39 protein-coding genes and 3 pseudogenes are annotated in these 44726 nt (G+C 72.3%); 23 read left to right on the top strand and 19 right to left on the bottom strand.

Features of this window, described 5'->3' with window-relative positions; genetic code table 11:
• The first annotated feature begins 170 nt into the window (after positions 1–170).
• On the top strand, positions 171–2267 hold the full coding sequence (locus tag ACIPLC_RS34940) for a primosomal protein N' (RefSeq protein ID WP_400477075.1): 2097 nt from the start codon (positions 171–173) through the stop codon (positions 2265–2267).
• Positions 2268–2566: 299 nt separating this feature from the next.
• Here ACIPLC_RS34940 and ACIPLC_RS34935 read toward each other — a convergent pair.
• Positions 2567–3031 (bottom strand): annotated as a pseudogene (locus ACIPLC_RS34935) (hypothetical protein); the annotation flags it as partial.
• 278 nt (positions 3032–3309) lie between these two features.
• Here ACIPLC_RS34935 and def point away from each other — a divergent pair.
• The 4 genes and pseudogenes from def to ACIPLC_RS34915 all read left to right on the top strand — a co-directional run bounded on the left by def (position 3310) and on the right by ACIPLC_RS34915 (position 7235).
• On the top strand, positions 3310–3855 hold the full coding sequence (gene def, locus ACIPLC_RS34930) for a peptide deformylase (protein ID WP_400477074.1): 546 nt from the start codon (positions 3310–3312) through the stop codon (positions 3853–3855).
• A gap of 40 nt (positions 3856–3895) precedes the next feature.
• Positions 3896–4840: a methionyl-tRNA formyltransferase gene (fmt, locus tag ACIPLC_RS34925; RefSeq protein ID WP_400477073.1), complete on the top strand. Its 945-nt coding sequence runs from the start codon at positions 3896–3898 to the stop codon at positions 4838–4840.
• 67 nt (positions 4841–4907) lie between these two features.
• On the top strand, positions 4908–6341 hold the full coding sequence (locus ACIPLC_RS34920) for an RsmB/NOP family class I SAM-dependent RNA methyltransferase (protein WP_400477072.1): 1434 nt from the start codon (positions 4908–4910) through the stop codon (positions 6339–6341).
• Between the two features lie 170 nt (positions 6342–6511).
• Positions 6512–7235 (top strand): annotated as a pseudogene (locus tag ACIPLC_RS34915) (MerR family transcriptional regulator).
• Here ACIPLC_RS34915 and ACIPLC_RS34910 read toward each other — a convergent pair.
• The 6 genes from ACIPLC_RS34910 to ACIPLC_RS34885 form a co-directional block, all read right to left on the bottom strand.
• A complete protein-coding gene (locus tag ACIPLC_RS34910) occupies positions 7224–7694 on the bottom strand; it encodes a hypothetical protein (RefSeq protein WP_400477071.1) in 471 nt (156 codons plus the stop codon). The pseudogene ACIPLC_RS34915 and the gene ACIPLC_RS34910 overlap by 12 nt on opposite strands.
• A 157-nt stretch (positions 7695–7851) precedes the next feature.
• Positions 7852–8184 carry a sulfurtransferase TusA family protein gene (locus ACIPLC_RS34905; RefSeq protein ID WP_400477070.1) on the bottom strand — a complete coding sequence of 111 codons (333 nt, stop codon included), beginning with the start codon at positions 8182–8184 and terminating at the stop codon, positions 7852–7854.
• 48 nt (positions 8185–8232) lie between these two features.
• Positions 8233–8736 (bottom strand): MarR family winged helix-turn-helix transcriptional regulator, encoded by a 504-nt coding sequence (locus ACIPLC_RS34900; protein ID WP_400477069.1) that lies wholly within the window; start codon positions 8734–8736, stop codon positions 8233–8235.
• A gap of 72 nt (positions 8737–8808) precedes the next feature.
• The gene (locus ACIPLC_RS34895; RefSeq protein ID WP_400477068.1) at positions 8809–9162 is read right to left on the bottom strand and encodes a DUF6204 family protein; all 354 of its coding nucleotides are present in this window, start codon (positions 9160–9162) and stop codon (positions 8809–8811) included.
• 88 nt (positions 9163–9250) lie between these two features.
• Entirely contained in the window at positions 9251–9952 is a 702-nt protein-coding gene (locus ACIPLC_RS34890; protein ID WP_400477067.1) for an alpha/beta hydrolase, read from the bottom strand.
• Positions 9953–9984: 32 nt separating this feature from the next.
• Positions 9985–10161 carry a hypothetical protein gene (locus tag ACIPLC_RS34885; protein WP_400477066.1) on the bottom strand — a complete coding sequence of 59 codons (177 nt, stop codon included), beginning with the start codon at positions 10159–10161 and terminating at the stop codon, positions 9985–9987.
• Positions 10162–10283: 122 nt separating this feature from the next.
• Between ACIPLC_RS34885 and ACIPLC_RS34880 the strand changes: the two genes are divergently transcribed.
• The 3 genes from ACIPLC_RS34880 to ACIPLC_RS34870 all read left to right on the top strand — a co-directional run bounded on the left by ACIPLC_RS34880 (position 10284) and on the right by ACIPLC_RS34870 (position 13371).
• Positions 10284–10721: a carotenoid oxygenase family protein gene (locus ACIPLC_RS34880; protein WP_400477065.1), complete on the top strand. Its 438-nt coding sequence runs from the start codon at positions 10284–10286 to the stop codon at positions 10719–10721.
• Positions 10722–10923: 202 nt separating this feature from the next.
• A complete protein-coding gene (locus tag ACIPLC_RS34875) occupies positions 10924–12438 on the top strand; it encodes a PQQ-binding-like beta-propeller repeat protein (RefSeq protein WP_400477064.1) in 1515 nt (504 codons plus the stop codon).
• A 123-nt stretch (positions 12439–12561) separates the two neighbouring features.
• Complete coding sequence (locus tag ACIPLC_RS34870; RefSeq protein ID WP_400477063.1) at positions 12562–13371, top strand: alpha/beta fold hydrolase; 810 nt, start codon at positions 12562–12564, stop codon at positions 13369–13371.
• A 100-nt stretch (positions 13372–13471) separates the two neighbouring features.
• On the opposite strand, the gene ACIPLC_RS34865 is transcribed toward ACIPLC_RS34870, so the two are convergent.
• From ACIPLC_RS34865 to ACIPLC_RS34850, 4 genes are all read right to left on the bottom strand, one after another.
• A complete protein-coding gene (locus ACIPLC_RS34865; protein WP_400477062.1) occupies positions 13472–14083 on the bottom strand; it encodes a hypothetical protein in 612 nt (203 codons plus the stop codon).
• Positions 14080–15222, bottom strand: a complete 1143-nt coding sequence (locus ACIPLC_RS34860) for a serine hydrolase domain-containing protein (protein WP_400477077.1) — start codon at positions 15220–15222, stop codon at positions 14080–14082. Before ACIPLC_RS34860 ends, ACIPLC_RS34865 begins: the two co-directional genes overlap by 4 nt.
• A 195-nt stretch (positions 15223–15417) precedes the next feature.
• Entirely contained in the window at positions 15418–16938 is a 1521-nt protein-coding gene (locus ACIPLC_RS34855) for a glycosyl hydrolase family 18 protein (protein WP_400477061.1), read from the bottom strand.
• 154 nt (positions 16939–17092) lie between these two features.
• Entirely contained in the window at positions 17093–17941 is an 849-nt protein-coding gene (locus ACIPLC_RS34850) for a patatin-like phospholipase family protein (protein WP_400477060.1), read from the bottom strand.
• Between the two features lie 85 nt (positions 17942–18026).
• On the opposite strand from ACIPLC_RS34850, the gene ACIPLC_RS34845 reads away from it, so the two are divergent.
• From ACIPLC_RS34845 to ACIPLC_RS34825, 5 genes are all read left to right on the top strand, one after another.
• A complete protein-coding gene (locus tag ACIPLC_RS34845) occupies positions 18027–18587 on the top strand; it encodes a TetR family transcriptional regulator (RefSeq protein ID WP_400477059.1) in 561 nt (186 codons plus the stop codon).
• A 126-nt stretch (positions 18588–18713) separates the two neighbouring features.
• Entirely contained in the window at positions 18714–19889 is a 1176-nt protein-coding gene (locus ACIPLC_RS34840; RefSeq protein WP_400477058.1) for a serine/threonine-protein kinase, read from the top strand.
• 252 nt (positions 19890–20141) lie between these two features.
• Positions 20142–20633, top strand: coding sequence for a hypothetical protein (locus tag ACIPLC_RS34835; protein ID WP_400477057.1), 492 nt, complete (start codon positions 20142–20144; stop codon positions 20631–20633).
• 448 nt (positions 20634–21081) lie between these two features.
• Positions 21082–21513 carry an SRPBCC family protein gene (locus ACIPLC_RS34830; protein ID WP_400477056.1) on the top strand — a complete coding sequence of 144 codons (432 nt, stop codon included), beginning with the start codon at positions 21082–21084 and terminating at the stop codon, positions 21511–21513.
• A gap of 204 nt (positions 21514–21717) precedes the next feature.
• On the top strand, positions 21718–23157 hold the full coding sequence (locus ACIPLC_RS34825) for a pyridoxal-phosphate dependent enzyme (protein WP_400477055.1): 1440 nt from the start codon (positions 21718–21720) through the stop codon (positions 23155–23157).
• 7 nt (positions 23158–23164) lie between these two features.
• Here the strand turns inward: ACIPLC_RS34825 and ACIPLC_RS34820 are convergent, their stop codons facing one another.
• A complete protein-coding gene (locus tag ACIPLC_RS34820) occupies positions 23165–23902 on the bottom strand; it encodes a TetR/AcrR family transcriptional regulator (RefSeq protein ID WP_400477054.1) in 738 nt (245 codons plus the stop codon).
• A 100-nt stretch (positions 23903–24002) separates the two neighbouring features.
• On the opposite strand from ACIPLC_RS34820, the gene ACIPLC_RS34815 reads away from it, so the two are divergent.
• From ACIPLC_RS34815 to ACIPLC_RS34805, 3 genes are read left to right on the top strand one after another with little or no spacing between them, the layout of a single operon-like run.
• On the top strand, positions 24003–24974 hold the full coding sequence (locus tag ACIPLC_RS34815) for an ATP-binding cassette domain-containing protein (protein WP_400477053.1): 972 nt from the start codon (positions 24003–24005) through the stop codon (positions 24972–24974).
• Positions 24974–25831 carry an ABC transporter permease gene (locus ACIPLC_RS34810; RefSeq protein WP_400477052.1) on the top strand — a complete coding sequence of 286 codons (858 nt, stop codon included), beginning with the start codon at positions 24974–24976 and terminating at the stop codon, positions 25829–25831. The genes ACIPLC_RS34815 and ACIPLC_RS34810 overlap by 1 nt, the downstream gene beginning before the upstream one ends.
• Positions 25832–25889: 58 nt before the next feature.
• Positions 25890–26876: an aldo/keto reductase gene (locus ACIPLC_RS34805; RefSeq protein WP_400477051.1), complete on the top strand. Its 987-nt coding sequence runs from the start codon at positions 25890–25892 to the stop codon at positions 26874–26876.
• Positions 26877–26945: 69 nt separating this feature from the next.
• Here ACIPLC_RS34805 and ACIPLC_RS34800 read toward each other — a convergent pair whose 3' ends face one another.
• The 5 genes from ACIPLC_RS34800 to ACIPLC_RS34780 all read right to left on the bottom strand — a co-directional run bounded on the left by ACIPLC_RS34800 (position 26946) and on the right by ACIPLC_RS34780 (position 34094).
• Entirely contained in the window at positions 26946–31169 is a 4224-nt protein-coding gene (locus tag ACIPLC_RS34800; protein WP_400477050.1) for a hypothetical protein, read from the bottom strand.
• Between the two features lie 75 nt (positions 31170–31244).
• Positions 31245–32015, bottom strand: a complete 771-nt coding sequence (locus tag ACIPLC_RS34795; RefSeq protein ID WP_400477049.1) for a hypothetical protein — start codon at positions 32013–32015, stop codon at positions 31245–31247.
• A 263-nt stretch (positions 32016–32278) separates the two neighbouring features.
• Entirely contained in the window at positions 32279–32575 is a 297-nt protein-coding gene (locus ACIPLC_RS34790) for a DNA-binding protein (protein ID WP_400477048.1), read from the bottom strand.
• Positions 32572–33324: a hypothetical protein gene (locus ACIPLC_RS34785; protein WP_400477047.1), complete on the bottom strand. Its 753-nt coding sequence runs from the start codon at positions 33322–33324 to the stop codon at positions 32572–32574. The genes ACIPLC_RS34790 and ACIPLC_RS34785 overlap by 4 nt, the downstream gene beginning before the upstream one ends.
• Positions 33315–34094 carry a hypothetical protein gene (locus ACIPLC_RS34780; RefSeq protein ID WP_363583205.1) on the bottom strand — a complete coding sequence of 260 codons (780 nt, stop codon included), beginning with the start codon at positions 34092–34094 and terminating at the stop codon, positions 33315–33317. Before ACIPLC_RS34780 ends, ACIPLC_RS34785 begins: the two co-directional genes overlap by 10 nt.
• A 237-nt stretch (positions 34095–34331) precedes the next feature.
• Here ACIPLC_RS34780 and ACIPLC_RS34775 point away from each other — a divergent pair, with 237 nt between their 5' ends.
• A complete protein-coding gene (locus ACIPLC_RS34775; protein WP_400477046.1) occupies positions 34332–35048 on the top strand; it encodes a Crp/Fnr family transcriptional regulator in 717 nt (238 codons plus the stop codon).
• Between the two features lie 17 nt (positions 35049–35065).
• Here ACIPLC_RS34775 and ACIPLC_RS34770 read toward each other — a convergent pair whose 3' ends face one another.
• On the bottom strand, positions 35066–35200 hold the full coding sequence (locus ACIPLC_RS34770; RefSeq protein ID WP_400477045.1) for a hypothetical protein: 135 nt from the start codon (positions 35198–35200) through the stop codon (positions 35066–35068).
• Between the two features lie 12 nt (positions 35201–35212).
• Here ACIPLC_RS34770 and ACIPLC_RS34765 point away from each other — a divergent pair, with 12 nt between their 5' ends.
• The 5 genes from ACIPLC_RS34765 (at position 35213) to ACIPLC_RS34745 (ending at position 42480) form a co-directional block, all read left to right on the top strand.
• The gene (locus ACIPLC_RS34765) at positions 35213–36406 is read left to right on the top strand and encodes a tyrosine-type recombinase/integrase (RefSeq protein ID WP_400477044.1); all 1194 of its coding nucleotides are present in this window, start codon (positions 35213–35215) and stop codon (positions 36404–36406) included.
• Positions 36407–36431: 25 nt separating this feature from the next.
• On the top strand, positions 36432–38534 hold the full coding sequence (locus ACIPLC_RS34760) for a tyrosine-type recombinase/integrase (RefSeq protein ID WP_400477043.1): 2103 nt from the start codon (positions 36432–36434) through the stop codon (positions 38532–38534).
• Positions 38535–38599: 65 nt separating this feature from the next.
• A complete protein-coding gene (locus ACIPLC_RS34755) occupies positions 38600–39703 on the top strand; it encodes a tyrosine-type recombinase/integrase (protein ID WP_400477042.1) in 1104 nt (367 codons plus the stop codon).
• Positions 39704–39721: 18 nt separating this feature from the next.
• Complete coding sequence (locus ACIPLC_RS34750) at positions 39722–40066, top strand: helix-turn-helix domain-containing protein (RefSeq protein ID WP_400477076.1); 345 nt, start codon at positions 39722–39724, stop codon at positions 40064–40066.
• 5 nt (positions 40067–40071) lie between these two features.
• Entirely contained in the window at positions 40072–42480 is a 2409-nt protein-coding gene (locus tag ACIPLC_RS34745; RefSeq protein ID WP_400477041.1) for a site-specific integrase, read from the top strand.
• Between the two features lie 283 nt (positions 42481–42763).
• Here the strand turns inward: ACIPLC_RS34745 and ACIPLC_RS34740 are convergent, their stop codons facing one another.
• Positions 42764–43873 (bottom strand): FAD-dependent monooxygenase, encoded by a 1110-nt coding sequence (locus ACIPLC_RS34740; protein ID WP_400477040.1) that lies wholly within the window; start codon positions 43871–43873, stop codon positions 42764–42766.
• Positions 43874–44052: 179 nt separating this feature from the next.
• Between ACIPLC_RS34740 and ACIPLC_RS34735 the strand changes: the two are divergent.
• Positions 44053–44646: pseudogene (locus ACIPLC_RS34735) on the top strand (GntR family transcriptional regulator); the annotation flags it as partial.
• Between the last annotated feature and the right edge of the window lie 80 nt (positions 44647–44726).

Raw genomic sequence — 44726 nt, 5'->3', positions numbered from 1 at the left:
GGGGGGGCGCGCCCCCCGCTCCGGGCGCGGCCCCCCGGGGGGGGGGGCCGGTGGGGGGGGGGGGGCGGCCCGGCCCGCCCGCCCCGCGGCGGGGCCCCCCCCCCCCGGGGGGGGGGGGGCCCCCCCGCTTCTGTGCGTCCTGTCGGTGTGACCTGGTAGTACTTGAGGCGATGAGCAGTACAGGGGAGACGGAGAACACGGAGAACGGGGCCGAGCCGGAGCAGCTGGCGTTCATCCGGGAGACGGTCAAACGGGCCAAACCCCGGACGTGGCGTGGCGCCAAGCGGGCCGAGCACCTGCCGGTGGCCCGGGTCGTGGTGGACAAGGGCGTGCTCACCATCGACAAGTTCTTCGACTACGAGGTGCCGGCCGCGATGGCCGAGGAGGCCCGCCCGGGCGCCCGGGTGCGGGTGCGCTTCGGCGCGCGCGTGGTGAAGGGCCAGCGCGAGGGCGGGGAACTGCACGACGGGTTCATCGTCGCCCGGCTGGAGAAGAGCGACTTCCCCGGCCCGCTCGCCCCGCTCGCCCAGGTGCTCTCGCCCGAGCCCGTGCTCACCCCCCAGCTACTCCGGCTCTGCCGGACCGTCGCCGACCGCTACGCCGGCACCCTCGCCGACGTCCTCCAGCTGGCCGTCCCGCCCCGGCACGCCAAGGCCGAGGCCGAGCCCTCGCCGCCGCCGCTCCCGCGCCCCCCGGCCCCCGCCCCCGGCGGCTGGCAGCGCTACCCGGCCGGGCCCGACTTCCTCGCCGCGCTGGCCGGCGGCGGCTCGCCGCGTGCCGTCTGGGCGGCGCTGCCCGGCCCCGGCTGGCCGTACGAGATCGCGCGCGCCGTCGCCGCCACGCTGGCGGGCGGGCGCGGCGCCCTCGTGGTGCTGCCCGAGGGGCGGTCGGTGGCCCGGGTCGACCAGGCGCTGACCGAACTGCTCGGCGCGGGCCGGCACATGGCCCTGGAGGCCGACCTCGGCCCGCGCGAGCGCTACCGGCGCTGGCTGGCGGTGAGCCGCGGTTCGGTGCACGCCGCGATCGGCACCCGCGCCACCATGTTCGCGCCGGTGCGCGATCTCGGGCTGGTCGTCGTCTGGTCCGACGGCGACAACAGCCACAGCGACCCGCGCGCCCCTCACCCGCACGTGCGCGAGGTCGCGCTGCTGCGCGCCGCCGAGGAGGGTGCGGCGGTGCTGCTCGGCGGCCACGCCGTCACGGTGGAGGGCGCGCAGCTGGTCAGCACCGGGTGGGCGCGCCCGCTGACCGCCGACCGGGAGACCGTGCGCCGGATCGCGCCGCGGGTGCGGACCGTCACCGACCAGGACCAGCACCGCGACGGCGCCGCCCAGGCCGCCCGGCTGCCCTCGGTGGCCTGGGAGGCCGCCCGGGAGTCGCTGGCCGCCGGGCACCCGGTGCTCATCCAGGTGCCCCGGCGCGGCTACGTGCCCCGGCTGTCCTGCGGGCGCTGCCGCACCCCCGCCCGGTGTCGGCGGTGCGAGGGCCCGCTGGAGGCGCCCGCGGCCGACGCCGCGCTGAGCTGCGGTTGGTGCGGGGAGGCGGAGACGGACTGGCACTGCCCCGAGTGCGGCTCGTTCCGGCTGCGCGCCCAGGTGGTCGGCGCCCGGCGTACGGCGGAGGAACTGGGCAAGGCGTTCCCGCGGATCCCGGTGCGCACCTCCGGGCGGGACGCGGTCCTGGCCACCGTCCCGGACGAGCCGTCGCTGGTGATCTCCACGCCCGGTGCGGAGCCGGTGGTGGAGGGCGACTCCGGGTACGGGGCCGCGCTGCTGCTGGACGGCTGGGCACTGCTCGGCCGGCCCGACCTGCGGGCCGGGGAGGAGACGCTGCGGCTCTGGCTGGCGGCCGCCGCGCTGGTCCGGTCCGCCGAGGAGGGCGGCTCGGTGGTCGTGGTCGCCGAGCCGTCGGCGCGGCCGGTGCAGGCCCTGGTCCGCTGGGACCCGCTGGGCCACGCCGGGCTGGAACGCGACGAGCGGGCGCAGCTGCACTTCCCGCCGGTGTCGCGGATGGCGTCGGTCAGCGGCAGCCCGGCGGCCGTGGCCGACCTGCTGGGGCTCATCCGGCTGCCCTCGGAGGCGGACGTGCTCGGGCCGGTGCCGGCCGCGGCCCTGCGGGGGGAGGAGCAGGAGCGCGCGCTGCTGCGGGTGCCGCCCGGGCAGGGGGCGGCGCTGGCGGCGGCGCTCAAGGCGGCGCAGATCGCGCGGATCGCGCTGCGGACGCCGGAGGCGGTGCGGGTGCGGATGGATCCGACCGACATCGGGTGAGACCGGCGGGGGCGGGGTGAGTGGGCCACCCCGCCCCGGATGGCCCTGGTCGGACGGGGGCGTCAGCCGCGCAGCGGGATGCCGGCGCGGTCGACCGGGGTGCGCTCGGGGGTGGTGCGGTCGGCCGGGGTGCGGTCGAGCGGGCCGCGTTCGAGGGCGGCGCGCTCCAGGGTGCCGCGTTCCAGCGCGTTGCGTTCGAGGGTGCTGCGTTCGAGGGTGCTGCGTTCGAGGGTGCTGCGTTCGAGGGCGGAGCGGTCGAGGCTGCTGCGGTCCAGGCTGTTGCGGTCCAGGCCGCCCTGGCGGGCCGCCGGGACGGTCGCCGCCAGGCCGCCGGACGGCGCGGCGGGCAGCTCCTCCGAGCGGTCCGGGCGGCTCTGGCCCGGGACGGCACCGCTGGCGGCGAGGAGTTCGCTGGTCGGGCGGCGCATCCCGTACCGGCGGTGCACGGCCTGCTTGGTGACCCCGAGGGCCGAGCCCACCGAGTCCCAGGAGAAGCCCAGCGCCCGGTCGAACTCGACCGCCGCCGCGACCAGGGTCTCCACGCTCTCCCTCAGCTCCTGCGCCAGGCGCACGGTCGGCGCGGGCGCCCGCCCGTACACCACGAAGCCGGCCGACGTGCTGGGCCGGCGCGGCCGGTAGACGTTGCCCAACTGGGCGGTGAGCGTCCGCAGCGCGTCGACCTGCCGCCTCACCCGCTCGATGTCCCGCACCAGCAGGTGCAGGCTCGCCCGCGCCCGGGCGTCGTGGTTGATCTGCTCGGCCATGGCCTACGTGCCACCTTCCGTACGGTTCAGCTCGGCCGGGGCGCGGTGTCCCGTGCGCCCGGCCCCGGTCAATCTCACTTGACCAACGCCGAAGCGGGGGCCGGGGTAACGCCGCCGGGCAGACTCGGGATATGCCAGAAGCCGGTGCCGGGGGTGGGGGAGGGGCGTTCGGGGCGGTGCGAGGGCATGGGCGGCGGGCCCGGTGCGTTGCATAGACTTGCCGGGAACCCGTAGTTGCCCGCAGCCCCGCACCCTCGACGGACAGGAGCCCGTACCCCGTGGCGATCCAGCCGATCCGGCTCTTCGGAGACCCCGCCCTGCGGGCCACCGCCCAGCCGGTGACCACGTTCGACAAGGAACTGCGCACCCTGGTCAGCGACCTCACCGACACCATGCTCAACGCCCCCGGCGCCGGCCTCGCCGCGCCCCAACTCGGCGTCTCCCTGCGGGTGTTCACCTACCACGTGGACGGCGTCACCGGGCACCTGATCAACCCCGACCTGTCGCTCACCGAGGAGGAGCAGGACGGCCCCGAGGGCTGCCTCTCGCTGCCCGGCCTGCGCTACGACACCAAGCGCGCCTACGGCGTGGTCGCCAAGGGCTTCACCATGTACGGCGATCCGGTCACCCTGGAGGGCACCCAGTTGCTCGCCCGCTGCATCCAGCACGAGACCGACCACCTCGACGGCATCATCTTCATCGACCGGCTCGACCGCGAGCAGCGCAAGGCGGCGCTGAAGGCGATCCGCGACACCGACTGGGGCGGCGCGCCCGCGCCGGTCGTCAAGGTCTCCCCGCACAGCACGTTCGGCGCCGCACGCTGACCGCTTCGATTTTCAACGTTCTTTTGCAGAAAGGCACTTGATGCGTCTCGTCTTCGCCGGCACCCCCGAGGTCGCCGTTCCCGCCCTGGACGCCCTGCTCGCCTCCGACCGGCACGAGGTCGTCGCGGTGGTCACCCGCCCCGACGCCCCGGCCGGGCGCGGGCGCAAGCTGGTCGCCAGCCCCGTCGCCCAGCGCGCCGAGGAGGCCGGGATCGAGGTCCTCAAGCCGGCGAAGCCCAGCGACCCGGAGTTCGTCGCCCGGCTCACCGAACTCGCCCCCGACTGCTGCCCGGTGGTCGCCTACGGCGCGCTGCTGCGCCCCGGCGCCCTGGAGATCCCCAAGCACGGCTGGGTCAACCTGCACTTCTCGCTGCTGCCCGCCTGGCGCGGCGCGGCCCCCGTCCAGCACGCGGTGCTGGCCGGCGACGAGGTCACCGGCGCGGCCACCTTCCTGATCGAGCAGGGCCTGGACTCCGGCCCGGTCTACGGCGTGATCACCGAGGAGATCCGCCCGACCGACACCAGCGGCGAACTGCTCACCCGCCTCTCGGTGTCCGGCGCGCGACTGCTCGCCGCCACCATGGACGGCATCGAGGACGGCACCCTGCACGCCCTCCCGCAGCCGGCCGAGGGCATCACGCTCGCCCCGAAGATCACCGTCGAGGACGCGCGGATCGAGTGGAGCCACCCCGCCCTGCGGATCGACCGCGTGGTGCGCGGCTGCGCCCCGGCGCCCGGCGCCTGGACGGAGTTCCGCGGCGAGCGGCTCAAGATCACCGGGCCGGTGAAGCTGCTGACCGAGTCGTCCGCCCTGGCACCCGGGGAGCTGGCCGTGGTCGGCAAGAACAGCGTGCGGGTCGGGACGGGCAGCCACGAGGTCGAACTCGGGGAGGTCCGCCCGCAGGGGAAGAAGGAGATGCGGGCGGCGGACTGGGCGCGCGGGGCGCGGCTGGAGTCCGGGGAGCGCTTCGGCTCCGAGGGCTGAGGCTCAGGTTTAGCGTTACTGTTCGTCTGATAACCACCGATAATCACCGCAGCACCTTGAGGCACCTGTGACCACCCCCAGCGCCCAGCGCGCCCCCCGCCCGCACCGCCGTCCGAAGAAGGACCCGGCCCGGATCGTCGCGTTCCGCGCGCTGCGCGCCGTCGACGAGCGCGACGCGTACGCCAACCTGATCCTGCCGTCGCTGCTCCGCGAAGCCGAGCAGAAGGGCATGGACCGGCGCGACGCCGCCCTCGCCACCGAACTCGTCTACGGCACCCTGCGCCTGCAGGGCACCTACGACGCGATCATCGCGGCCTGCATCGACCGGCCGCTCAGCAAGGTCGACCCGCCGGTCCTGGACGTGCTCTCGCTCGGCGCCCACCAGCTGCTCACCACCCGCATCCCCAGCCACGCGGCGGTCTCGGCCACCGTCGAGCTGGCCCGGGTGGTGCTCGGCGACGGCAAGGCCAAGTTCGTCAACGCCGTGCTGCGCCGGATCAGCGCCCACGACCTGGACGGCTGGATCGAGCAGGTCGCCCCGCCGTACGAGAAGGACGCCGAGGACCACCTCGCCGTCGTCCACTCGCACCCGCGCTGGGTCGTCTCCGCGCTCTGGGACTCGCTCGGCCGCTGGCAGCCCGACGCCTCCGGGCGCAGCGCCGTGGAGGACCTGCTGCGCGCCGACAACGCCCGGCCCGAGGTGACCCTCGTCGCCCGCCCCGGCCGGGTCAGCGTCGGCGAACTCGCCGACGCGGTGCCCGAGGCCGAGCCCGGCCGGTGGTCCCCGTTCGCGCTGCGGCTCGCCGAAGGCGGCGACCCGGGCTCGCTGGAGGCCGTCCGGGACAACCGGGCGGGCGTCCAGGACGAAGGCAGCCAGCTGGTCGCACTCGCCCTGGCGAACGCCCCGCTGGACGGCCCGGACCGGCTCTGGCTGGACGGCTGCGCCGGCCCCGGCGGCAAGGCCGCACTGCTCGCGGCGCTGGCCGCCGAACGCGGCGCGGGGCTGGTCGCGAGCGAGAAGCAGCCGCACCGCGCGCGACTGGTCGCCCGGGCACTGGAGGGCAACCCCGGCCCGTACACGGTGATTGCTGCGGACGGCACCCGCCCGGCCTGGCGCTCCGGCGGCTTCGACCGGGTGCTGGTCGACGTGCCGTGCTCCGGCCTGGGCGCGCTGCGCCGCCGTCCGGAGGCGCGCTGGCGCCGCCGCCCCGCCGACGTCGCCGCCTTCGGCCCGCTCCAGCGGGACCTGCTGCGCTCGGCGGTCGACGCCACCCGGGTCGGCGGGGTGGTCGGGTACGCGACCTGCTCGCCGCACCTCGCGGAGACCCGGGCCGTCGTGGACGACGTGCTGCGGGCCGAGGGCGGCCGGGTCGAGTGGATCGACGCGCGCCCGCTGCTGCCCGGCGTCCCCGCGCTCGGGGACGGGCCGGACGTGCAGCTCTGGCCGCACCTGCACGGGACGGACGCGATGTACCTGGCGCTGCTGCGGCGGACGGCGTGAGCTGCTGCTGAGGCCGGGTTGCATCTCCCGTAGGGGGAGGCGCCAGGGTGGTGGCCATGAACGGCGATACGCACTCCTGTGGTTCGGTCGGCTCGGAGTCGGGCAGCTCGGAGTCGAGCAGCTCCGAACCGCTCGGATCTGATCCGCTCGGCTCCGAGCCGCGCTACACGATCGGTGAGCTGGCGCGGCGGACCGGGCTGACGGTCAAGACCGTCCGGTTCTACTCGGACCAGGGGATCGTGTCGCCGACCGACCGCAACCCGGCCGGCCACCGGCGGTACGGTGCCGACGCGGTCGCGCGCCTGGAACTGGTCCGCACCCTGCGCGAGCTCGGGCTCGGCCCGCCTGTCGGAGGACGAACGGCAGCGCCTGATCGGGGAGTTCCTGGCCGAGGCGTTCGGCGGTCTGCGGTCCGACGGACGGTTCGACGCTGTTGTGCGCTCGCTGACGCCGGAGCTGGCGGACGACCCCGAGCCTGAACAGGTCGAGGCCTGGGTGGAGTTGGCGGAGCTGGCGGCGGACGCCGGGTTCCGCGCGCTGCTGCGGGGGCTGGCGGAGGACGAGGCCGCGGAGGCCGGGGCGGACTGGCCGCGGCCCGGACTCGCTGCGGTGGTGGTGGAGTTGGCCGGTCCTGCGGTCGCGGCGGGGGTCGATCCGGGGTCGGAGGAGGCGGCGGCGGTCGCGCGGGAGCTGGTGGCGCGGTACGCGGGGGCGGCGCCCGGTGAGGTGGTGCGCGGACGGTTGGCGGAGCGGCTGGCGGCGATGGCCGATCCACGGCGGGAGCGGTACCTGACGCTGCTGGCGGTGGTCAACGGGTGGGCGGCGCCGGAGAGTCCGGCGGCGGTGCTGGACTGGGCGGCGTGCTCGGCGCGCTCGGCGCGCTCAGCCGGGTGAGGGGGGCTGCGGCTGGGCGGGCGTGGGGCCGGGGAGGTCGGTGAGGAGGGCGTGGGCCTGGGCGCGGAGGCGGTCGACCGGCGGGTCCTCGCAGATCACCTCCAGGCCGAGTGCGGTGGTCTGGCCCCAGTGGTAGTACGACTGGTAGGCGAGGTAGGGGCGGTGGTCGTCGGCGGGGTCGAGCCCGACGGCGAAGGTCGCGAAGTGGGTGCGTTCCTTCTCGGTGCGCTCGAACTCCGTTCGGGAGAGCTCCCATGCGAACTCGTACGGCTCGGGATCGGCGGGCAGGTCCAGCAGCGCCTGGGCGAGCCGGCGGACGTCCTCCGGCCCCGCGAAGGGCAGCGACTCGGACCAGCGGGGCGCGGCGGCGAGCAGCTCCCAGCCGCCGCCGTTGCGGCTGACGGACAGTTCCCACTCGCCGTCCCGGTCGTGCCAGTGGCAGCTGAGGATCGGATCCATGGTGGTCAACCTCCTTGTGAGGCTTGGCCGTTCGACTCCTCTTATCGTGGCACACGCCGCGCTGCCGAAGGGAGCCGGGCGGGGGTTGCCGCCACACCCGTACGGTGACGTCGTGCTCGGCGGGTGTGGGCGCGCGGGAATTTCGGCCCGGGGGTGGTCAGTCGGTGGCCGGGCTCGGGGCGGGGTGCCAGGGGCGGTCGGCGCGGGTCGGGCGGGCTGCGGCGGTGAGGCGCAGGGCGTACACCTCGCGGTCGGTGGCCGGGTGCGGGACCGGGCCGAGGTAGTCGTGGCCGGTCAGGTGGCACCAGGCGGGCAGGTCGAGCGGGGCGGCGGGGTCGGTGGTGTGGATGTGCACCACCGCGCCGGCCGGCAGGTCGGCGATCCGGGCGCGCAGGCGCAGCAGCAGCTGGACGCAGAGCAGGCCGGTGCCGTCGACGGTCAGGTCGGGGGCGGGCTCCTGGCCGGGCTCCTGGCCGGGGGTGTGGGTCATGGGGGTTGCTGCCCTTCGCGGTGGTGCGGCGGTGCCGTGGTGCAGGGCTCAGGCTAGGCGGTGGGCCGGGGCGGGTCGCTGGTCGGGGGCGGTGCCGCCGAGGCGGGTGAGGAGGGCGGCGAGGTGGTCGAGGTCGGCGGGGCCCCACTGGTCGGCGGCGAAGAGGTCGGCGGCGGTCTGGCGGGCCGTGTGCAGCATCTCGGCGAGCCGCTCGCGGCCGGTCGGTGTCAGGGCCGCGTAGGCGACCCTGGCGTCGCGGGCCGCTGCCTCCCGGCTCACCAGGCCGATCCGCTCCAGCGGTGCCAGCCCGCGGGTGACGCCCGAGGCGGTGAGGCCGAGGGCCTCGGCGAGGTCGACCCGGCGCAGCCGGCCGCCGGGGGCGTGGCCGAGGTGGAGCAGCAGGGTGAAGTCGGACAGGCTCACGCCGTGCAGGCGGCTGAGGCTCGCGTCGAAGCGCTTGACCACGGCCGCCTGGGCGCGGACCAGCCGCAGGGCGGTGTCGAGCGGGTCGGGTCGGGAATTCGGCTGCGGGTCGGCGTGCGGGTCTGTCATTGCTACCTCCTTGACTGCTCAAGCATATCAGTGCGGCGAGCCGTCAAGGAGGTAGCGGAGGGGGGGAGGGGGCTAGCCGGCGTTGGCGGCGCGGCGCTGCCGCTTGCCGAGCGGCGCCTGCGAGAGGTCCTCGGCCTGGGACCGCAGGTTCTTGTAGCCGTAGCCGCGCTCGGCCAGCCAGGCCTGCGCCGCCTGCTCGGCCCGTTCGGCGGCCGCCAGGATGTCCTCCTCGGCCTCGCCCGAGTCGAGGAAGCGGAAGGTGAACGCGGCCCGCGCGCCGAGGTCGTAGCTGAGGTGGCCCTCACGGGTGAAGGCCGCGTGCAGCACGTCGTGTTCGGGTGCGCGGGCGAGGAGTTCGGCGTGCTGCTCGGCGTCGAGGCCGTCGAAGACGCCGCGCACCATGATGCGGAAGGTTCGAGTGGTCATCCCCCGACCATAGGCAGGACGGGCGGCCGACTGCCAACCCGATTTCGTGCCGCCGGTCGGAGTCCGGTGGTGGAGGTCCCCGGCAGGCCTAGGAGCGGGCGGTGGGCAGGCGGGTGCAGACGGTGCCGGAGGCGAGTGGGGCCGGTTCGGCCTTGAGGGTGTCGAGGGTGAAGTCCGTGGTGAGGGTGCTGATGTCGGCGGTCTGCCGGATGAGGTAGTGGTTGGCGCCGGGGGCTTCGTAGCGGGCGAGGTCGGGGACGACCGGGCGGGCCCGGAGCGCGTATTCGAGGGACTGGGTGGCGTTGGCGGCGCTGTGGTCACCGGTGCCGTGGACGATCAGGACGCGCCGCCCGGCGAGGTGGTCGACGGGGTCGCCGCTGGGCAGCCAGGGGGCGATGCCGGCGACGCCGACGACGTTCGGGTGCCCGGCGCACCAGAAGGCGGCGCGTCCGCCGAGGGAGTTGCCGATGAGGACGACGGGTACGTCGCCGTAGCGGCGGGCGAGTTCGTCGAGGGCCCAGCGGGTGTCGACGGCGGTGTCGGCGTCGGCGCCGTTCCAGCCGCTGTAGCGGTAGCGCAGCAGGTGGACGGCGAGGCCGTGCGGGCGGCCGCGGTCGGCGAGTTCGGCGGTGAGGTCGCGCAGGCCCAGTTCGGCGACCTTCAGCGGCCCGCGCCGGCTGCGCAGGAACCCGCCGGGCAGCAGCAGGGCGACGCCGTCGACCCGTCCCGTCCCGTCGTCGCCGAGTCGTGGGGTCAGTTGTGCGGTGCGCGGCCGCTGCGCCTGGAACACGCGAATCCCTCCCTGGTGGCTACCTGCGGATTCTACGGTTCCGCGGGCGGGTCGCGGTGCGCGAGCAGGGACCACAGGATCCAGCCGGTGACGCGGGTGCGGGCCACCATGACCTTGGCCCAGCGGGCGCCGAGCGGCGAGGTGCGGTGGTTCGACCTCGCGCCGCACCTGGTGGGGCACACGCTCAACGCCCACGAGCGGACGGACACGCAGATCGTCGTCGACGTCGTGCGCCACCCGCCGGGCATCGACCTCCGGGACATCGGCGCCAGCCGGCCGACGCTGGACCGCTGGACCGCTGGACCGCTGGACCGTCGACCTGGCGGCCGGGGTGGTCACGGAGGAGCGCCTCGACGACCGGATTCAGGAGTTCCCGCGCCTCAACCCCGCCTTCTCCGGCCGCCCGTACCGCTACGGCTACGCGGCCGCCGTCGAGCTCTACGCCCCGCCCGCCGGCCCCGACGACGACCGCCCCGACGAGGGCTTCAGCAATGCGCTGCTCAAGCACGACCTGGGCCGGGGGACCACCGAGGCCCACGAGTTCGGGCGCGACGGCGCGGTGGGCGAGGGCGTGTTCGTCCCCGCGGAGTCGCCGATGGCGGAGGACGACGGCTACCTGATGGCGTACGTGTTCAACCCGGCGCGGGCCGCCACCGACCTGGTGGTCCTCGCCGCCCAGGACTTCACCGGCGAGCCCGTCGCCCGGATCCACCTGCCCGTGCGGGTCCCGCTGGGGCTGCACGGGAACTGGGTGCCGGGCGGCGAGTGATCACCGGGGCCGGTCCGCCGGGGGGGCGTGTCGTCGGCGGGGCCGGTCGGTCGGCGGAGTGGGTCCGTCGGCGGGGTGGGTCCGTCGGCGGGGTGGGGCCAGGAGTTTTCCGTTGTCTTTGTTCAGGATCCAGCGAGGCTCTGCGATCATCCGATGATCGTCGCTCGTGCGGTGGGCGGCGCTTGACGGGGGAGTGACCGACATGGCCGAGGGGCCCGCGGACAGTGTCACCGGGGTCGGGCGGGGCCGCAGGTCCGTCCGCCTCGCCAGGGGCGGGTTCGCCCTGGACAAGGAGGCCTGGATGGTGGTCTCCGGCGGGGTGCTGGGGGCCATGTTCGCGAGCATGGGCCTGGCCGTGCTGATCGGGCCGTCCCAGGGGTACGGCGGTGAGAGCCTCGGCTTCATGGGCATCGTCAGCATCCTCGGCCTGATGCCCTGCGGGGCGGGCCTGCTTTGGGCGCTGCTCCACCCCCGGCGCGGCTTCCCCTCCGTCGCCGTCGGGATCCTGCTCGGGCTCGCCGTGTTCGTCTCCTTCGCCGGGACCGGCCTCAACGACGCCTGGGCGGCGCCGCTGGACCGGCCGTCGTCGATCCGCGCCGTCGGCAGCTGGACCAAGGGGGACGTGGTGGTGCGGGTCCGGCCCGACCAGGTGGTGGCGTACCGCGGCGCCACCGGGCAGGTCGCGTGGCGGTGGACGCCGCCGGGGGAGGACTCCGTCTGCGCCATGAGCCGCGGGACCGGCCACGGCCTCGGACTGCTCGGCCACTCCCCGCACGACCGGCCGTGCGCGGCGGTGACGGCGCTCGACCTCGCCACCGGCACGGCCGCCTGGACCGCCGCGGTGGACGGGCCCGGCCGTGTCGGGGACACGGCGGCGCCCGATCTGCTCGCCGTCGCCGGGGACGAGGCCGTCCTGCAGGAGCGGACCGGCTGGCGCGCGGTGCACCTGGCCGACGGCGGCCCTGCCTGGCACGGCGACGCGGACCCCGGCTGCTCGCCGTTGCAGGTGGCGGGCGGGGCGGCGGAGGTGGTGACGGTCGCGCAGTGCGGCGACGCCGCGCCCGTGCTGCGCTCGCTGGCCCCGGCGGACGGGCGGGAGCGGACCCGGGTCGCCCTCCCGGTCACGGGCGGACTGAAGGACGTCGCGGTGGTCTCCACCGAGCCCCTCGCGGTCTGGGTCGACGCGCAGGGCGAGCGCGGGACGCACGCCGTCCTCAGCTTCGACGGGGCGGGGCGGCAGCGGGCGTCGATCCCGGTCGCGGGGGACGAGTACGACCTGGACGTCATGCTGGGCGGTGCCCACGCCTACGACGCGTTCGCCGCCCGCCCGCTGTTCGGCGGGGTGGTCGTCGGCGACCAGCTGATCGTCCCGGGCGAGAAGCCCGACGACGTCCGGATCAGCGGGGGGAAGAACCCCAGCCGCATCGCCACCGGACGCCTGGTCGCCTACTCGCTCGCCGACGGCTCGAAGCGGTGGACGTCCGGGCTGGACGACCAGGTGACCGGGCTGCTGGTGGACGGCGCGTCGGTGTGGGCGCTGACCCGGGACAAGCTGACCCGGGTCGATGCCGCGACCGGGCGCCAGAGCAGTGAACTGGACGTCAACGACTCGAAGTCCGTCCACCCGGTGGACCTGTCGGTCTCCGGGCCCGGCCGGTTCACGGTGGTGGCCGAGGACGGCACCCGGGACGAGCCGCCGGCGCGGGGCATGAGCTGAGCCGGCCGCGGCCCTCGACTCCCGTCATTCGTCACGCTCGGTCACGGCGGCGGTCCGGGGGTGCCGCCCCGAGCGGCTGTGTCAGGCTGGTGGGGGAGCACCGCCGAGATCGGGAGGCTCGTGATGGCCGAGATCAGGGTGAACGGGGTGTCGCTGCACTACGAGGCCCGCGGCGAGGGGCCCGGCGTCGTCCTGGTGCACGGTTCGTGGAGCGACGCCGACAGCTGGGCGCGGGTGATGCCGGGCCTGGCCGAGTCCACCACCGTCGTCGCCTACGACCGGCGCGGCCACAGCCGCAGTGAGGACACGCTCACCCAGGGTTCGGTGTACGAGGACGCGGCCGACCTGGCCGGACTGATCGACGGGCTCGGACTCGCGCCGGCCTACGTCTGCGGGAACTCGTACGGTTCGCTGATCACGCTGCGGCTCGCCGCTGCCCGGCCCGACCTGCTGCGGGGGATCGCCGTGCACGAGCCGCCCGGCGCCGGCATCCTGCTCGCCGACCCCGAGCTGCGGCCGGTCGCCACCGCGCTGGCCGACCGGATCACCGCCGTCCGGGAGCTGCTGGAGCAGGCCGAGTCGGCCGCGGCGGCGGAGCTGTTCGTGGAGACGGTCACCTTCGGGCCGGGGGCCTGGGCGCAGCTGCCCGCGCCGGTGCGGCACACGTACGTGCGCAACGCGCCGACCTACCTGGACGAGCTGCGGGACCCGGACGCCCTGGACCTCGACCTGACGGCGCTGGCCCGCTTCACGGAATCGGTTCTGCTCACGCAGAGCGACGACAGCCCGCCGATGTACGGCGAGGTGCTGGACATCATCGACCTCACCCTGCCGAAGGTGGAACGGCACCTGTACACGGGCGCCGGACATGCACCGCACCTGTCGCAGCCGGAGGAGTGGGTGCGGGTGGTGCTGCCGCGCGCGTTGGCGTGAACCGCCACCGGAGCCGGCTGTTGCGTAGATGGCCGGCCCGTTGCGTGTACGGTCGGGCCGGTCCGTTGCGTGCGCGGGTGGAACGGGCCGACCGTACGCGTCAGTTGGGGGGAGCGCCCCAGCCGTCGTCCGGGAGGGTGCGGTCCGGTTCGGGGCAGTCGGTGTGGTCGTAGCCCCACAGCAGGGCCTTGTTCAGCAGCCAGTCGTCAGGCGGCGGCGCGTCGCGGGCCTGGTGGTCCTCGCGGTCCTCGCGGGCCTCGCGGGCCTGGTGGTCCTCGCGGTCGGTGAGGACGAACGCCACCCGGATCTCCTCGGCCACCGCCACCTCCAGGGTGCGCTGGTCGGGGACGTTCTCGTACGTCACGGTCTCCCAGCGGCAGCCGGCGGTGGTCAGCGCGGTGACCAGGGCCGACTCGGTGACGAGCGTGTCGAGCGTCACCAACCCGCCGCCGGCCAGCGGGAGTTCGAGTTCGCCGTGCCACGCGGGCAGGGACAGCGACTGGAGCCGGCGGCAGTGGCAGAACACCGTCTGCACGTCGCCCCAGCCGAAGCCGTGCGGCCAGCGGGACTCACGGTGGATCCGCCCGCCGTCCCAGGGATCGCCGTAGTGGGCGGCGAGTTCGGGCAGCGAGGCGTTGTAGCGCAGGCCGTCGGGGCCGTCCAGGCTGCCGGTGGCCGCCAGCGCGGTGAGCCGCGCGAGGAAGCCCGTCACCCCAGGCACCCGCGCACCGCCTCGATCAGCCGGGTGGCGCGGGCGTCGCCGTGGCCGATCATCCGGTTGGCGACGTAGCCGAAGCCGACGCCGAACTCGTCGTCCCCGAAGGCGAACTGGCCGCCCGCGCCGTCGTTGCCGAAGCTGCGCGTGCCCAGCAGCGGACGGAAGGCGGGGGAGTCCAGCAGCAGGCCGGAACCCCAGCGGGCGCCCATGTCGAAGCCCAGGAAGCCCGCGCCGGAGGAGACTTCGCGCACCGCGTCGGTGACGGTCTCGTGCGAGAGCAGGCGCGGGGCGTCGTCCAGCCCGGTGGCGGCCGCCGCGTACAGCCCCGCCAGCCCGGTGGCGGAGGCGACCGCGCCCGCGCCGGGCAGCTCGATCGCGTGCAGGGCCGGGTCGTTCCAGCCGTGCGGTGCGTCCAGGCCGGGGAAGACCAGGGCGCCGTTCATCGTCACGATCCGGGTCAGCAGGTGCTCCGGGCCGGGCATCGGGCGGCGGCCCTCCGCCGCCACCAGCCGGGCCAGGCGCGGGAGTTCGCCCTCCGGCAGGCCGATCCAGACCGGCAGGCCGAGCGGCTCGGCGACCTCCTTGCGGAGGAACGCGCCCGGCGTGAGCCCGGTGATCCGGCGGATCACCTCGCCGACCGCGAAGCCGAGGACGTGGCCGTGGTACTCGTAGGTCGTGCCGGGCTCCCAGAGCGGCTCCTGCTCCTCGATCGCGCGGACGACGGGCGTCCAGTCGGCGATCTCCTCGAAGGAGAGCACCGCGTCCAGGGCCGGGATGCCCGCGCGGTGGCCGAGGATCATGCGGGTGGTGATGTCCTGCTTGCCGTGGCGGGCGAACTCGGGCCAGTAGCGGGCGATCGGCGCGTCGAGGTCGAGACGGCCCTGCTGGGCGAGCAGGTGGGCGCTGATGCTCACCGGGCCCTTGGCACAGGAGAAGACCGGGACGACGGTGTCCTGCGTCCAGGCCCGTCCGGTGCGCTCGTCGGCCGTCCCGCCCCACAGCTCGACCACCTTGCGGCCGCCGGCGAACACCGTGACGGCGGCGCCGAGCTCGGGGAACTCGGCGAAGTTGCGGGCGAAGACGTCCGCGACGGCGCCGAACCGTTCGTCGGCCCAACCCTGGTACTGCTGCATGGTGTCCCGCCCCGTTCCTTCGTCCTTGTGGAGCCAGCCCTCGTGGAGTCGCTGCCCCAAGATCGTCGACCGGACCACGGTACGGGCTCGGAGTGCCCGGCACGACCCGGTTTTCCGCCCGGGGCCGGAGGCCGGGAGGCGGCACCACGGGGCTCCCGTGGTGCCGCTGCCCGGACGGCGGGCGGTCACCCGCGGTCAGCCGCGGCCGGTGATGTAGAGGGGCTTCATGTCGACGACCGTCGTGGTGACGGTGTGTCCCAGGCCTTCGCGGGCGGCGTTGGTGAGGAGGCCGGGGTCGGCCTCGGCGTGCTCGGCGAACAGGCCGCCGAGGCCCCGGGCCCGGGCGTACTCGGCCTTGGCCCGGACGGAGCGCGGGGTGTCGAGGGAGAGGAAGACGCCGGAGGCCGGGTTGTGGAGGTAGTCGGCGTCGGCGGAGATGTCCGTGTGCAGCTCGAAGCCGTTGCGGCCCTCGCCCCGCTCCAGGTCGAGGTAGTTGCGCAGCACGTCGGCGTAGGTGCTCGTCCCGGGCGCGAAGGAGCCGACGGTCTGGCCCGAAGTGGTGTCGTACGTGCCGCGCAGGGGCGAACTGCGGGTGAGCCGGGCCCGCTTGGCGTTGCGGGTGGTCGTGGCGTAGCCGAGGTGGATGCGGTGGGGGTCCACGTCGGTGCGCTCGATCAGGTGGGTGACGGCGTTGTCGACGCAGTCCGTCTGGCTGCTGCTCGGGTCGCGGCGCAGCGAGGTGTGGTGCCCGAGCCCGGTGGACCAGGGGCTGCCGAAGAAGTCGAAGGACATCAGGTCCAGCCGTTCGGCGCCGGCGTCCAGGAGGAGCGGGATGTTCATCGCGTCCAGTTGGGCGGTGGAGGCCGGGACCGCGACGGCGATGGTGGCGGGGGAGCCGGCGGCGGCCAGCGCGGCCTTGGTCTCGCGGATGAGCGCGGCGTAGTTGCCCGGGTCCTCCGGCCCGTGCCCCGCCTCCGGGGCGCCGGCCGAGCCGGGCCAGCGCCAGTCCAGGTGGAGTGCGGAGAACATCGGGAAGGCACGGAACACGCGCACCACGGACTCGGCGAACCGCTGCCGGGAGGCCGGGTCCTGCGCGATGGTGTGGAAGGCCTGGCTCAGCTCCCAGCCGCCGACGTGCAGGCCGACCGAGAGGTCCGGGTCGCGCTCCTTGAGGCGGCGCGCGGCGCCCAGCAGGCCCTGGGCCCGCTGCTGGGTGAACAGGTCCTGGTAGTCGTTGGAGACCCAGCCGTCGAACCCGTAGCCGAGGTAGGCGGCCGCCGCGCTCCAGGCGTCGATGAAGGTCACGGCGCCGCGCTCCGAGGAGGCGATGCCGAAGTCCCGCGCGGCCTGGGCGGTGGCGGCCCCCAGGCCGCCCTGGTCGCCGACGATGCCGACCAGGCCGAGGATGATCTCGTCGAAGGCGCCGTTCGCGGCCTCCAGCCGGGTGAGGTCGGCTCCCGGCCCGCCGGTGGGGCCTCCGCTGTCGTCCGTCAGGCGGCTGTCGTAGGCCCACGTGGTGTCCAGGAAGCCGGACACGGTCTGGTCGCCGCTGCGCCGGTAGGCGTTGAAGGCGGGACCGGCCACTCGGCAGGGGGTGAAGGAGAGCTTCGAGTCCTCCCGCGCCGGGTCGAAGCCGTTCATCCGGTACGTGCGTTCGGCCGCGTCGACGGCCCGACCGTCGAGGCCGGGGTCGGACGGGTACACCAGCTCGCTCATGACAGTTCTCCCTGCATCGCGCTAGCGGAAAGTGCCCGGTGTGGCGCCGGGTGTGACCGTGCTTGTGCAGAGTAGTGACCGGACCGGGCGGCGCGGGCGGGTTCGGGTGAACGAGTTGACAGATCGTCAGGGGCGGCGCGGACCTGATCGGCGGTCAGTTGGCGTCGGCTTCTGTCCTCCACGTGGAGTGGAGTTGCGCGCCGACGTCGCCGGCCTGGCGAAGACCCGCTTGGTAGGACGGTTCCCAGGCTGCCAGGTCGCCCGGGTCCGAGCCGAAAGCGTGCACCGATTCCGGATCGGGGCCGATGGTCACCACGGTGTCCGCCCCCACGGCCGCCAGCTGCTGGTTGAGCGGTTCCCGGGGGAACAGGTGCGCCATCGGCTCGACCACGACCAGCGTGCGGGCCCCGGCGGCGAGATCGGCGTTGGGGCCCGCACGCAGCGCACCGTCCATGTACCGCCGGCCGTCGATGGCGACGGGCGGCGCGGCCCCGGGGAAGGCGCTGCTCGCCGCCACCGCGTGCACCAGCGGTACGCCGCTGTCGCGGTCCCACACCACGGGCTCACCGGTGGTCGCGTCCACGGCGGTGATCAGCAGTCGTCGCTCCGGCCACGCGTCCGCACCGATCAGGGTGGCGCGCCCCGCGAGCAGCGCCTCCTCGGCTCGGGGGCTGGTGCCGTCGAGCGCGAGGCGGCCGACGCGGCGCCTGGCCTCGCCGGGTTCCAGGCTGCGGTCGCCGAGTACGGCGAACACCGCGCCCATCCGCTGAGGGTCGGGCTTGACCCGGTGAGCGGCCTGGCGGGCGGAGGAAGCGAGCCGCCCCGGGTCCTGGCCGGTGGCGAGTAGTGCTCCGACGATCGCGCCGGCCGACGTGCCGACGATCAGGTCGGCTTCGCCCAGATCCACGCCGTCGCGGCGCAATCCGTAGGCCAGCCCTGCTGTCCAGGCCGTGCCGACGTGACTCCCGGGACCCAGGACGAGCGCTCGGTCGAAGGTGCGCAAGGTGGTCTCCCCTCGTTAGTGAAACAGTCGTACCATATACTCGCTGACGCTGTTTCGGTGCCGAGTTGCTGAGAGGGGATCCACCGTGGGGCGACCCGCAGATCCCGCCCGTCGCGAGCGCACACTGGCGCGGGCGACCGACTACGTGCTGGCGCACGGCCTGGCCGGACTGAGCCTGCGACCACTGGCCGCGGCCCTCGACACCAGCCCACGGATGCTGCTCTACGACTTCGGCAGCAAACAGGAGTTGGTCGCTGCGGTCCTCGCCGAGGCCCGTCGCCGAGGTGCGGTGCGTTTGGCCGGGCACCGTCCGGCGGCGACGGATTCCGTGCAGGAGCGGCTGCGTGGCATCTGGGGGTGGATCAGTGCGGACGAACGCATGCCGTTCGTCCGGCTGTTCTTCGAGGTGCACGCCGACGGCCTGGTCCACCCCGAGAACTACCCCGACCAGGGCCAGGCGATCACGGACTGGTTCGACACTCTCGGTGCCACGTTCCGCGACGTCTCCACCGGTCCTGACGACACCGTCACGCCCACCTTGGTCATGGCCGTCGTCCGGGGTCTGCTGTTCGACCTCACCACCACCGGCGACCGCCACCGCACCGATCGTGCGCTGGACCGCTTCGCTGAACTCCTCAAGCAGTGAACGCCCTTCGGAGAACGCCGCCGATGCGATCTCCACCGGCGGAGAGGGAGGGCGTGGAGGCCCGGAGCCTCGGCCATACTGGTGCGCGCGAAGACTCGGGGAGGCGTGCGACCTATGGGGTTCGGAATGGACGAGGCCAGGCGTATCGGCGGCTACACCGTCGAACGCGAACTGGGTGCCGGTGGGATGGGCACCGTCTACCTGGCACGTTCGCGCGGAGGCCGTGCGGTGGCCGTCAAGGTGGCTCGTCCGGAGCTTGCCGCCGATCCGCATTTCCGTGAGCGGTTCCGGGCCGAGGTCGCCGCGGCCCGTCGGGTCGGCGGGTTTCATACGGCCCCGGTCGTGGATGCCGATCCGGAGGCGGAGGCGCCCTGGCTCGCCACGGCGTACGTGCCGGGGCCCACGCTGTCCGGGCTGCTCGCGGCGCAGGGACCGATGGGCGAGGAGCGGTTGCGGATGCTCGGCGCGGCCCTGGCCGAGGCCCTGCAGGCCATCCACGCCTGCGGATTGGTCCACCGCGACCTCAAGCCCGGCAACATCATCATGGCCGAGGACGGTCCGAGGGTCCTGGACTTCGGCATCGCACGTGCTGTTGAGTCAACCCGCCTGACCATGACCGGAGCTGCCTTCGGCACCCCCGGATTCCTTGCGCCGGAGCAGGCCCAAGGCCTCGAAGTGAGCGGCGCGGCAGACGTGTTCGCACTCGGCGCGGTGCTGGTCGCCGCCGCGGGCGGCAGTGCGTTCGGCGCGGGAACACCCATGGGGCTGATGTACCGTTCGGTGCACGAAGCGCCCGATCTGTCCGCGGTGCCGGAAGGAATGCGCCCGGCTGTCGCCGCGTGCCTGGTCAAGGACCCGGCCCTGCGCCCCACATCGGGCCAGCTCCTGGACCTGTTCGTGCCCGCCTCGGCGCAGTACACCCCCACCGTGGCTCTGGGCGAAGGGCAGAAGCCGGTCGCGACGGCCCCGGTGGGGTACACGCCGACCCTCCGCGCAGAGCCGCGGACCGGGGGCGAGGGGGAGGGCGGCGACGAGTTGGTGTTCATCGCGGCAGACCGCAGGAGCAGTGTCACCGTCGACGCGGACGGCGTCATGATCGACTCCGAAGGAGAGACTGTTGCGCTCACCTGGGCGGAGATCAGGACCGTCGACCACACCGTGGAGTCCCGGCGACTCAGGGTGACCGCGCACCGTCACGACGGTAGCGTCGTCCGCTGTTGGCTGGGCACCCGCCGGGCGTCCCGACTCAACGACTGGGTGGAGCAGTTGACCCTGACCCTGGACCGCTATCTCCCGGCGTGAGCCGTCGGCGGGCGGTGCCGATCGAAGGCCCAGGCGACAAGAAACGCAACACCGTCGAACGGGCGATCGACAAGGGAGGCCGCGAGAGGCACCGCAGGGGTGGCGGGCATCTCGGGCCCGCCACCCCTGAGGCCGTTGACGCCGTTCCACCTGGGCGTTGATCAATTGTCTACCGCCTTCGCGCATGATCGTTCCTGAACAGGGCGCCCACGCGTTCACGGGCGCGAACACACGAGAAAGGCACACGGGGAAATGAAGACAACGAAAACGAAGACGCTGCGGCACATGGCCCTCGGGATGGCGGCCGGCATGCTGGCACTGGTCGGGACGGTGGCGTCGGCAGGGACCGCGCAAGCCTACGACCTGCCCACCGCGGAAATGGACGAGCCCGGCATCCTCTACCGTGGCGGCCACATCGACGCGGGAGACACCCGGCTGATCCTGCAGGACGACGGCAACCTCGTCCTCTACCGGGCCTACCAGGAGGCAAGTCTCGTCCACGCCGTGTGGCAGGCCAACACCTGGGGCTGCGGCTACAAGGCGATCATGCAAGGCGACGGGAACTTCGTCGTCTACGACGCCAACAGCAACCTCTGCTGGTCCGCCAACACCTTCAAGTCCAGTTCCTTGCAGAAGGCCAGCCTTCAGGTCTCCGCCCTCGGCGGCCTCAAGGTCGTCTTCGTCAACCCCAGCGGCGGCCGGAACATCAGCTGGGCGACGATCCGCAGCTCGGACCTGTACTAGCCAGGAGCCACCCAGCCGATCATGTGGCTGTCGGCTGAGCTGCTCGTTGTTCCCGTTGTGGGGCAGGGAGGGCGCGGCGGTCTACCGGACGCCGAGTGGGAGCGGCTGCGGACGTCTTCGCCCCGCTCATCCGACCGCGCCCCGGTCACTCTCCGTGCCGGCCGCCCCGGAGGGGGTGGGCGTATCCGGTGCCGTTGCACAACGTGGAGCGCGACCAGCTCAGAGGGCGCGTACAGGCCGCTGCGCGCCCTGGTTCGCGCCGTGCCGGACCACTCCCGCCGACGGCCTTCGCCGGCGCAACGCAGCGGATCGGTCACGCAGAGCCCCGGGCACCGCGCGGCGGTTCCCGTGCGAACGTGCGGGTCGGCGCGGGGCGGCGCAGGCTGGAAGGGGTTTGAGGGCCCGGCCGGGCCGGGTCGGGCCGCCGGTTCGGGAAGTGAGGCTTCCGATGAGCAGGCTGCAAGAACAGATCGAGATCGACGTCCCGGCGGAGCAGGTCTGGGCGCAGTTGCACCGGATTGATGAGTATCCGCAGTTCGTCGACGGTGTGCGCAGCGCTTTCGCCGAGGGCGAGAGCCGGGCGCACTTCGACGTCGGCGCCGGCGGCGAACCACGCGGCTTCGATACCGAGCTCACCGAGCGGGGCGGTGAGCAGGTGCTGGCGTGGCAGACGCTCGGCGGCAGCCCGGAACTGAAGGGCGCCTTCGCCGTGCTGGAGTTGGACGACGGGCACTGCGAGCTACAGGCGCGGCTGGAGTACGACGGGGCCGCGCTGCGGGAGGCGTTCGGCGGGCCGAAGGGGTTCGCCCAGGTGCGGGCCGTCGAACAGGCGGTGCGAACGGACCTGGAGCAGTTCAAGGAGCTGATGGAGAACAGGTAGGGCCGCACGAGCGGGAGGACGGGGTGAAAGTCGGCGCGGCCGGCTTTCACCCCGAGGCTTTCACTCTGCGGCTTCCACTCCGAGACTTTCACTCTGAGGCTTTCACTCTGCGGCGCGGCGGCTATCGGGCCTCGTGGCTGGGCAGGCTCGGTCGGACACCGACCGAAGGACGCCCCTTCGGACACCGACCGAAGGAGGCCACACATGGCCGCAGTGCACGAATCCGTCCTCGACGCGATCGGCGGGACGCCGCTGTTCCGCCTCGCCCGGCTCGGCGCCGGGCTCGCCGCGCCGATCTACGCCAAGGCCGAGTTCCTCAACATCGGCGGCAGCGTCAAGGACCGCGCCGCGCTGTCCATGGTGCTGGCCGCCGAGCGGGACGGCCTGCTGCGGCCCGGTGGGACGATCGTCGAGGCGACCTCCGGCAACACCGGCATCGGGCTGGCGATCGTCGGGCGGCAGCGCGGCTACCGGGTGATCGCCGGGGTGTCCGACAAGTCGGCGCCCGAGAAGTCGGACATCCTGCGGGCGTACGGTGCGGAGGTGGTGCTCGCCCCGACGGCCGTGCCGGCCGAGGACCCGGCGCACCTGTTCAACGTCGTGCAGCGGCTGGTGGAGGAGATCCCCGGCGCCTGGCTCGCCAACCAGTACGACAACCCGGCCAACCCGGACGCCCACGTGCGCACCACCGGCCCCGAGATCTGGGAGCAGACCGGCGGCCGGGTGACCCACTTCGTCGCGGGCGTCGGCACCGGCGGGACCATCACCGGAAACGGCGGGTACCTCAAGCAGGTGTCCGGCGGCGCGGTGACCGTGGTCGGCGCGGACCCGGAGTCCTCGATGTACGGGGGCGGGGACGGCAGCCCGTGGTTCGTCGAGAGCATCGGGCACTTCCTCCACCCCGACACCGTCGAGGACCGCTGGCCGCAGGCCTACCGGTCGGACGCGGTGGACGCCTTCGAGCGCATCCCGGACCGCGAGTCGCTGTTGACGGCCCGTCGGCTCGCCCGAGAGGAGGGAATCCTGGCCGGGCCCTCCTCGGGCACGGCGGTGGCGGCGGCGCTGCGGGTGGCGCGGCGGCTCGGGCCGGACGACCTGGTCGTGGTGCTGCTGCCGGACTCGGGGCGCTCCTACCTGTCCAAGGTGCACAGCGACGACTGGATGCGGCAGTGGGGCTTCCTGGAGGAGGAGGGGGAGGCGGCGGCGGACGGCCTTCGGCCGCTGCTCGACGGGGCCGGCCCGCTGGTCGCGGTCGACGCCGGTGCGACGGTCGGCGAGGCGCTGGAGGTGCTGCGCGCCGCGCCCGGCGGGGTGGCGCCGGTGGTGCTGGCGCGGGCGGCGAGGCCGTACGGGGTGAGCGCGACGGAGGTGGTCGGCTCGGTGTCGCGGGAGGTGCTGGCGGCTGCGCTCGCGGCGGGCGGCGTCAAGCCGGGCGATCCGCTGGGGGGTCCGCTGGCTGGCACGCCGGCTGGTCCGCTGGCTGGCCCGCTGGGCGCGCTGCTCGGGCCGGCGCTGCCGGCGGTGGGCGTCGGGCAGTCGCCGGCCGAGGCGCGGGTGGTGCTGGGTGGTGCGCACGAGGCCGCGCTGGTGCTGGTCGACGGGCGGGCGGTGGCGGTGCTGCCGAGGGAGCGGCTCGGTGTCTGACGCTCCGTCAGATCGCGGGGGTGGGCGTCAGGATGGCGGTGATCACCCGGTCCAGTGAGCGGTCGAAGGCGGTGTCCGGATCGGCGGGCGGTCCGGACGTCGCGAACGCCTGGGCCAGGTGCGGGTATTCGCCGCTCCTGGCGGCCCGGGTGAGGTAACCGGCCAGCTCCGCCTGCCACTTGGCGCCCGCGGCCGCCGACTGCTCGTACTGGGCGTACTGGCAGATGAAGCCGTTGAACAGGGCCATCGCCTCCATCCGGGCGCCGCCGCCCAGGTCGGTGGTGGCGGTGACGGCGAGGAAGTGGTCGGTGTAGCGCAGCGAGTGCGGGCCGATGCTCGGGCGGGCGAGCACCAGGGTGGGCAACCAGGGGTGGCGGCGGCAGAGTTCGAGCTGCTGGTGGCCGAGCCGGGCGAGGTCGGTGCGGCAGTCGCCGGTGGGGGTGAGGGTGGCGTAGTCGTACTCGGCGGCGACGGCGTCGAGCATGAGGTCGAGCAGGTGCTCCTTCTTCGGCACGTAGTTGTAGAGCGACATGGTGCCCGCGCCCAGCGCAGCCGCGACCCGGCGCATGGAGACGGCGTCCAGGCCCTCCGTGTCGGCGAGCTGGACGGCCGCGGCCGCGATGGAGGTCCGGCTGTGGGCGGGCTTCGGCCCGCGGCCGGTGCGTTCGGGGCGCAGCCAGATCAGTTCGGGCGCCTCGGGGGCGGCCGGGCGCTCGCTGCTGCTGGGGGGCTGGTTGGACGGCACTGGGTGATCACCTCGGCCTCCATCTTAGATACGTACGACGTACGTAGTAGCATCTGGCTCACGCTTCTACGTACGCTGTACCTAGAGAAGGGGCAGAGCCATGTCCGACACCGCCCGACCCGCCATCGAGATGGCGGGCGTGGAGAAACGATTCGGGGCCACCGAGGCCCTCCGCGGCCTCGACCTCGCCGTCCCCGCCGGCACCGTCTGCGGGCTGCTCGGCCCCAACGGCGCCGGCAAGACCACCGCCGTCCGCGTCCTCGCCACCCTCGTCGCCCCCGACCGGGGCACCGCCCGCGTGGCCGGCCACGACGTCGTCCGCGCCGCCGAGGACGTCCGCCGGGCCATCGGCCTCGCCGGGCAGTACGCCGCCGTCGACGAGGGCATCACCGGGCGCGACAACCTCCACCTGTTCGGCCGGCTGCACCGCCTCGGCGCCCGCCGCGCCCGAGCCCGCGCCGACGAACTGCTCGAACGCTTCGACCTCGCCGAGGCCGGCGACCGGCTCGTCCGCACCTACTCGGGCGGCATGCGCCGGCGCCTCGACCTCATCGCCAGCCTGGTCACCAGCCCCCCGGTGCTCTTCCTCGACGAGCCCACGACCGGGCTCGACCCGCGCAGCCGCCAGGAGATCTGGGACACCGTCAAGGAGTTGGCCACCGGCGGCACCACCGTGCTGCTCACCACCCAGTACCTGGAGGAGGCCGACCGGCTCGCCGACGACATCGTCGTCGTCGACCACGGCGCCGCCATCGCCACCGGCCCACCGGCCCGGCTCAAGGCCGCGATCGGCAGCCAGTTGTCCGTCACCCTCGCCGACCCGGCCCAACTCGCCTCCGCCGCCGTGGTGCTGTCCACCCTCGCGGGCGGGGACGCTCAGGTGGACGTGGCCGAACGGACCGTGACGGTGCTGACCCAGCCCGGCGTGTCGGTCCTGCTGCCCTCGCTGGTGCGGGAGTTGGACGCCGTCGGGATCACCGCCGAGGACGCCGCCGTACGGGCCCCCTCGCTGGACGACGTGTTCCTCGCACTCACCCGCGAATCCGCCACCGCCCTGAGGAGCGCCGCCTGATGGCCGCCGTGTCAGCCCCCGGGTCCACCTCCGGGTCCACTTCCGGGTCCACCTCCGCGCCGAAGCCGTCCCGCCCCGCCCGGCTGGCCGTCGACACCTGGACGTCGATGCTCCGCATCCTCCTCAACTACCGCCACTCGCCCGGCCTGTTGGCCGCCTCGCTGGGCGTCCCGGTGATCATGGTGGTGGTCTTCGGGTACGTCTTCGGCAGCGCCATGCGGATCCCGGGCGGCGGCGACTACCGCGAGTTCCTGATGCCCGGCCTGTTCGCCATGGTCGCCACCAACGGCGTCATGGTGACCATGGTCGGCGCCGCCCGCGACGTCGGCCGCGGCATCACCGACCGGCTGCGCTCCATGCCCGTCTCCCGCACCGGACTGCTGCTCGGGCAGACCCTCGCCGACCTGCTGGTCAGCGTCGTCGTCCTGACCCTCCTCGCCCTCGTCGGCCTCGCCGCCGGCTGGCGCGTCCGGGAGGGCGCCGGGGACGCGGCGGGCGCGTTCGCGCTGCTGCTGCTCTTCCGCTTCGTGATGACCTGGGTCGGCACCTGCCTCGGCCTGGCCATCGGCAAGGAGGAGGCCGCAGGCCAACTCTCCGTCGCGGTCTTCCCGATCGCGATGGTCACCAACGCCTACGTCCCCACCGGCGGCATGCCCGGGTGGCTGCGGGTCGTCGCCGACTGGAACCCGGTCAGCGCCGTCGTCCAGGCCTGCCGCGAACTCTTCGGCAACCCCTCCGCGGCCGGCGGCGCCTGGCCCATGCAGCACGCCGTCCTCGCCGCGCTGCTCTGGAGCGCCCTGCTGCTCGCGCTCTGCGTGCCGCTCGCCGTACGGAAGTTCGCCACGCACGGCCGTTGACCGGCCGTCCGGCTGAATCCGCTGGACACCGGCTCCGGTACGGCCGAAGGTGGGCGCCATGGAGTACACCCACCTCGGCCGCACCGGCCTGACCGTCTCCCGACTCTGCCTGGGCACCATGAACTTCGGCCCCCACACCGAGGAGTCCGAGGCCCACCGCATCATGGACACCGCCCACGAACGGGGCATCAACTTCTTCGACACCGCCAACGCCTACGGCCGCGACAGCGAGGGCAACCTCAGGGGCCGGACCGAGGAGATCATCGGCCGCTGGTTCGTCCAGGGCGGCGGCCGCCGCGAACGCACCGTCCTCGCCACCAAGGTGTACGGGCCGATGGGCGACTGGCCCAACGAGGGCAAGCTCTCCGCCCTCGCCATCCGCCGCGCCGTCGAGGCCAGCCTGCGGCGCCTGAACACCGACCACATCGACCTCTACCAGATGCACCACATCGACCGGGACACGCCCTGGGAGGAGATCTGGCAGGCGATGGAGGTCCTGGTCGCCCAGGGCAAGATCATCTACGTCGGCTCCAGCAACTTCGCCGGCTGGCACCTCGCCCAGGCCCAGGAAGCCGCCCGCTCCCGCCACTTCCTCGGCCTGGTGAGCGAGCAGTCCCTCTACAACCTCCTCGACCGCACCATCGAACTGGAGGTCATCCCCGCCCTCCAGCACTACGGCCTCGGCCTGCTGCCCTGGTCCCCGCTGCGCGGCGGCCTCCTCGGCGGCGTCCTCCGCAAGGAACGCGAAGGCACCCGCGTCCGCGGCGCCCTGCCCCAGGCCGACGGACTCCTCGCCACCCACCGCGACCGCATCCAGGCCTACGAGGACCTCGCCGCCGACCTCGGCACCGACCCCGCCGACCTCGCCCTCGCCTGGCTCCTCACCCGCCCCGCCGTCACCGCCCCCATCATCGGCCCCCGCACCCCCGCCCACCTCGACGCCGCCGTCGCCGCCCTCGACCTGAAACTCGACCAGAAGACCCTCGACCGCCTCGACGAACTCTTCCCCGGCCACCAGCCCGCCCCGGAGGACTACGCCTGGTAGGCGTGCACGCGTTCCGTCCTGCCCTGGCGGTTCGACCGGGGCAGGACAGCGGGGCGGACACCGACGAGGTCAATCGGCGCCGTTCGAGGAGGCGTCGGGCCAGTCGGTCAGGCCCAGCTGCGGCCATCTCGTCGCCGGTACCCTCCGGTTAGTCGATGGCCCGGGGCACGGCAGTGTGTGGACCGAACCCGAGTCGAGGACGCAGTACGACGACCAGCTCGCTGCCCGCGCCTCACCTGGGTCGACCAGCGTCACGGCCCAGAGCAGCACGTTGTCGTCCCCGGGCAGGCGGTCGACGGCGGATCCTGCGAGGAGGATGGCATTGGGCCCTCCGCCGGCGAACCCGGGATCGGTCAGTAGGAGGTCACCTGCGGACGGGTCGGTGAAGTCCAGATGGTGGCCGGTCCAGTGACCCCTGAGCGCCTCCGTGAGGCGGCGGCTCGGGACGGGCTGGGAGACCGGGTCGGCGAAGCGCCCGTACGCCGGCGGCCCGGCGTGGCTCCCCGGGTGATTGACGACGGTCGGCAGTGGGACGGACCGGTCGACGCGCGGCACGCCGAACTCGGGTCGGGTGTAGTACTCCGCCAGGAAGCTCTGGCCCGGCCAGTTCTCCAGGGGCCGCAGCCGCCTCGGCACGCCGTCGCCCTGCGTCAACGCCCCGCTGAGTGCGTTCCGTGGCACCAGGTGTGACTCGACCCGCAGCACGGGAGGGATCCGGGGGGTCCGGTGCGCGGGCGAGGCACGCCGCCAGGAGTCGGTGGGGCGGATGATGTGTGGCGGTAGATGCAGGCGTGGCAGGTCCTCCTTCGGCTGGTCCTCGTCGTTGCGCAGGTGGTGGAGACCGTTGAGCAGCAGCCATGGTGCGCCGTTGGGATCGGATCGGATGAGCACCTCTGCCAGAGATGCCGGAGGTCCGACCGTCGAGGCCACCGCCTCGGCAGCCGAGAACGGCGGTGTCCACCAGTTCCCTGATCGTGCAGAGGTGTTGAGCTGGGTCCTCCACCCTGCGCCAAGGGTCGGATCGACGGCGCGCCGACAGTATCGGGCCTCCTCCTGTTCTTCCGGATCCGGCGGGGACGCCGTCTGCAGGACGCGGGTGGCCTGTTCGGCGAACCACTCCTGTTGAGCACGCTGGAGGGCCTTGGCCACGGCGGGGCTGGAGGTGTCGAACTCCCCGGCGTCGGTTCTGTGGAGAAGTCGACTGGGCAGTCCGAGGGTGAGGAACCACGCCCGAGAGGCCAGCCAGGACTGACGGGGCCTCGGGCTTTCTTCCTCGAACGGACACCAGGAGAGCGTTGAGGCCGCCCGCGCGATGATTCGACTGCCGAAGGGGAGGACCGCTACACGCGGGCGGCGCAGAGGGACGGCGGGGAAGGTGCTGTCTGCGATGGCGTCCGGGCGGAGCACCCCCCGGACGGAGAGGACCGCGTCGTGGATGCGCAGGTGCGGCCGAGCGATCGCACGCGTGATCGCAGCTGTGATCGGGTCCGTGATCCGGTGGTCCGAGCCCGCCGGCGAGCTGCGGGCGAGGGCCCCGTATGCGGCGAGCCAAGTCGCCTCCGCCACGAGTTCGTCCCGGTGGTGGCCCGATCGGGTGAGCTGTCGGCCGATCAGTTCCGGCCGGTTCACCCAGAGGTCCGCCGCCGTGCGAATGCAGGCGTCGCGGAAGCTGTGGTGGCCGACGCCGGAGAGCCAGAGCAGCAGCGAGGTGACCTCTTCGACCACTGCGTCGCCCCGAGGGCCAATGGATTCGGCCCAGTGGACGAGCCTGCGGAGAAGGGCGATTCCGTTCGGATCGGCGAGGAGGTCGACGATGGGCCCGGCGAATCGGCGCTCAAACCGGCTACGGCGCCAGGCGGTCAGCTGATCCTGCAGGAACTCCACGCCCAGCGGGTGCTTGTGGCAGGTCGCGTTCACCAGGATGGAGTACAGCGCATTCGGGGCGGAGCCGGGGTCGCGAAGCTGTCGGACCAGGAAGGCCCGGGATGAGCGGCCGGCCCGCTTCGGGTCCCGGCCCTCCAAGGACTCCAGGACCGCGCCGGCGACGAGGGACCGATGTCGACGGGGCACCAGGTCCGACAGCTCGGCGCCCTCGACGACATGCGGTGTCGCACCCGCCAGCGCCTCCAGCATCCTCTGATGGTCGGCATGTTGGGCGGAATCCGGATCGCCGTCGCGCGCCCGGTGCACCGCGTGAACGATCCGGGCGACGGCCCTGGAGGGACGTCGGCCACGAAGCAGGTTCACGGCTCGGACGTGTTCGGCGAACCGCTGGATCGCGAAGCGGACGCGCCGGGTGTTCGGATCCAGGGCCAGTACGCCCGCGTTCTCCAGCCAGCGCAGGAGCACGGCAGGATCGCTCAATCCGGGAGTGTCTGACAGGGCTTGGCAGGCTGCGCGGTATTCGAGGGTGCCCTCCTCGCCGACCCGTTCGGACAGGACCTCGCAGGCGAGGGTGACCAGGGGCGGCGGGGCTGGCGACGGACCGGCGCGGAGCGCGTGCGCCGCGTCCAGGTGTGCGGCGTAGTCGCCGTCGAGGATGAGTAGCCAGGACTGGAAGAGGTCGCCGACGGTCGGTGTGACGATCGGCCCGGGGGCCGGTTGCGGGGAGCGGTGCAGGCACCAGGCCAGCACGGCGAGCATCAGCGGTCGGCGCAGTTCGGAGACGTCTGGCGGGAGCAGCAGTTCCGGGAGCCCGTACATGTCCTGGTACACCCGCCAGGCCTGGCCCGGGCGGGAGATCCCGGGATTCCAGAGGAAGCCATGAACTCGGGTGCCGGCCGCCTCCGAGGTGCCCACGGGGCCGGTCGGTCGGGTGTCCATCCGGACGGTGCCGACCAGAGTCACCAGTGGGTAGCACCGCACCAGTTCGGCCAAGGAGGCGAACGCCGCCCGGACGTCCCCGTGCAGGCAGCGGACCTCGTTCAACGCGTCGATTGCGAGCACGGCGCGACGGCCGGTCAGCAGGGCCTGTTGTTGGAGGGCCGCGAGCAGGTCGCGCAGGCCGTGGGCCCGGGTACCGGGTGAGACCCGAAGGGGGAGTTGGGCCTCGAAAGCCTCGTCCGGACCGAACTCGTGTCCACAGACGAAGGCGGTAGGCGCGCCGTCCGTGATGCGTTCCTGGACCCAGCCGCCCAGCCCGTAGGACTTGCCGGTTCCCCAACCGCCGCCGACGAGGAGGGCGCCGGTCTGTCGGGCCGCGAGGGCGGGGTCGTCACATGCGGTCCGGAGCCGGTGCCCGCAGGTCTGGAGGTCGTCGAGCGTGGCGAGCAGACGGCCCACGGAATCGCGTTGCACGTACGGGAGCGAGTCGAACGGCTTGGCGGCGCACACGGCGGCCAGCAGCTCGTCGTACACGGCGGTGATGCTCTCGGTCACCCGGCCGCAGAGTTGGAGCACCTGGTCGATCTGTCTGCGAACGGACTGCGGGTCGGTTCGGCTCTCCGCGTTGAGCAGGTTCGCGGTCGCGTCCAGCTGTTCGGCGCAGAGGGCGCGGTCGCTGTCGGAACGGGTCCATCTCTGGCCGGCCTGCGCCGCCGGACCGGCGGACGGTGCGGGCAGGTCGTCGAGCGCCGGGCGCCAGCCATCCCATACCCGAAGGACGGATGCGGTCTCGGCAAGCCGGTTCGCGAGTGCCGAAGGGTCGTCGAGCTCGGCGAGGGCGTCGGACAGGAAGGTGGCGAGCGGCGGAGGCTGGATGTCGACCCGCCCCCGATGGCGGCGAACGGTGCGGGCGGCGGCCGCGGCGTGCCGGTGAAGGTCGGACAGCCGCAGGTAGGCGGGGTCGAAGTACGCCGGAATGGCCTCCTCGGCGAGCGATACGAGGGCGCGCTCGATATCGCTTCTGGTGTAGGCGAGGAACCGCATGGGCGAACCGGGGCGCGCACGGTCGACCTGCGCCGCCCACCGCTCGGCCGCCGCCCGCCACTGCTTCGTGCCAGGCGCGGCGCCTCCCCCGGCGGTGAGGTCCTGCGGGAGGAAGACCAGGAGGTCGGTGAGGTCAGGGTGGTGGGTGAGGGCTGATTTGATGGACTCGTCCACGGCGCCGAGCGCGGAGCTCAGTTTTCCGTGGTACTTCGCCTGGATCCCGACCATCCGACCGTCCGCGAGCCGCGCGCAGGCCTCCAGTCCGCCGTCCGGGGGCCGGAGAGCCAGCAGCGTCCCGGCGATGGCGGGGGCGAAGTCGCGTTCGAGGATCGCGGGGAAGAGATGGACGCAGAGCTTCTCGAACACCTGGGCCGGTGCGGCCCCGAGGTCGCTACGGAGCCGGGTGAGATCTACTCCGAGAGGCAATTCGCAGTCCTTTCCGCGGAGCTTGGCCTGTGGAGGGGGACGGTGCGGGGAACCGACGGCCCCCCGCGCCTCAGGTCACGCCAGAGATCGGGCGATGCGGTCCCAGGTCTCGACCTGGGCCATGGCATCGGTGACGAGGTCGAGCGCGGCGGCGATGTCTCTGCCGGGCCCGTGGAGAGTGGGAGCGGTGGTGGTGAGCCAGTCCAGGGTGATGCGGAGGAGGCGGAGGGTTTCGAGAGCCTCGCGGGCGAACCGGGACATGTCGGTGAGCTGGCGTGCGACGTCACGGTTCTGGATGTTGTCGCGGGTCTGTGGGTGGTGGTCGAGTCTGCTGAGCGCGGTGTGTACGGCGGCATCGATGTCGGGAATCAGCGCGGCGAACTCCGCAGCGCAGGACCTGAGTTCCACGGCGGGGCGGGCGATCGCGGTGCTGAGGCGTTCGGCTGCCGTGCCGTCCGGTGCGGTGGCCAGGTCCGGCACGAGCTCCTCGGCGAGCGCGGCGATGTCGTTCACCAGCCCCGTGACCGCCTTGAGGCCCTCGGTCAGTGGGGGCATGGTCGTCTGGAACGTGGCGAAGAGGTTGGTCGGGGTGGTGACGGCGGTCGGCGTCGGCTCCTGCCGGGAACGGAGGCCGAGCAGGATCCGCACGGGGAGGAACGGCGTGAAGCCGTCCCGGAGGGCTCGGACCAGTGCGCCCTGGAGATCCCGGCGGGCGTGCGCGAGACCGGTCTCGGATCGCTCGAACACGACCCTGCCCGTGCGTGGAAGGCCGGGCGGTTGCCGATTGCGTTCACCGATCTGGAGGGTAGGCCGCCCGGTGGTGTGGCGCAGGCCGAGCTCGTACATGACGGACGGCCTGCCGTCGGTCACGTCGGCGATGACGATATCGGCCCCGAGTACCTGCCGGTAGCGCAGCTCGTCCGGTTGGGCAGGGTCCGAGCGGAGTGGCCGGAGACCGAGGGCGGCACAGGCGGGGCGGACGATCCGCTGGTAGACCTCCAGGCCGGCGTCGTACGCGTTGCGGTCCCCGGCGGGACCGATCACGACACAGGTCAGGTGGCCCTGTGAAGGCTCCGGGACACTGGGCTTGGGTACCGTGGCCGCAGCGATCATGCGAGGTCCTTCCAGCTGAGCCCCGGGAGCGGTGGCGCAATTGTCAGGTGGGACAAGTCATCCTCATAGATGGGGAGTTCATTGATTCCGAGGGCGCTGAGCAGTCCGACGGTGGGCACCCGATAGCGGTGCCCGGCGCGGACCACCGGGCAGGGGAAGACTCCGCGGTGAACGAGGTTGTAAGCGGTGCCCAGACAGATGCCGAACGCGCGTGCGGCGGTCCGCAGGTCGACGGCCAGTGGGAGCCCGAACAGCTCGGGGAAGGTGAGTGCCCCCTGGGCGTGGGTGGTCATCGGTCGGCCCCCGCCGAGCGGAGGGGGAGCGTCCCGAGCCGCGGGCCCCGGCGGCGCCGATGGGCGTGCTGGACGACCTCGCGCAGGCCGAGATGGTCGGCGAGTTCGCCGAGCCGCGCGCCCTCGATCGCAGAGCGGGAGGAGAGGCGGAGCGGTGCGGTCAGGCCGTCCGGGCGGTCCGGCGAGGTGATCGCGAGATCCCAGAGGTCCTCGGCCGACTCCGAGGTGCGGGCGTCGGCCACCGCGACGATGTCCTCGACCGGTCGTCCGCCCGAGGCCGAGCGGCGGGCGAAGTCCCAGCCCCGGCGGTCCGCGGCGCTGAGCAACCGCGGGCCGACGTCGGGGTCGTCCGCCGAGACCTCGGCCAGTCGTTCGATCAGGGCGAGCATGACCTCGGATTCGACATCGCGGCGGTCCGCCCCCAGCCGGGCCGAGGCCTGCCGGGCGACCCGCCTGAGCCGAGGCGCGGCGAGCCAGACCACGGCCTCGACCCACCCGGCTACCTCCGTCGAGCCGATGGCCATGGCCAGCGAGTCGTGCTGAGCGAGTGCGACGGCACGACGCCAGATCTCGCGGCGCAGCGACTCGTCAACCGGCTGCTCGTACAGGGCTGCGCGCGCCTGCGGCAGCTCGAGGAGGCGGGTTGCTCCGCCGACCTCGACCTGGAGAGCGTTCGGCCGCATGTGGGCGGCGCTGGTCACCCGCTGGTGGATGACGTCGAGCACACTGTTGTACGTGATCAGAGCCATGGGGCGGTTCCTCCAGTCGAACGGTGCGGGTCGATGTAGGGCTTGAGCGCCGAGTGAAAGCGGTTGATCGCGCGGGAAAGCCTTCCGACTTCCCTGGGCGGCTGGTGCGGGGCGCTGTCGGGGGCGATGAGGAGGTTGCCCGAGGGGGTGGGGATGTACAGCCACGCCCGACGGGCGAACTCCTTGTCGGGGACGGTCGCCAGGATGCGGCGGAACCGGTCGGGGTGCAGGCCGGTGTGCCGGGACACGACCGCGTCCTCGTACACCCGGTCGGAGACGATCGCCACCAGGTGCGTCGTCTCCTCGCTGGCCTTGGCCAGGACGGCCTTGACCTCCTGGGAATCGAGCAGTCGGTGCAGTTCGTTCCTTGCGGGCCCGTTCCCCTCGCCGGGTACGCCTTCGGGCGCCACGTGGCCGGAGTGGACGCTGACCCGCATCCGCAGTCGGACGTGGCCCGAATCGGCGTTGTGCTTGGCGAGTTTCTCGTCGAGGCGGTCGAGGAAGGGGTGGACGACGAATCCCAGCAGTGTGGGATCGAAGCCGAACGTGACCCCGTCGCCGGAGTTGACGGGGAACCGCTTTGTGGTCCGGAGGTCGTCGAGGCCGGCTGCGGTGAGGGCGGCGTCCAGGATCTCCTCAAGGTAGGCACTGACCGGCGCGTGGACGGCGCCGGGCAGACTGGTGAAGCCCTTCAGGTCGACGCAGAGCAGGCCGGAGAGCGGCGGCAGGGGCCGACTGACGATGCCGGGGAGTGACGGGGGTTCGGGCATGGCGGTCTCCAGGAACGCAAGGTTCGGCGGTCGCCGGGCTGACGACGAAGAGTCTGCGGTCGGCCGGCGAGGATTAGGGGGCCCGCGACCCCTTAGCGGCGTGTCCTGCGCCACACCTCGTTCGTGGCCGGCGAAGGGGCGCGGCAGGGTAGCAGCCGGTGCCGGGCGGATCGCGTCTCATGCGCCAACTCGTCTTACCCGGGCCCTGGTTGGCGATCGCTCCCCTAATCTCCCGCCATGAACTTGTGCAACAACTCCTCGTCGGGGCTGCTCATGGGCCCGAACCGGACCTTTCAGGCGCTCGTGGGTCCGGCCGCGTGGAACGGCGTCCTCAAGGGCACCGAGCGGAGGAAGCTCCCGGCGGGCCGGAAGCTGGTGGGGCAGGGCGACGTGGGCGCCTTCGTGATCGTCGTGATCAGAGGTGTGGTGAGGGTCGACCAGATTGGGGGTCGTGCCGGTGCCGGTAAGCGGCTGCTTGCCTTCCGGCGTGGCGGCGACCTCATCGGGGACCTCGCCGTGCTCGGTTTCGGCGTGCGGACGGCCACGGTGACGGCGTACACCGACTGTGAGGTGGCGATCGTGCCCGGGGAGACGTTTCGGAGCCCCGGTTTCCAGCGCGACTACGGCTTGGCGATCTCGTCGTACATTGCCGGCCGACACTGGGAGGCCCAGATGCTGGCGCAGCCCGGCGACAACCGGGCCCGGGTCGCATGGGTCCTTGTGCCGCTGCTCGACCACGAGGAGGGGATTGCGCGGAGTGTGGCGAATGACGTCCAACTTCCGGTTGTCCAACGGGATCTCGCAAGTTGCCTGGGCATCGGCGCCAAGCAGGTACGTCAGGTCGTGTCGGTGACGCCGTTCGGCGGGACGCTGGCCGGTCGGCGGGGGCGGCTCGTGGTCGAGGACCCCGAGGGTCTGCGGGCGGCCGCCGCGCGGCTCGGCGGGCTGTCGTGAGCGGTTGACGGATGGTGTCACGTCGCGGCGATCAGGGCGGCGCCGGTTTCGAACACGTGGTGCCAGGCCTGGTCTGTTGACTGCACCAACTTGGTGATCCGCTGGTGTTCCTGCTGGTGGGTGCCGAGGATCTCGGCATGTCCTCGTTTCAAGGAATGTCCTCCGTGCATCGGGATCTGATGGACGGCCGCAGTCGGCTGCCCTCGGTGGGTGCGGTGGTGAAGGGGGAGAGATCTTCGCTGCCGTGGTTCGTGGTTGATGCGGCCGGCCGGGAGGTCGAGCCGGTGAGCCGGTACCTGAGGAATCTGGCGCTCGGTGACGCCAGCGCCTTGTCGTGCCGCAGCTACGGGTACGACTTGCTGCGCTGGTTCCGGGTGTTGTGGGCGGTGGATGTCGGCTGGGAACAGGCGACCGAGGCCGAGGCAGCTGCGATGGTCGGCTGGCTTCGGACGGCGCCGAATCCTCAGCGGCGCCGCTCGCGGCCGGACTCGCTGCCCGCCGGTGTGGTCAACCCGAAGACGGGCAAGGCCACTTTGCGGGACGGCTATGCGCCGACGACGATCGCGCACGCCTTGACCGTGGTGCACGGCTTCTACGCCTTCCACGGGCACTACAGCCGAGGGCCCGTGGTCAATCCGGTGCCGGAGAGCCGGGAGCGCAGGGCCCGGATGGCCCACCGCTCCCCGCTGGAGGCGCCGGTGCCCACACGGCGGGCCCGCCTGCGCCCTAAGGTGCGGGACCGGCAGCCCCGGGCCATTCCGGATCGGCTGTGGGACGAGCTGTTCGCGCAGATGGGTTGCGATCGGGACCGCGCCCTGCTGGCCTGCTACGTCAGCTCCGGCGCCCGCGCCAGCGAACTGCTCGGGGTGCGCCTGGAAGATATCGACTGGCCGGCCGGACGCTTGTGGGTGATCACCAAGGGCACCGGCCAGCGAGACCCGGTGCCCGCATCCCCGCAGGCATTCGCCTACACGGCGGCCTACCTGGACCAGGCCGGTCTGCCCGAGCCGGGCGAACCGCTCTGGCGGACCCGCCGGGGTGATCCCCGACCGCTGACCTACTGGGCGATGCGCCGCGTCCTCCAGCGAGCCAACACCGTGCTCGGCATGAACTACACGCTGCACGACACCCGTCACACGGCGGCCACCCGAATGGCACGGGACCCCTCGCTGACGCTGGTGGAGGTGCAGACGATCCTGCGGCACGCACATCTCAGCACCACCGCCCGCTATACCGCGGTCGGCCTGGAGGACCTAATGGACAAGCTCGCCGAGCACTACCAGCGCCCCCGGCAAGAAACGCGCTGGTCGCAGACCTATGACCCGGCCGACATCGAGGCGGTGTTCGGTGCCCGGTAGTACCGCTGGTTACAACGCACGGGCCATGGGCCCGACCACCGGCCGCATTCAGCGCAACCCCCTGCGCGAGGAGGGACCGGTGGACCGGGTGAACACCAAAATCATCCAGCCCGCACCACCCGCTGAACCCGCGAATCCGCCGCGACCGGCGGGTGACCTCTCCCGCGCCTCGGTGAACAAGGCGGCGGACGCCGCCGTGACCGCCTGGGCCGACGAAAGCCGCGAACGGCGACGACTGCGCCACTTGAGTACGGCGACGATCCTCGAACACCTGGAGCGGTTTCCCGGCAGGACCTGGCAGCAGCGATGGGTGGCGGCCGGTCTGGACGAGCCCGGTACCAACCCCGGCGACCTGGGCGGAGAGGACAAGAGGCTCCGGAAGCTGTTCATCTCCGGCACGCGGCAGTTGTTCTGCCTGCGGGTGATCCGTCCGAGCCTGGACGCCTTCCGCGGGCACACCTACCCCAACTACGCCCTCGACTTCCGCCTGGTGGCCAAGGACCCGCTGCTGGACAAGTTCCACGCCGCAGTCGAAGCCTCCGGCGCAACATCGACGGCCCAGCGCACCGCGCTGTTCGACGTCGCGTGCGCCCTGACCGTGTTCGGGATCTCCCTGGCCGACCTGACGCCAGAGGTGCTGCTGCACTACTCGCTGGAATCGAGGCGCAAGCAGCTCACCCGCGGGACCACCAAGCGCGGCCAGGAGTACAACTACGCCGGCATCGCGGCCTGGCACATCCTCTACGAGACGGGGCACTTCCCGCCCACGGCTCCGCACGTGCTGCGGGCCGCGCTGGTCGGCGGGCAGAAGACCGTCGAGGAACTCGTCGACCGGCAGCAACTGCGCAACGCCAACGTGCGGAACCTGTTGGTCGAATACCTTCGCCGCCGCGCTGCCGACCTGGACCACTCCTCGCTTCTCCAGCTGGCGCGCATCCTGCCCGGCACCTTCTGGAGCAACGTTGAGAAGGTCAACCCCGAACAGGCTGACCTGCGGCTGAGTGAGGAGACCTACCAGCAGTGGAAGGAGACCATCTCCGTTCTGCCTGGTGGCCGGCCACGGCTCGACATGGACGGCGTCCTGCTCAAGGTCCGCACCTTCTACCTGGACCTGCAGAGCTGGGCGGTCGCCGAGCCCGAGCGATGGGCGGCCTGGTCGGTGCCCTGCCCCGTGCGGGACGCTGAACTGCGCTGGTTCAATGTCCGCCGCCGCGAGATCAACGCCCGGATGGCCGAGCGCACCCGCACCCGCCAACCGCTGCTGCCCCTGCTGGTCGACCATGTCACCAACCGCTGGATGCGGCTGCGCGAGATCCTCGCCGCCGCCCAGGCCGTCGGTGTCGGCGAGCGATTCACCGCCGCCGGCGCGCAGTGGCAGCGCACCGCCAGCGAGTTCGACGTCAAGCGGGCCAAGAGCGGGAAGTCCTTCCCCGTTCGGGCGGTCAACCGGGACACCGGCGAGCTGGTCGCCGTCACGCGCGATGAGAGCGCGGCCTTCTGGGACTGGGCCGTCGTCGAGACGCTCCGCCACGCCGGCCTGCGGATCGAGGAGCTGACCGAGCTGACCCACCTGAGCGTCCGCAACTACCAGCGCCCCAACGGCGAGGTCGTCGCGCTGCTGGTGGTCACCCCCTCCAAGACCGACCGCGAGCGGGTGATCCCGATGTCCGCCGAGCTGTTCCACGTCCTCGCCCAGGTCATCCGCCGGCACCGTGACGCCTACGGCACAGTTCCGATCGCGACCCGGTACGACGTCCACGAGAAGATCTGGTGTCCGCCGCTGCCCTACCTTTTCCAGACCCAGAACGGCCTGGAACGACAGGCGATGAGCACCAGCACGATCTGGCGCCGCCTGCGCAAGTGCTGCACCGAACTGGCCAAGACTCACCCCGAGTTCGTCGGGACGTCGTTCTCCGCCCATGACTTCCGAAGGATCTTCGCCACCGACCTGGTCAACTCCGGGCTGCCTATCCACATTGGTGCCGCTCTGCTCGGACACCTGAATATCCAGACCACTCGCGGCTACGTCGACCCTCGGGAATTGCATCAGATGGGCGAGAAGCCGCAGGTCGCAAGCTCAGGGCGACGGGCTGACGGACTCCAACGCTACTACGAACTGGCATCCTGAGCAGGCATGTTGCCGAAGCGATCCCATCTGATGCATGATCTTCCCTCCAGAAGGGATGGTCTGGAGTGGCGCATCAGCACAAGGTGGCCCTGGCCGGGTCGGCACACCTGGAGCTCGTGTCCGGGGTGATCCAGCTGCGTCCCGAGGACGCGATGTTCGACGCGATGTTGCGGGGCTGGCGGGCCCAGCAGAAGTCGCGAGGGCTGAAGGACGAGACGATCGACCCGAGGGAACGGCTGGTCCGCCGGTTCCTTGAGTTCGCGAACGAGTACCCGTGGCAGTGGACGCCGGCCCACATGGACGAGTGGTCGGCTTCCTTGACGGGCGAGAAGCATCTGGCGCCGTCGACGATCCGGAGCTACCAGGGCGACGTCCGGCTGTTCACCGAGTTCCTCATCGATGCCCGCTACGGCTGGGGGCCAGCCTGCGAGGAGGCCTTCGGCACCCACCCGGTGGCGGTCTGCCACGAGTGGAACACCCTCCCTCACCTGCAGGACTACGAGGGCAATCCGGAAGCGAGGCCGTTCACCCGCGAAGAACTCCAGCGTTTCCTCGACTACGCCGACGACCAGGTCGACCGCGCCGTGAAGTCCAAGCGCAAGGGCGCCCTCGCCGCCTACCGCGACGCCACCCTCTTCAAGGTCGTCTACGGCTGGGGGCTCCGACGGACCGAGACGTCCAAGCTGGATGTCGTCGACTTCGGACGGAACCCGAAGGCACCGCAGTTCGGCCGGTACGGCACGCTCAACGTCCGCTACGGCAAGGCGAAGAAGGGCCAGCCGCCACGGCGGAGGAATGTGCTGTCCGTGATGGACTGGGCCGTCGAGGCGGTCGCCGAGTATGTCGAGAACGTCCGGCCGCGCTTCGGGTTCCCTGACCACCCGGCGCTCTGGATCACCGAACGCGGGGGACGTCTTCAGCCTGGCTCCATCAACGACCGGTTCGAGGCATACCGAGATGCCCTAAAACTCCCAAAAGACCTAGTTCCGCACTCAATCAGACATTCGTACGTAACCCACCTGACTGAGGACGGTGTCGACCGTCGGTTCATCCAGCAGCAGGTCGGCCACGACTGCGACAGCTCCACGGCCATCTACACGCATGTCAGCGACGATTTCATGAACACTGCCCTGAGCAAGGCACTGGCCCCGGCGTTCGCCGGCGTCTGACGAGGAAGGACCCCGATGATGGCCGCCAAGCTCGACTACCGCTGGCACCTGCGCAAGGTCATGGCGGACCGCGGGATGTTCTCCACCACCGACATCATCCCGCCCCTGGCCGAACGCGGCATCGCGCTGTCCACGAGCCAGGTCTACCGACTCGTCGTCGAGCGACCGGAGCGACTCAGTCTCAAGATCCTCATGGCCCTGCTGGACATTCTGGACTGCACGATGGACGACCTCATCGAGCCGATCGCCACGGCCGGGGTTGCCAAGAAGCCGAAGAAGGCCGCTGCGGGCGGGACCGCCGTCGCTGAGGGCGTGGGCGATCTGCGGCCAAGGCGAGCGCGGATCACCGGAGTTGATCGGTGACTGAAATGGCTGAAGCGGTTCTCACCGATCCAGTCGGCCTGATCGTGCGGATGGTCAGCAACGTCGAGAAGCACCTGGATGCCGAGCGTATCCGTGGCGTCGTCTGCACGCTCGTACGCACGCGGGCCGGCCGCCGCAATCTCGCCCAGGCCCTGCACGACGACCCGTCGCTGCTGCGGACCGGCATGCCGGCGGCAGCGTTCCGGGTCGCCAAACTGCTGATGGCCCTGCACGAGGCCGGCGCCCGGGACACCGCCCTTCCCCGCTGCGGTGGGTGCGGACGTCCACGCCCCTACGTCGGCAGCCGCACCGGCGGCCGCTGGGGATGCTCACCCTGCTTCGACAAACCCGCCGTCTGCGCGGGCTGCCACCAGCAGCGGCGCGTCGTCAGCCGCGACCGCCACGGCCTGCCCCGATGCGCGAAGTGCCCCGACACCGACGGTGACCCGCTCAAGGAACTCACCGCCCTCATCACCGGCCACGACCCCGCCCTCGATGCGGACGCCATCCGAACCGCGCTCGCGAGGGCGACTGCCCGGCCCGCCGGGCAGCGCCGCCTGGCCTGGGCCGTGATCGCCCGCCCTGAGCTGCTGACCGGCGCCGGGCACGAGGCCCCAACCCCCGCAGTGCTGCGGTTCATCGGGGAACTCGTCGCCGCGGGTGCCGTGACGGTTGTCAAGCCGGCCTGTCCGCGCTGCCACGGGGTGAAGGCGCTGTCGAAGCTCCTGGACGGCAAAAGGATCTGCCGGGCCTGCTTCGCCAGACACGCGGCCGTTCCCTGCTCACGCTGCGGTGCCGTGCGTGAACCCGCCACCCGGGATGCCGCTGGGCAGCCGCTGTGTCCCAACTGCCTGATCCGGGATCCGATCAATCTGGAAGTCTGCGTCGGCTGCGGCCGCCGTCAGCCGGTCGCGGTCCGGCTCGCCGACGGAGTCCGCTGCAACAACTGCAGGCCGAAGGAGACCAGGGAGTGCGGAATCTGCGGCCGCACCGCCCCCTGCGAGGTCTCCCGGGCCACCGGACAGCCCTGGTGCGAACGCTGCCAGCAACGATGGGTGACCTGCAGCGGCTGCGGCACCGTCGCCCAGGCCCGCGGCGGCGCCTGGGACGAACCGCTGTGCGCAAGGTGCACCAACTCCGACCCGGACTTCTGGGGCCGCTGCCCCATCTGCGAGACCACCTGGCAGCTCAGCCCCCGCCCCTGCCAGCGATGCGTCCTCGCCCAGAAGGTCCGCGACCTCCTCGGTGACCGCACCGGGGGCATCCGGCCCGAACTCGCCCAATTTCAAGAGGCATTGACGAGCGCAGAGCGCCCGGACGTCGCCCTGGCCTGGATCACTCGCTCCAAGGTCCGGGTCCTGTTGGAATGCATAGGCCGCGACGAGCGTCCCGTCACCCACGACGTTCTCGACCAACTCCCGTCGGGCAAGGTGCTGGCCCACTTGCGCAGTGTCCTCGTAGCGACCGGCGCCCTGCCGGCGCGCGACGAACGGCTCGTCGCTCTTGAGAAATGGATCACCACAACGGTCCAAGCCCGCACGGACCCCGCCGAACGCCGGATTCTGCACGGTTACGCCGTCTGGCACCACCTGCGTCGACTCCGCCGCCGCCTCGGCGAGGAACACACCACCCAGCTTCAGGATCTCAACGTGCGCTGCCACGTCACCGCGGCCGACAACTTCCTCACCTGGCTCGCCAGTGAAGGACTCACCCTGGGCGCCTGCACCCAGGGTGACCTGGAACGCTGGATGACCGATCCCGCCTTCAGCTATCGCGACGAGACCGGCCACTTCGTCCGCTGGTCCGTACAGCACCGCCATGCCCACGGTCTCACCTGCGGTGCCGTCCGCTGGACCGGCCCGCAGGGCACCATCGACAGCGAGAAACGCTGGGCCGACGCGCGGCGTCTCCTCAACGACGACACGCTGCCCACCGCAGACCGCGTTGCTGGACTGCTGCTGATCCTCTACGCGCAGAAGATCTCCACGATCAGCCACCTCACCGTCGACGACGTCGACATCACCGGCGACACCGTCGCGATCACCTTCGGAACCTCGCCCGTCACCCTCCCGAGTCCGCTGGCCGCCTTGGTCCGCGAGCTCGTCGCGACCCGTCGCGGCAAGGCCAAGATCGGCACTCCGGACGACGTCCCCTGGCTCTTCCCCGGAGGACAGCCACGGCGTCCGCTCAGCGACAGCCAGATCGGTACGAGGCTGCACAAGATCGGAATTCGGCCCCAACAGGACCGCTCCACCGCGCTCTTCACCCTCGCCGCCGAACTCCCCGCGGCCATCCTCGCCCGGATGCTCGGCATCCACATCCAAGTCGCCGTCCAATGGCAGAAGGCATCCGCCGGGGACTGGGCCGCCTACGCCGCTAATGTCACCCTCCGTTGCAAGTCGGAGATTTCATGAACCGCCACCGGCCTCGCCCCCACCCAACGCTCGCGTTCGGGCACATCACCGAAGACGACCACAACGACATGGCCTCGCATCTCGGCAACCCGAACGTGATGCGCTACTACCGCGCCCCAAAACCCGGGAGGAGGCCCTGGCCTGGATCGCCTGGAATCATCGCCTCCACCAGCAGGAAGGGTCAGTCCGCGCTGGACACGGCCAACCTGCTAGACCTGGCCCGGTGACGACCCGGGTCAGCGCACCGGCATCGACGAACGGCTGGCGGCTGAGCCTTGGTCGGTTAGCCATCGAGTGCGATTGCGTTCTTGGCTCGTTCGACGGAGGCTTCGGCGGCCGGACCGCCCGGATTTTCGGTGGCCAGTGCCTGGTTGAGCTCGACGAACGACCGCATGCGCCCCTCATAGGAGGCGAAGGCTGTGAGATGGTCGCCCCCCGCCCGGCCGAGGGCGTCGGCCAGTACGTAGGCGCCCACGAGGGCCAGGCTGGTCCCTTGGCCTGACAGAGGAGACGCGCAGTAGGCCGCGTCACCGAGCAGGACCACCCTGCCCTGCGACCAGCGGTCCATGCGGATCTGCATCATCGCGTCGAAGTAGAAGTCGGGCGCATTCCGCATGGCCTTCAGCAGCCGGGGTGTCTCCCAGCGCAAGGCCGCCATCCGCCCGGCGACGAGCTTCTTCTGCTGTTCGGCATCCCGCTGGCCGGCAAAAAGCGGCTCAGCTGCGAAGCCGAACGTGATCCTCAGCTCGCTGTTGTCGCGCACCGGATAGATGCCATAGCCGGCCTCGCCGTCCCTGAGCCACAGTTGCCAGTCCTCCAGGGCCAGGAAGTTGTCCGCACTGAAGATCGCAAGATGCATGCCCAGGTGGCGGGCGAACTGCTCTTCCGGCCCGAAGGCCAGTCGCCGCACGGCCGAGTGCAGGCCGTCGGCTCCCACGACCAGGTCGAAGGTGCGCGGGCGGCTGTGCTCGAAGGCGACCCGTATGCCGTCCTCGTCCTGGTCGAGTGCGGTGACGCTGTCCCCGAACACGAACTCGGCCTTGCTGCTGGCCCGTTCGTGAAGTATGCGTACCAGGTCCTCGCGCAGAAGCTCGATGTCGTCGCTGTCCAGCCGGCCGCTGCTGAACGTCGTCTCGGTGGATCGGTGGATCTCCTTGCCATCACCGTCCAGCACTGACATGCCGCGCATCCTGGTGCGGTGGGCCCGGGCCCCATCCAGGAGGCCCATTCGCTCGACGGCGTCGAGTGCGGCGCCGCGGATATCGACGGCCTGTCCGCCACTGCGGGGGCCCGGCGCGTGTTCCACCACTGTCGGGGCGAAGCCGTGTTGGCGCAGCCAGTACGCGAGCGCGGACCCCGCGATACCGGCGCCAGAGATGAGCATAGTCTTCATGTGGAAGCTCCTTAATACGCTGTACGCGCCCTGAATGTACGCCGTACGTGCGTGGCTTCCAACTGCTACTTTTCGGCTCATGTCCTAGGACAGTGGGCTCATTTCGGCACTCCGTCCTGGTAGGGTCTGATCTAGTACAGAATTGGCGAGCGTCGAAAAAAGTTCAAGGAGTCGACAAGATGGCCTCGGCATCCGATCCGCCGTTCCGGCGCATCGCCGACGAGATCGGGCGGCGCATCGCCAACGGCACACTCGCCCCGGGCGATCGTGTGCCCTCCACTCGTCAGATCGCACGGGAATGGGGAGTCGCGCTCGCCACCGCCACCAAGGCCCTCACCGCACTGCGTCTGGAAGGCCTGGTCGAAGCCCGCCCCCGGGTCGGCACAGTGGTGGCCGCCGGGGACCGTGCGCCGTCGTCAGGTGACCGGCCCCCGCCGAGGCACAAGCCTGTGGTCACCGCCGATCACGAACTGACCCGGGAACGGATCATCCGCACCTCCATCGACATCGCCGACGGCGAAGGGCTTGCCGCGCTCTCCATGCGCAGTGTCGCGGCCCGGCTTGGCGTCGCCGCCATGTCCCCGTACCGGTACGTCAACAGCAAGGACGATCTGGTTCTTCTGATGGCGGATGCAGTCTTCGGCGAGGAGGTCTATCCGGTCGAGCCGCCGACGGGCTGGCGGGTGCGCCTGGAGTTCGGGGCACGCACCCTGTGGGGGATCCACCGCAGGCACCCCTGGCTCGCGCAGGTTGGCACGCTAGGCCGTGTCCTGCCGATCACTTGAGTCGTTGATACGACTATGGGGAGTAGGGGTGATCTGACTGACGGCCAGTGGGAGCGGCTTCGGCCGCT

Origin of the sequence: Kitasatospora sp. NPDC086801 (assembly GCF_044745805.1) — a bacterium.
Taxonomy (GTDB): domain Bacteria; phylum Actinomycetota; class Actinomycetes; order Streptomycetales; family Streptomycetaceae; genus Kitasatospora.
The sequence above is the reverse complement of the archived record's forward strand: the minus strand, read 5'-3'. Positions and strand labels throughout refer to the sequence as shown.

Coding starts and splice junctions, on each gene's coding strand:
- ACIPLC_RS34940 (WP_400477075.1), top strand. CDS start 171: ATGAGCAGTACAGGGGAGACGGAGAACACGGAGAACGGGGCCGAGCCG.
- fmt (WP_400477073.1), top strand. CDS start 3,896: ATGCGTCTCGTCTTCGCCGGCACCCCCGAGGTCGCCGTTCCCGCCCTG.
- ACIPLC_RS34910 (WP_400477071.1), bottom strand. CDS start 7,694: ATGGATCCGATCCTCAGCTGCCACTGGCACGACCGGGACGGCGAGTGG.
- ACIPLC_RS34905 (WP_400477070.1), bottom strand. CDS start 8,184: ATGACCCACACCCCCGGCCAGGAGCCCGGCCAGGAGCCCGCCCCCGAC.
- ACIPLC_RS34900 (WP_400477069.1), bottom strand. CDS start 8,736: ATGACAGACCCGCACGCCGACCCGCAGCCGAATTCCCGACCCGACCCG.
- ACIPLC_RS34895 (WP_400477068.1), bottom strand. CDS start 9,162: ATGACCACTCGAACCTTCCGCATCATGGTGCGCGGCGTCTTCGACGGC.
- ACIPLC_RS34875 (WP_400477064.1), top strand. CDS start 10,924: ATGGCCGAGGGGCCCGCGGACAGTGTCACCGGGGTCGGGCGGGGCCGC.
- ACIPLC_RS34870 (WP_400477063.1), top strand. CDS start 12,562: ATGGCCGAGATCAGGGTGAACGGGGTGTCGCTGCACTACGAGGCCCGC.
- ACIPLC_RS34860 (WP_400477077.1), bottom strand. CDS start 15,222: ATGCAGCAGTACCAGGGTTGGGCCGACGAACGGTTCGGCGCCGTCGCG.
- ACIPLC_RS34855 (WP_400477061.1), bottom strand. CDS start 16,938: ATGAGCGAGCTGGTGTACCCGTCCGACCCCGGCCTCGACGGTCGGGCC.
- ACIPLC_RS34840 (WP_400477058.1), top strand. CDS start 18,714: ATGGACGAGGCCAGGCGTATCGGCGGCTACACCGTCGAACGCGAACTG.
- ACIPLC_RS34835 (WP_400477057.1), top strand. CDS start 20,142: ATGAAGACAACGAAAACGAAGACGCTGCGGCACATGGCCCTCGGGATG.
- ACIPLC_RS34830 (WP_400477056.1), top strand. CDS start 21,082: ATGAGCAGGCTGCAAGAACAGATCGAGATCGACGTCCCGGCGGAGCAG.
- ACIPLC_RS34825 (WP_400477055.1), top strand. CDS start 21,718: ATGGCCGCAGTGCACGAATCCGTCCTCGACGCGATCGGCGGGACGCCG.
- ACIPLC_RS34815 (WP_400477053.1), top strand. CDS start 24,003: ATGTCCGACACCGCCCGACCCGCCATCGAGATGGCGGGCGTGGAGAAA.
- ACIPLC_RS34810 (WP_400477052.1), top strand. CDS start 24,974: ATGGCCGCCGTGTCAGCCCCCGGGTCCACCTCCGGGTCCACTTCCGGG.
- ACIPLC_RS34805 (WP_400477051.1), top strand. CDS start 25,890: ATGGAGTACACCCACCTCGGCCGCACCGGCCTGACCGTCTCCCGACTC.
- ACIPLC_RS34795 (WP_400477049.1), bottom strand. CDS start 32,015: ATGTACGAGCTCGGCCTGCGCCACACCACCGGGCGGCCTACCCTCCAG.
- ACIPLC_RS34790 (WP_400477048.1), bottom strand. CDS start 32,575: ATGACCACCCACGCCCAGGGGGCACTCACCTTCCCCGAGCTGTTCGGG.
- ACIPLC_RS34785 (WP_400477047.1), bottom strand. CDS start 33,324: ATGGCTCTGATCACGTACAACAGTGTGCTCGACGTCATCCACCAGCGG.
- ACIPLC_RS34780 (WP_363583205.1), bottom strand. CDS start 34,094: ATGCCCGAACCCCCGTCACTCCCCGGCATCGTCAGTCGGCCCCTGCCG.
- ACIPLC_RS34775 (WP_400477046.1), top strand. CDS start 34,332: ATGAACTTGTGCAACAACTCCTCGTCGGGGCTGCTCATGGGCCCGAAC.
- ACIPLC_RS34760 (WP_400477043.1), top strand. CDS start 36,432: ATGGGCCCGACCACCGGCCGCATTCAGCGCAACCCCCTGCGCGAGGAG.
- ACIPLC_RS34750 (WP_400477076.1), top strand. CDS start 39,722: ATGGCCGCCAAGCTCGACTACCGCTGGCACCTGCGCAAGGTCATGGCG.
- ACIPLC_RS34745 (WP_400477041.1), top strand. CDS start 40,072: ATGGCTGAAGCGGTTCTCACCGATCCAGTCGGCCTGATCGTGCGGATG.
- ACIPLC_RS34740 (WP_400477040.1), bottom strand. CDS start 43,873: ATGAAGACTATGCTCATCTCTGGCGCCGGTATCGCGGGGTCCGCGCTC.